This window comes from Gemmobacter megaterium (assembly GCF_900156815.1).
In the GTDB taxonomy this organism is placed as follows: Bacteria; Pseudomonadota; Alphaproteobacteria; order Rhodobacterales; family Rhodobacteraceae; genus Wagnerdoeblera; species Wagnerdoeblera megaterium.
On record NZ_FTOT01000006.1, the window covers coordinates 113,820 to 170,661 of the forward strand.

The 56,842-nt window shown below is 63.3% G+C and carries 51 protein-coding genes and 1 riboswitch (2 of these 52 only partly in view); of the genes, 35 read left to right on the forward strand and 16 right to left on the reverse strand.

The genetic code is table 11. From position 1 onward, the window contains the following. On the forward strand, positions 1 to 64 hold the 3' end of the coding sequence (gene pxpB / locus BW970_RS14360; protein ID WP_076532954.1) for a 5-oxoprolinase subunit PxpB. The gene continues 653 nt to the left of window position 1, outside the view; the window shows 64 of its 717 coding nt (coding positions 654–717); its start codon lies off the left edge, out of view; the stop codon is at positions 62 to 64. Further along, positions 61 to 1,059, forward strand: a complete 999-nt coding sequence (locus BW970_RS14365) for a 5-oxoprolinase subunit C family protein (RefSeq protein ID WP_076532577.1) — start codon at positions 61 to 63, stop codon at positions 1,057 to 1,059. The genes pxpB and BW970_RS14365 overlap by 4 nt, the downstream gene beginning before the upstream one ends. A gap of 30 nt (positions 1,060 to 1,089) precedes the next feature. On the opposite strand, the gene BW970_RS14370 is transcribed toward BW970_RS14365, so the two are convergent. Beyond that, positions 1,090 to 1,851, reverse strand: a complete 762-nt coding sequence (locus BW970_RS14370) for a LamB/YcsF family protein (protein WP_076532579.1) — start codon at positions 1,849 to 1,851, stop codon at positions 1,090 to 1,092. Between the two features lie 190 nt (positions 1,852 to 2,041). Here BW970_RS14370 and BW970_RS14375 point away from each other — a divergent pair, with 190 nt between their 5' ends. From BW970_RS14375 to nrdF, 17 genes are all read left to right on the forward strand, one after another. After that, positions 2,042 to 2,656, forward strand: a complete 615-nt coding sequence (locus BW970_RS14375) for a class I SAM-dependent methyltransferase (RefSeq protein ID WP_076532957.1) — start codon at positions 2,042 to 2,044, stop codon at positions 2,654 to 2,656. 89 nt (positions 2,657 to 2,745) lie between these two features. Further along, positions 2,746 to 3,924 carry a substrate-binding domain-containing protein gene (locus BW970_RS14380; RefSeq protein ID WP_076532581.1) on the forward strand — a complete coding sequence of 393 codons (1,179 nt, stop codon included), beginning with the start codon at positions 2,746 to 2,748 and terminating at the stop codon, positions 3,922 to 3,924. A gap of 99 nt (positions 3,925 to 4,023) precedes the next feature. Continuing rightward, positions 4,024 to 4,788 carry an ABC transporter ATP-binding protein gene (locus BW970_RS14385; RefSeq protein ID WP_076532583.1) on the forward strand — a complete coding sequence of 255 codons (765 nt, stop codon included), beginning with the start codon at positions 4,024 to 4,026 and terminating at the stop codon, positions 4,786 to 4,788. Further along, a complete protein-coding gene (locus BW970_RS14390) occupies positions 4,781 to 5,503 on the forward strand; it encodes an ABC transporter ATP-binding protein (protein WP_076532585.1) in 723 nt (240 codons plus the stop codon). The genes BW970_RS14385 and BW970_RS14390 overlap by 8 nt, the downstream gene beginning before the upstream one ends. A 1-nt stretch (position 5,504) precedes the next feature. Then, positions 5,505 to 6,533: a branched-chain amino acid ABC transporter permease gene (locus tag BW970_RS14395; protein ID WP_076532587.1), complete on the forward strand. Its 1,029-nt coding sequence runs from the start codon at positions 5,505 to 5,507 to the stop codon at positions 6,531 to 6,533. A gap of 4 nt (positions 6,534 to 6,537) precedes the next feature. Beyond that, positions 6,538 to 7,593 (forward strand): branched-chain amino acid ABC transporter permease, encoded by a 1,056-nt coding sequence (locus tag BW970_RS14400; RefSeq protein ID WP_076532589.1) that lies wholly within the window; start codon positions 6,538 to 6,540, stop codon positions 7,591 to 7,593. Then, entirely contained in the window at positions 7,590 to 8,381 is a 792-nt protein-coding gene (locus BW970_RS14405) for an alpha/beta fold hydrolase (protein WP_076532591.1), read from the forward strand. The genes BW970_RS14400 and BW970_RS14405 overlap by 4 nt, the downstream gene beginning before the upstream one ends. Continuing rightward, complete coding sequence (locus tag BW970_RS14410) at positions 8,378 to 8,977, forward strand: TetR/AcrR family transcriptional regulator (RefSeq protein WP_076532594.1); 600 nt, start codon at positions 8,378 to 8,380, stop codon at positions 8,975 to 8,977. Before BW970_RS14405 ends, BW970_RS14410 begins: the two co-directional genes overlap by 4 nt. A gap of 18 nt (positions 8,978 to 8,995) precedes the next feature. Beyond that, positions 8,996 to 10,459 (forward strand): class I adenylate-forming enzyme family protein, encoded by a 1,464-nt coding sequence (locus BW970_RS14415; RefSeq protein WP_076532596.1) that lies wholly within the window; start codon positions 8,996 to 8,998, stop codon positions 10,457 to 10,459. Next, positions 10,456 to 10,797: a MaoC family dehydratase gene (locus BW970_RS14420; RefSeq protein ID WP_076532599.1), complete on the forward strand. Its 342-nt coding sequence runs from the start codon at positions 10,456 to 10,458 to the stop codon at positions 10,795 to 10,797. Before BW970_RS14415 ends, BW970_RS14420 begins: the two co-directional genes overlap by 4 nt. Further along, positions 10,794 to 11,174 carry a hotdog family protein gene (locus BW970_RS20770; protein ID WP_076532601.1) on the forward strand — a complete coding sequence of 127 codons (381 nt, stop codon included), beginning with the start codon at positions 10,794 to 10,796 and terminating at the stop codon, positions 11,172 to 11,174. The genes BW970_RS14420 and BW970_RS20770 overlap by 4 nt, the downstream gene beginning before the upstream one ends. A 129-nt stretch (positions 11,175 to 11,303) precedes the next feature. Beyond that, positions 11,304 to 12,344, forward strand: coding sequence for a homocysteine S-methyltransferase family protein (locus BW970_RS14430; protein WP_076532603.1), 1,041 nt, complete (start codon positions 11,304 to 11,306; stop codon positions 12,342 to 12,344). After that, complete coding sequence (gene metH, locus BW970_RS14435) at positions 12,341 to 15,058, forward strand: methionine synthase (protein ID WP_076532605.1); 2,718 nt, start codon at positions 12,341 to 12,343, stop codon at positions 15,056 to 15,058. Before BW970_RS14430 ends, metH begins: the two co-directional genes overlap by 4 nt. A gap of 298 nt (positions 15,059 to 15,356) precedes the next feature. Then, a riboswitch (cobalamin riboswitch) is annotated at positions 15,357 to 15,543 on the forward strand. 98 nt (positions 15,544 to 15,641) lie between these two features. Beyond that, a complete protein-coding gene (gene nrdH, locus BW970_RS14445; protein WP_076532610.1) occupies positions 15,642 to 15,863 on the forward strand; it encodes a glutaredoxin-like protein NrdH in 222 nt (73 codons plus the stop codon). Between the two features lie 6 nt (positions 15,864 to 15,869). Then, positions 15,870 to 16,286, forward strand: a complete 417-nt coding sequence (gene nrdI, locus BW970_RS14450; protein ID WP_076532961.1) for a class Ib ribonucleoside-diphosphate reductase assembly flavoprotein NrdI — start codon at positions 15,870 to 15,872, stop codon at positions 16,284 to 16,286. Further along, positions 16,268 to 18,394, forward strand: a complete 2,127-nt coding sequence (gene nrdE, locus BW970_RS14455) for a class 1b ribonucleoside-diphosphate reductase subunit alpha (RefSeq protein WP_076532612.1) — start codon at positions 16,268 to 16,270, stop codon at positions 18,392 to 18,394. The genes nrdI and nrdE overlap by 19 nt, the downstream gene beginning before the upstream one ends. Before the next feature lie 541 nt (positions 18,395 to 18,935). Beyond that, complete coding sequence (gene nrdF / locus BW970_RS14460; protein WP_076532614.1) at positions 18,936 to 19,907, forward strand: class 1b ribonucleoside-diphosphate reductase subunit beta; 972 nt, start codon at positions 18,936 to 18,938, stop codon at positions 19,905 to 19,907. Between the two features lie 3 nt (positions 19,908 to 19,910). Here nrdF and BW970_RS14465 read toward each other — a convergent pair whose 3' ends face one another. Together BW970_RS14465 and BW970_RS14470 are read right to left on the reverse strand one after the other, a co-directional pair. Beyond that, complete coding sequence (locus BW970_RS14465; RefSeq protein ID WP_076532616.1) at positions 19,911 to 20,984, reverse strand: zinc-binding metallopeptidase family protein; 1,074 nt, start codon at positions 20,982 to 20,984, stop codon at positions 19,911 to 19,913. 65 nt (positions 20,985 to 21,049) lie between these two features. Then, entirely contained in the window at positions 21,050 to 22,072 is a 1,023-nt protein-coding gene (locus tag BW970_RS14470) for a YeiH family protein (protein ID WP_076532619.1), read from the reverse strand. Positions 22,073 to 22,220: 148 nt separating this feature from the next. Here BW970_RS14470 and BW970_RS14475 point away from each other — a divergent pair, with 148 nt between their 5' ends. The 5 genes from BW970_RS14475 (at position 22,221) to BW970_RS14495 (ending at position 29,998) form a co-directional block, all read left to right on the forward strand. Continuing rightward, complete coding sequence (locus tag BW970_RS14475) at positions 22,221 to 23,105, forward strand: LysR family transcriptional regulator (protein ID WP_076532621.1); 885 nt, start codon at positions 22,221 to 22,223, stop codon at positions 23,103 to 23,105. 143 nt (positions 23,106 to 23,248) lie between these two features. Further along, positions 23,249 to 24,418: an efflux RND transporter periplasmic adaptor subunit gene (locus BW970_RS14480; RefSeq protein WP_076532623.1), complete on the forward strand. Its 1,170-nt coding sequence runs from the start codon at positions 23,249 to 23,251 to the stop codon at positions 24,416 to 24,418. Between the two features lie 3 nt (positions 24,419 to 24,421). After that, on the forward strand, positions 24,422 to 27,529 hold the full coding sequence (locus tag BW970_RS14485; RefSeq protein ID WP_076532625.1) for an efflux RND transporter permease subunit: 3,108 nt from the start codon (positions 24,422 to 24,424) through the stop codon (positions 27,527 to 27,529). Between the two features lie 61 nt (positions 27,530 to 27,590). Next, positions 27,591 to 28,523, forward strand: coding sequence for a DUF6963 family protein (locus BW970_RS14490; RefSeq protein WP_076532627.1), 933 nt, complete (start codon positions 27,591 to 27,593; stop codon positions 28,521 to 28,523). Further along, complete coding sequence (locus BW970_RS14495) at positions 28,520 to 29,998, forward strand: N-acyl-D-amino-acid deacylase family protein (protein ID WP_076532630.1); 1,479 nt, start codon at positions 28,520 to 28,522, stop codon at positions 29,996 to 29,998. Before BW970_RS14490 ends, BW970_RS14495 begins: the two co-directional genes overlap by 4 nt. Before the next feature lie 46 nt (positions 29,999 to 30,044). On the opposite strand, the gene modC is transcribed toward BW970_RS14495, so the two are convergent. From modC to BW970_RS14525, 6 genes are all read right to left on the reverse strand, one after another. Next, positions 30,045 to 31,124, reverse strand: coding sequence for a molybdenum ABC transporter ATP-binding protein (gene modC / locus BW970_RS14500; RefSeq protein WP_076532633.1), 1,080 nt, complete (start codon positions 31,122 to 31,124; stop codon positions 30,045 to 30,047). Next, positions 31,124 to 31,792 (reverse strand): molybdate ABC transporter permease subunit, encoded by a 669-nt coding sequence (modB, locus tag BW970_RS14505; protein ID WP_076532635.1) that lies wholly within the window; start codon positions 31,790 to 31,792, stop codon positions 31,124 to 31,126. The genes modC and modB overlap by 1 nt, the downstream gene beginning before the upstream one ends. Positions 31,793 to 31,795: 3 nt before the next feature. Further along, entirely contained in the window at positions 31,796 to 32,587 is a 792-nt protein-coding gene (gene modA / locus BW970_RS14510; protein WP_076532637.1) for a molybdate ABC transporter substrate-binding protein, read from the reverse strand. 65 nt (positions 32,588 to 32,652) lie between these two features. Then, positions 32,653 to 33,024 (reverse strand): winged helix-turn-helix domain-containing protein, encoded by a 372-nt coding sequence (locus BW970_RS14515; RefSeq protein ID WP_076532964.1) that lies wholly within the window; start codon positions 33,022 to 33,024, stop codon positions 32,653 to 32,655. A gap of 55 nt (positions 33,025 to 33,079) precedes the next feature. Beyond that, positions 33,080 to 34,189: a CobW family GTP-binding protein gene (locus tag BW970_RS14520; RefSeq protein ID WP_076532639.1), complete on the reverse strand. Its 1,110-nt coding sequence runs from the start codon at positions 34,187 to 34,189 to the stop codon at positions 33,080 to 33,082. A gap of 152 nt (positions 34,190 to 34,341) precedes the next feature. After that, entirely contained in the window at positions 34,342 to 36,630 is a 2,289-nt protein-coding gene (locus tag BW970_RS14525) for an arginine/lysine/ornithine decarboxylase (protein WP_076532640.1), read from the reverse strand. 273 nt (positions 36,631 to 36,903) lie between these two features. Between BW970_RS14525 and BW970_RS14530 the strand changes: the two genes are divergently transcribed. Continuing rightward, on the forward strand, positions 36,904 to 37,332 hold the full coding sequence (locus tag BW970_RS14530) for a DUF1489 family protein (protein WP_076532642.1): 429 nt from the start codon (positions 36,904 to 36,906) through the stop codon (positions 37,330 to 37,332). Positions 37,333 to 37,346: 14 nt separating this feature from the next. On the opposite strand, the gene BW970_RS14535 is transcribed toward BW970_RS14530, so the two are convergent. Further along, positions 37,347 to 38,348: a YcjF family protein gene (locus BW970_RS14535; RefSeq protein WP_229740529.1), complete on the reverse strand. Its 1,002-nt coding sequence runs from the start codon at positions 38,346 to 38,348 to the stop codon at positions 37,347 to 37,349. Between the two features lie 247 nt (positions 38,349 to 38,595). Here BW970_RS14535 and BW970_RS14540 point away from each other — a divergent pair, with 247 nt between their 5' ends. The 3 genes from BW970_RS14540 (at position 38,596) to BW970_RS14550 (ending at position 43,075) form a co-directional block, all read left to right on the forward strand. Continuing rightward, positions 38,596 to 39,333 (forward strand): TSUP family transporter, encoded by a 738-nt coding sequence (locus tag BW970_RS14540; RefSeq protein WP_200799297.1) that lies wholly within the window; start codon positions 38,596 to 38,598, stop codon positions 39,331 to 39,333. A gap of 219 nt (positions 39,334 to 39,552) precedes the next feature. Continuing rightward, complete coding sequence (gene ileS / locus BW970_RS14545) at positions 39,553 to 42,504, forward strand: isoleucine--tRNA ligase (protein WP_076532648.1); 2,952 nt, start codon at positions 39,553 to 39,555, stop codon at positions 42,502 to 42,504. Positions 42,505 to 42,631: 127 nt separating this feature from the next. Continuing rightward, positions 42,632 to 43,075 (forward strand): methylated-DNA--[protein]-cysteine S-methyltransferase, encoded by a 444-nt coding sequence (locus BW970_RS14550; protein ID WP_076532651.1) that lies wholly within the window; start codon positions 42,632 to 42,634, stop codon positions 43,073 to 43,075. On the opposite strand, the gene ybgC is transcribed toward BW970_RS14550, so the two are convergent. Next, positions 43,072 to 43,482 carry a tol-pal system-associated acyl-CoA thioesterase gene (gene ybgC / locus BW970_RS14555; protein ID WP_229740530.1) on the reverse strand — a complete coding sequence of 137 codons (411 nt, stop codon included), beginning with the start codon at positions 43,480 to 43,482 and terminating at the stop codon, positions 43,072 to 43,074. The two genes, BW970_RS14550 and ybgC, sit on opposite strands and share 4 nt — an antisense overlap. A 216-nt stretch (positions 43,483 to 43,698) precedes the next feature. On the opposite strand from ybgC, the gene BW970_RS14560 reads away from it, so the two are divergent. After that, entirely contained in the window at positions 43,699 to 45,969 is a 2,271-nt protein-coding gene (locus BW970_RS14560) for an adenosylcobalamin-dependent ribonucleoside-diphosphate reductase (protein ID WP_076532653.1), read from the forward strand. Between the two features lie 177 nt (positions 45,970 to 46,146). Then, positions 46,147 to 47,052, forward strand: a complete 906-nt coding sequence (locus BW970_RS14565; RefSeq protein ID WP_076532655.1) for a LysR family transcriptional regulator — start codon at positions 46,147 to 46,149, stop codon at positions 47,050 to 47,052. Positions 47,053 to 47,109: 57 nt separating this feature from the next. Here BW970_RS14565 and BW970_RS14570 read toward each other — a convergent pair whose 3' ends face one another. The 3 genes from BW970_RS14570 to BW970_RS14580 all read right to left on the reverse strand — a co-directional run bounded on the left by BW970_RS14570 (position 47,110) and on the right by BW970_RS14580 (position 49,585). Then, the gene (locus tag BW970_RS14570; RefSeq protein ID WP_229740531.1) at positions 47,110 to 47,907 is read right to left on the reverse strand and encodes an OmpA family protein; all 798 of its coding nucleotides are present in this window, start codon (positions 47,905 to 47,907) and stop codon (positions 47,110 to 47,112) included. Positions 47,908 to 48,116: 209 nt separating this feature from the next. Beyond that, positions 48,117 to 48,860, reverse strand: a complete 744-nt coding sequence (locus BW970_RS14575) for a GNAT family N-acetyltransferase (protein WP_229740532.1) — start codon at positions 48,858 to 48,860, stop codon at positions 48,117 to 48,119. After that, positions 48,857 to 49,585, reverse strand: a complete 729-nt coding sequence (locus BW970_RS14580) for a competence/damage-inducible protein A (RefSeq protein WP_076532976.1) — start codon at positions 49,583 to 49,585, stop codon at positions 48,857 to 48,859. The genes BW970_RS14575 and BW970_RS14580 overlap by 4 nt, the downstream gene beginning before the upstream one ends. Positions 49,586 to 49,631: 46 nt before the next feature. On the opposite strand from BW970_RS14580, the gene sfsA reads away from it, so the two are divergent. Beyond that, positions 49,632 to 50,321, forward strand: coding sequence for a DNA/RNA nuclease SfsA (gene sfsA / locus BW970_RS14585; RefSeq protein WP_076532661.1), 690 nt, complete (start codon positions 49,632 to 49,634; stop codon positions 50,319 to 50,321). Between the two features lie 21 nt (positions 50,322 to 50,342). Here sfsA and BW970_RS14590 read toward each other — a convergent pair whose 3' ends face one another. Beyond that, the gene (locus tag BW970_RS14590; RefSeq protein ID WP_076532664.1) at positions 50,343 to 50,726 is read right to left on the reverse strand and encodes a histidine triad nucleotide-binding protein; all 384 of its coding nucleotides are present in this window, start codon (positions 50,724 to 50,726) and stop codon (positions 50,343 to 50,345) included. A 16-nt stretch (positions 50,727 to 50,742) separates the two neighbouring features. Further along, positions 50,743 to 52,320 carry a DUF5928 domain-containing protein gene (locus BW970_RS14595; RefSeq protein ID WP_076532667.1) on the reverse strand — a complete coding sequence of 526 codons (1,578 nt, stop codon included), beginning with the start codon at positions 52,318 to 52,320 and terminating at the stop codon, positions 50,743 to 50,745. A 133-nt stretch (positions 52,321 to 52,453) separates the two neighbouring features. Here BW970_RS14595 and BW970_RS14600 point away from each other — a divergent pair, with 133 nt between their 5' ends. The 4 genes from BW970_RS14600 to BW970_RS14615 form a co-directional block, all read left to right on the forward strand. Next, positions 52,454 to 53,272: a sulfotransferase family protein gene (locus BW970_RS14600; RefSeq protein ID WP_076532670.1), complete on the forward strand. Its 819-nt coding sequence runs from the start codon at positions 52,454 to 52,456 to the stop codon at positions 53,270 to 53,272. A 133-nt stretch (positions 53,273 to 53,405) separates the two neighbouring features. Then, positions 53,406 to 54,560: a heme A synthase gene (ctaA, locus tag BW970_RS14605; protein WP_076532672.1), complete on the forward strand. Its 1,155-nt coding sequence runs from the start codon at positions 53,406 to 53,408 to the stop codon at positions 54,558 to 54,560. Further along, the gene (locus tag BW970_RS14610) at positions 54,557 to 56,029 is read left to right on the forward strand and encodes a carboxypeptidase M32 (RefSeq protein ID WP_076532674.1); all 1,473 of its coding nucleotides are present in this window, start codon (positions 54,557 to 54,559) and stop codon (positions 56,027 to 56,029) included. Before ctaA ends, BW970_RS14610 begins: the two co-directional genes overlap by 4 nt. A gap of 3 nt (positions 56,030 to 56,032) precedes the next feature. Then, positions 56,033 to 56,842 carry the 5' portion of an MFS transporter gene (locus tag BW970_RS14615; protein ID WP_076532676.1) on the forward strand. It continues 363 nt past the right edge of the window, so only the first 810 of its 1,173 coding nucleotides appear in the window; it begins with the start codon at positions 56,033 to 56,035; its stop codon lies off the right edge, out of view.

The window sequence follows — 56,842 nt, forward strand, 5'->3', positions numbered from 1 at the left end:
GGAATGGCATCGGCTGTCGGTCCTTGCGGGCGATGGCGCCATGATCGTGGAGCGTATCGCATGAGCCGTCTTGTGGTGGAACGTTGTGCGCCCGGCGTTTCCGTCCAGGATGGCGGGCGAACTGGCTGGCGCCGCTATGGCGTATCAACCGCCGGCGCGATGGACCGGCTGGCGCTGGCGGTGGCCAATGTTCTTGTCGGCAACGGTCCCGATTGTGCGGCGGTCGAGGTGACTTTGGCAGGGGCCCGGTTCCGCGTGGCCGAAGGCCCGGTTCTGGTCGCTGTCGGCGGACCTGGCGCCGTACTGTCTGTGGATGGGCTCAAGATACCGCAGGGCGCGTCGGCGCGGGCCGATACCGGGCAGATGGTCGAGATTTCGGCCATCCTGGGCGGCGTCTACGGATATCTGGCCGTGGCGGGAGGGATCGCCCTGCCCCCGGAGATGGGCAGCCGTTCGGCGCATCTGCGGTCAGGTATCGGCGGCGGACTGCTGACGCCGGGGGACAACTTGCCGGTGGGCAGAGGAGCGTTGACCCCGAGGGCGATGGATCAGATCCCTGCGCATACGTCCGGCGCCATCCGCTGTATTCCCGGTCCGCAAGAGGATTGGTTCGCCGCCGATGCGCTGGACCTACTGGTTGCGGCGGACTGGCAGATCGACATGCGATCCGACCGCATGGGACGCTTTCTTGTCGGCCCGCGTCTGGCCCCGGACGAGCGATCCATGGTGTCCGACGGTGTGCTGCCCGGATCCATCCAGGTGCCTCCAGCAGGCCAGCCGATCATCCTGATGCGCGATTGCCAGACGACGGGGGGGTATCCAAAGCTTGCCACCGTGATCTCGGCCGACCTTGACCGTCTCGCGCAACTGCCTGCGGGTGCGAATTTCCGGCTGGCCTTGGTAGAGCGGGCCGACGCTGTGGCCGCAGCACAGAGGTTGGCGCATACCATCGCTGGGCTGGTAGCCCACCCCTCAGGCCGGATAGACAGCAGGCGCTTGTTGTCCGCCAATCTGATCGACGGCATGGTGGATGCCACTGCGGACCCTTTCTCCGTCTAGTCGGGCACCGTGTGGGGGGCAGCATGGTGCTTAGGCCAGTACGGCCCTCACCGCGATACCTGCTGCCACGAGTCCTTGCCGCAGGTGACGGGCCATGGCGACCGCTTGGGGATTGTCGCCATGGACGCAGACCGAGTCGACATCCGCCTTGAGTACCTTGCCCGAGGTTGAGACGATGCGCCGGTCGGCCACCATGGCAATCACCCGTTCCAGGGCCTCGGCAGGGTCGTGCACCATCGCGTCCGGCTGGCGGCGCGGCGTCAGGTTGAAGTTGTCGGCATAGGTCCGGTCGGCATAGATCTCGCGGATCGGGCGCAGGCCCAGCCTGTCGGCCGCCCGTTCCGTTGCCGTGCCGGGCATGACCATATAGCCCAGCAAGGGGTCGACCGCCTTTATCGCCCGCCCGACCGCCAATGCCAGCCCGTCGTCGTCGGCGCAGGCATTGGCAAGGGCGCCGTGGACCTTCACATGGGTCATCGGATGCCCTTCCAGCGCGCAGATCGCCGCCATGGCGCCGGTCTGATAGGCGACGAGTGTCTCTGTCTCTGCCTCGGTCAGGCCCGGCATGGCGCGGCGTCCGAATCCCGCCAGATCGGCATAGCCTGGATGTGCCCCCACCGCGACGCCCTGTGCCTTGGCTGCCCGCACCGTGGATCGCATGATCGCAGGGTCGCCGGCATGAAACCCGCAGGCGATGTTGGCCGTTGTCACGATGGACAAGAGCGCATTGTCGTCCCCCATGGACCAGGGCCCGAAACCCTCTCCCAGATCGGCATTCAGGTCGATACGCACGCAAGCCCCCGTATGATGTCCGGCGGATGGTCGCGACCACCCTGCGCGCAGATTATGCCATGCATCGGGCCTTGACCGGAACCCGCAGTTGCACGGCGGGAATCGCGTGCGGGACAAATGCGGTTCTCTGCTGCCCGAGCCTGTGCAAGACTGTGGCCCGACGGATTGGCCGCGCCTTTACGAGATCTCGATGACCCACCCTGACCCGACCCGCTGGAACACCCGCTATGACACCCAGGGATATCTGTTCGGTGAAGAGCCGAATGTATTTCTCCAAGCCCATGCCGCAGGGCTGACGCCCGGCACAGCCCTGTGCGTCGCGGATGGCGAGGGGCGCAACGGCGTCTGGCTGGCCCGCCGTGGCTGGGACGTGGTGTCGCTGGACTTTTCGGAGGTTGCCCAGCGCAAGGCGGCGGCACTGGCCGAACGCCATGGCGTGCCCCTGCGGCTGGAACATGGCGATGTCCACGCATGGCCCTATCCTTTGGCCGCCTACGACCTGGTTGCAGATGTGTTCACCCAGTTCAGCAGTCCTGGTGGTCGCGCGCGGAAATGGGCAGGCATGGTCCGCGCGGTCAAGCCGGGCGGGCATCTGATCGTTGTCGGCTACACGCCGAAACAACTTGAGCACCGCACCGGCGGCCCGTCAGAGGCCGCCAACCTGTATACAGCCACTCTGTTGCGCAGCGCATTTGGCGGGCTGGAGATTCTGACACTGGACGAGATCGAGACCGAACTCGCCGAGGGCCCCGGTCACATCGGCATGTCTGCAGTGGCCATTCTGGTCGCCCGCGCCCCGGGTTGATCCTGCTGCATACCGGCATTGACGGAATCGCTTGGCTGCGATACTGATTGTGAAACATGAATCAGACGTCATGTTGTAGGGAGGACACTATGAAACTGCATCTTGCCGTCGCCATGACGGCCCTGATGGGTTGGGCGCTGCCCGCCTCGGCCGATATCAAGATCGCCCATGTGTATGACAAGACCGGCGCGCTGGAGGCCTATGCCAAGCAAAGCCATGACGGGCTGATGCTGGGGCTGGAATATGCCACAGGCGGCACGTTCGAGGTGAACGGCGAAAAGATCGTGGTGATCGAGAAGGACAGCCAGCTGAAACCGGATGTCGGCCGCGCCATGCTGGCCGAGGCATTTGGCGACGACGAGGCGGATATCGCCATCGGGCCGGTCGGCTCCGGCGTGGCGCTGGCCATGCTTCCGGTCGCGGAAGAGTTTGAAAAGATCCTCATAGTCGAACCTGCGGTGGCCGATAGCGTCACGGGCGAGGCATGGAACCGCTATATCTTCCGCACCGGGCGGAACTCCTCGCAGGATGCCATATCGAATGCCGTGGCGCTGGGGCGCGAAGGCGTCAACATCGTGACCTTTGCGCAGGACTACGCCTTTGGCCGTGATGGCATCGCGGCCTTCCGCGAGGCGCTGGCAGACACCCCCGCCAAGCTGGTGGCCGAGGAATACGCACCCACCGATACCACCGACTTCACGGCCTTTGGCGAGCGTATGTTCAATGCCTTGAAGGATCTCGAAGGCGAAAAGCGCATCTTCATCATCTGGGCGGGCGCCAACAATCCGATGTCCAAGCTGCAAGCGATGGATCCGGGCCGTTTCGGCATCGAACTCGCCACCGGCGGCAATATCCTCGAGGCACTCAAGGCCTATAAGGAATTCCCCGGCATGGAAGGGGCAGCCTACTATTACTACGAAATCCCGCAGAATCCCGTCAACGACTGGCTGGTCAAGGAACACATGGCCCGTTTCGGCACACCTCCTGACTTCTTCACCGCAGGCGGCATGGCCGCAGGCATGGCGGCAGTCGAGGCGCTGAAAAAAGCCGGATCCACCGATACCGAGGCACTGATCACGGCCATGGAGGGGATGGAGTTCGACACCCCCAAAGGCAAGATGATCTTCCGCGCCGAAGACCATCAGGCAATGCAGGCCATGTATCATTTCAAGATCAAGGTGGATCCGAATGTTGAATGGGGCATCCCGGAACTGGTCCGTGAAATTCCGATCGAGGAAATGAACGTTCCGATCCGCAACAAGCGCTGAATATGGGGCAGGGCGCCCGCGCCCTGTTTCATCTTGCCTGAAATACCCCGGGGGTCCGGGGGCGGCGCCCCCGGCCTTTCGGCCAGACCAACGGTCCCCATGTCATCCCCATCGCTCGAAACACGCGCGCTTACGGTGCGCTTTGGCGGCCATGTCGCCGTCAACGCTGTCTCTTGCGCCTTTCGGCCAGGAGAACTGACCGCCATTGTCGGCCCGAACGGGGCTGGCAAAACCACCTGGTTCAACCTTATCTCCGGGCAGATTGCCGCAAGCTCCGGGCAGGTGATGCTGGGCGGGCGGGACATCACCCGCCTTGGGGTTGCGGCGCGCACCCATGCCGGTATCGGACGTGCGTTTCAGCTGACCAACCTGTTTCCGGCGCTGACCGTGCTCGAAAACGTGCGGCTTGTCGTGCAGGCGCGGCGCGGCGCGGGGCTCAGCTTGCTCACGATGGCTGCCAGCCGTCGGGATCTGACCGCCGAAGCCGAAGACATCCTCGACCGTGTGCGCCTGTCGTCGCAGGCGCATCAGTTGGTGCGCGCCTTGCCGCATGGCGATCAGCGCAAGCTTGAGGTCGCTCTGCTGCTGGCGCTGAGACCGCGGATCTACATGTTCGATGAGCCAACCGCAGGCATGAGCGTCGATGAGGCCCCTGTCATTCTGGGCCTGATTGCGGAAATCAAGGCCGATCCGGCAGCCACCGTCCTGTTGGTCGAACACAAGATGGATGTGATCCGCGCGCTCGCAGACCGCATCGTGGTGCTGCACAACGGCACGCTGGTTGCCGATGGCAATCCCGCCGAAGTCATGGCGAGCGACATCGTGCAAGAGGCCTATATGGGCCGGGAGATCGAGGATGTCTGACCCGCTTTTGTCGTTGCGCGCAGTCAAGACCGATATTGCGCAGTACCATATCCTGCACGGCGTGGATCTGGACGTGCCACGTGGACAAGTGACCATGCTGCTGGGCCGAAATGGCGCAGGCAAGACCACCACCCTGCGCACCATCATCGGTCTCTGGCAGCCGCATTCCGGCGACATCCTGCTGGATGGCGAGAACATCGCGCGCCAGCCTCCGGCAACCATTGCACGCAAGGGCGTTGCGCTGGTTCCGGAGGATATGGGCATCTTCGCAAATCTGACAGTCGAAGAGAACATGACCCTGGCCGCTGTCGCGGGGCCGATCGACCAGGGGCGGCTCGACTGGATCTTCTCGGTCTTTCCGCCATTGCGCACCTTCTGGAAGAACCCCGCAGGCAATCTGTCGGGAGGACAAAAGCAGATGCTGTCCACCGCGCGCGCCATGATCGAGGAGCGTCGGCTGTATCTGATCGACGAACCGTCCAAGGGGCTTGCACCGGCCATTGTCTCGACGCTTGCGCGCGCGCTGCGCGATCTGAAACTGGCAGGAGCGACGATCCTGATGGTGGAGCAGAATTTCAAGTTGGCCAAGGCATTGGGCGATCATGCGGCGGTGATGGATGATGGCCGTATCATCTGGTCCGGCGCGATGGCGGAACTGGCCAGCGACGCCAGCCTGCAAGAACGCCTGATGGGCCTGAGCATGGAGCACGCCTGACATGACCGCCGCCCCTGACCATACTCCGATCATGCAGCGCCCCCCCCTGGCGGTGCGCATGGAGCCATGGATTCCCGTCCTGCTGGTGCCCGCCCTGATCGCCATCGGCTTTCTGGCTGTCGGCAATCCGACAAGTTGGCTGACGCTGACCGTGTCCGGCCTTGCGATGGGCATGATGATTTTTGTCATCGCCAGCGGCATGACGCTGATCTTCGGCCTGATGGACATCATCAACTTCGGCCACGGCGCCTTTATCTCGTTCGGTGCCTTCGTGGGTGTTTCGGTGCTCATCGCGCTGGGGGGCATGACGGGGGTGCCCTCGCTTGCCCTCAACCTGCTGGCGCTGCTGGCTGCGGTTCTGGCGGCCATGGGGGTGACCGGGATCCTTGGCTGGGGATTCGAGAGGGTGATCGTCAGACCCGTCTATGGTGCTCATTTGAAGCAGATTTTGGTTACAATGGGCGGCTTGATCGTTGCAGAGCAGCTTATTCATGTCATCTGGGGGCCAAGGGAAATTCACATTGCACGGCCCGAGATGCTCAAGGGGGCTGTCACCGTGTTCGGGGCCACGATGGAGAAATACCGTCTGGTCGCGGTGGTCTTTGGCGCTGCCGTCTTTGTCGCCATGCGGCTGGTTCTGCGCCGCACCAAGATCGGCCTGATCGTCCGCGCCGGCGTGGAGAACCGTGAAATGGTCCAGGCGCTGGGCTATCGCATCCAGCGCGTGTTCATCGGGGTCTTTATCGCGGGGTCAGCTCTGGCGGGGCTCGGCGGTATCATGTGGGCGCTGTACCAGGAACTGATCACGGCCCATATGGGCAATGAAATCATGGTTCTGGTCTTTATCGTCGTCATCATCGGCGGGCTGGGCAGCGTCGAGGGCGCCTTTATCGGTGCGCTGCTGGTCGGTCTGATGCAGAACTATGTCGCATTCGTCGAACCCAAGGCGGCGCTTGTGTCCAACATTGCACTGATGGTCGCCATCCTGATGTGGCGTCCGCAAGGCATGTCTCCTGTGATCAAGGTGTAAGGCGATGGTGCGTTTCCTGTTGTCGGGCGATGGCCCGCGTTCGCTCGTCCTGTCGGTGATCGTTGGCGCGATCTTCCTGGCGCTGGCCTTGGCACCCTTTCTGTTCCCTGGCACCAGGTCGCTTGAAGTGGCGGCCCGGATCGCCATCTTCATCGTCCTGGTGGCAAGCTACGATCTGCTGTTGGGATATGCGGGGATCGTGAGCTTTGCGCATACCGTCTTTTTCGGCCTTGGCGCCTATGGCGTTGCCATCGCGACGTCGAACATGGGGCGCACCTGGGGTGCCTTGGCCAGCGGGACACTGGCGGGCACGGCGGTTGCCGTCGCGGTGGCCTTTGTGATCGCGCTGTTCAGCTTGCGGGTGCGGGCCATCTTTTTTGCGATGATCACCCTGGCGGTGGCCTCGGCCGTGGCGGTCCTGGTGTCGCAACTGTCCTGGCTCACCGGGGGTGAAGATGGAATGAACATCCAGATCCCCCGCGAACTGACCCCTGCGTTCCGGCTGGAGACAGAGGTGTTCGGAACCCGGATCACCGGCCGGATCCTGAACTATTACCTTGTGTTCGTTAGCTGTACGGTCTTGTTCCTGTTGATGTTGCGGGTGGTGAATTCGCCCTTTGGCCGGGTGTTGCAGGCAATCCGCGAGAATGCGTTCAGGGCAGAGGCCGTTGGCTACCGTGTGGTGATCTACCGCACCGTCGCCACTTGCCTTTCGGCGGGAATCGCCGCGCTGGCGGGGGCGCTGTTCGCGATCTGGTTGCGCTATGTCGGCCCGGATACCACGCTGTCCTCGGAAATCATGATCGACATCCTGCTGATGGTGGTGATCGGTGGCATGGGCACGGTCTGGGGGGCCGTGGTCGGGGCAACGATCTTTGTGCTGGCGCAGAACTATCTGCAGAACCTTATGAAATCGGCTTCTGACGCCACATCGGCATTGCCGTTGGTGCCCGATCTGCTCAACCCTGATCGCTGGCTGCTGTGGCTGGGGGTGCTGTTCATCCTTTCGGTCTATTTCTTTCCGTCCGGTATCGTGGGCCGGTTGCGGGCGCGGGGATGACAGCGGCACGGCATATCCATGCCACACACTGGGGATGCGGGCCCCGGCTGGTGCTGCTGCACGGCTGGACAATGCGTGGCGAGGTGATGGGCCCGCTGGCGGCGTCCTTGCCGGGCTTTGCCTGCGTTGCGCCGGATCTGCCGGGGCATGGCGGAACGACGGGGTATCCGGCGGATCTGTGCGGCGCAGAGGCGATGTTGTCCGATCTGTTGTCCGATGGCGTGCCCACGGTACTGGTCGGCTGGTCCTTGGGGGCATTGATGGGCTGGCACTGGCTGGCGCGGCATGGGCGGGGTCCGGTGCGCGGCATGATCAGTCTGGACATGAGCCCACGTCCGCTGCCTGGCGACGGCTGGGCCTATCCGATGTCCGGTCAGTCCGCCGCGCGTATCCGGTCCCGCGCGGATTGGTTCCGGCGCGACTGGATGTCGGCTGTCCTGCCGCTGGCCTCGGGGATATTTGCATCCGATGCCGGCGCCCCGGCTTTTGGACTGGATCAGGCGCGCAGGCTGATCGGCTCGCAGAACAGCGCGGTGATGGCCGGGTTCTGGTCGTCGTTGATCGAGGCCGATTGCCGCGAGGCGGTGTGCCGCTTGCCCGTTCCCCTGTTGGCTGTTCACGGCGAGCAAAGCCGGGTATATCCCCCGGCCTGTGCCGACTGGCTTGCCCAGGCCGCGCCGCGTGGCAAGGCGCTGCGGCTGATGGGCGCCGGCCATGCCCCGCATCTGGAGCGCACGTCTGAAACCGCCGCCGCGATCGCGGCCTTTGCCTGTCAGGTTCCCGAATGACCACCTCTGCCAGCCCTCGCCAACCCGCCACCAAACGGGGCCGCGACACCCGCGACGCGATCTTGCGGGCTGCGGAAGAGGTGATTGGCGCGCGCGGCTTTGCCGCAGCGTCGATCGCGGACATCACCCGCGCCGCCGGGATCGCGCAAGGCACGTTCTATATCTACTTTGATGGCAAGGAGCAGGTGTTCCGCGAACTGGTGGCCGAGATGGGGCGCTTTACCCGCCGGACGATTTCCGAGGCGGTCGTGGACGCCCGCGACCGGCTGGAGGCCGAGCGGATCGGCCTGCGCACATTCCTGGAGATCGCGGCCACGCGCCCGACATTGTACAACATCGTGGAAGAGGCACGGTTCGTCGATCCCCCAAGCTATGACGCCTATTTCACGGCCTTTGCCCGCAACTACGCCCGCAATCTCGGAGCGGCGGCAAAAGAAGGCACGATACGTCCGGGCGATGCGGAAATACGGGCCTGGGCGCTGATGGGGCTGGCGGTCACGCTGGGGGAACGCTACGGTCAGCGCAATCCGCAGGCCGACCGCGATGCGGTGGTGGCCGAGGTGTTCGACATGCTGGAACGGGGTCTGCGTTCCTGAGATCCAGAGGACGGAGACATGGCGATTGCGCCCGACCTTTCCGCCCGCCGCGCCGCGCTGACACCCCATGCGCGGGCCTTTACCGATCATGCGACAGGGCGTTCCTGGACCTTTTGCGAGGTCGATGATCAGGCCAACCGGCTGGCTGCGGCGCTAAGACCGTTGGGGCAGGGCGCGCGGGTGGGGTTGTTGTGCTTCAACCGGGCAGAGGGGTTTGTCGCCCTGTTCGCCGCAGCCAAGGCCGGGGTGATCCTTTGCCCGTTGAACTGGCGCGCACCATTGCTGGAGATGCGCGCGGTTGCGGCATCGGTCGGGATTTCGGCACTGATCCACGATGTTGACCATTACGGTATGGCTGCCGCGCTGGCGCCCGACCTGCCGCGGCTGGCGATGCGGCCGACCGGGGGCTTTGCCCTGGCCGAGGCCCCCCCGATGATTGCCGCGCTGGACGAGGATGCGCCGTGGTATCTGTTGTTCACATCGGGCACCACAGGGGCGCCGAAGGCGGTGATCCAGACCCCCCGAATGGCGCAGGCGGTGGCGGTGAACCTGGCGCAGGCCATGGGACTGACCGCGATGGACCAGTCCGTATGCTATCTGCCGCTGTTCCATACTGCGGGGATCAACCTCTTCACCTTGCCCTTGTTTCAATGGGGCGGGCATAGCCATATCCTGCCCCGTTTCGATGCGGATCGGCTGCTGGAACTGATTGCGTCGGGCGGTGTGACCCAGTTTTTTGGCGTTCCGACGATCTGGCAGACCTTTGCTGCGCATCCGGGGCTTGATGCGGCCGGGTTGGGGCGCTTGCGAGGGCTTGCATCCGGTGGCGCCACCTTGCCGGGCGATCTGATCCGCCGCTTTGCCGAACAGGGCGCGGTCATTCGCAACGGGTTCGGCATGACAGAGACCGGACCGACCGGCTTTCTGATCGACACCGAGGCGGCTTTGACCCGTGTCGGATCGGTTGGCAAGCCGCAGATGCTGACCGAGGCCCGTCTGGATGGTGTGCCGGACGACCAGCCGGGCGAGGGCGAACTGCTGATGCGCGGCGCCACGATCACGCCGGGTTATTACGGCAACCCGTCGGCGACAGAGGCCGCGTTCCATGATGGCTGGCTGCGAACCGGAGATGTCGCCCGCCGCGATGCGGATGGCTATTATACGATTGTTGACCGGCTGAAGGACATGTTCGTTTCAGGCGGCGAAAATGTCTGGCCCGCCGAGGTGGAACAGGTGCTGGCGGCTCATCCCGCCGTGGCAGAGGCGGCGGTCGTCGGCGCGGCGGATGCAAAATGGGGCGAGGCTGGTATTGCCTTTGTCATTCTGAATGCGGCAGGGACGACGACGCCCGAAATCTTGCGTCAGTGGTGCCGCGACCATCTGGCCGCGTTCAAGATCCCGCGCGATGTGCGGCTTGTGGCGGACCTGCCCCGCACGCCCTCTGGCAAGATCCGCAAGGCGGTATTGAAGGCGCAGGTATGATTTGCGCCGACTGGATTCCGACCCTGGAGGATTTTCGCGCCTTTGCCGCCCTGTCCGGCGATGACAACCCGATTCATACGGATCCCGGCTATGCGGCGACACATCCCTTCGCGCGACCTGTCTGTCATGGAATGCTGATCCATGCGCGTCTCTGGGCGATGGCGCAGCGGGCAGGACTTGGTCAGGCGCAGGCGGTGGAACTGATGTTTCCCAACCCCGCCTATGCAGGTGAACCGCTACGACTAACGCTTGTGTCGCAGGGCCCGATCGTGATGGCCGAAGCGCGACGGACCGATGGAACAGCCGTATGTCTGGCGCGATGGGAGTTGGCTGAATGATCCGGGTGGGGGATCGCGCCAGCCTGACCCGCGCCTTCGGGCCGCAGGACGTATCCGGTTTTTCCGTGCTCGCCGATATGCGGCCGGATGACGATACAGGGCTGAGCGGGATGGTCCCGGAACCTTTGGTGGGCGCCCTGTTTTCCTGCCTGCTGGGAACCCGCCTGCCCGGACCGGGAACCGGCTGGCTTAAGCAGAGCTTGCATCACCATGCGCCCGCGCAACTGAGGGAGCGGTTGACCGCAACGGTCGAGGTTGTGCGGCTGCGGCCGGACAAGCGGTTGGTCGATCTTGCCTGCACCTGCCATGGCGCCGAGGGGCGGTTGATCTGCGCCGGTCGCGCGTTGATGTTGCTTGGTCCTTCGACGGTTGACTGACCGCAGCGGCCGTTGCGCGGACGCGCATGTATATGCGCCATGACTCATGATCTTGTGGAGAAACATGAATTGGTCTTTTTCGCCCCGGTGGTATAGATTGCGTCGATCCCAGGGATAACCGGCAGTCTGATGTTCAATTTCCACCTCCCCCGCACCGCCGCCTTCGAACAGGTTCAGACCCTCGCGCGTGAGCGTATCCTGATCCTTGATGGCGCCATGGGCACGCAGATCCAGCAGCTTGGCCTGTCCGAGGAGGACTATACCGGGCATGGGTCCGGCTGCGCCTGCCGACACCATTCCGACCACCCGCAAAAGGGCAACAACGATCTGCTGATCCTGACCCAGCCACAGGCGATCGAGGAGATTCACTTCAAATACGCCATGGCGGGCGCCGATATCGTGGAAACCAACACCTTTTCGGCCACGACCATTGCACAGGCCGATTATGGGCTGGAGGCGGCGGTCCATGACCTGAACGCCGATGGCGCGCGCATCGTGCGCCGGGCGCTGGACCGGGCGACCGCCATCGACGGGCGCCCGCGTTTTGTCGCCGGGGCCGTGGGGCCGACGAACCGCACCGCCTCGCTGTCGCCCGATGTGAACAATCCGGGGTATCGGGCCGTGACCTTTGATGACCTGCGCATAGCCTACGGCCAGCAGGTGCGCGGACTGATCGAAGGCGGGGCCGATCTGATCCTGATCGAGACGATCTTTGACACGTTGAACGCCAAGGCTGCCATCTTTGCCTGTTTCGAGGCGTTTGCAGAACATGGCGCGCGTTTGCCGCTGATGATTTCGGGCACCATCACCGATGCGTCGGGGCGCACCCTGTCGGGGCAGACGCCTACGGCCTTCTGGAATTCCGTCCGCCATGCGCGCCCCTTTACCGTGGGGCTGAACTGTGCGCTGGGGGCCTCTGCCATGCGCCCGCATATCGCCGAACTGGCATCCGTCGCCGAGACCTTTACCTGCGCCTATCCCAATGCCGGCCTGCCCAATGCCTTTGGCCAATATGACGAAGGCCCGCAGGATACCGCCGTTCAGGTGGCTGATTTCGCCCGCGAAGGGCTGGTGAACGTGGTGGGCGGCTGCTGCGGCACCACCCCCGACCATATCCGCGCGATTGCCGAGGCTGTCGCCCCCTTCCCGCCGCGCAAGGTGCCCGCATGAGCCGTTATCTGCGACTGTCCGGTCTGGAACCCTTTGTCCTGACGCCCGACATTCCGTTCGTGAACATCGGGGAACGCACCAACGTCACGGGATCGGCGCGCTTTCGCAAGCTGGTCACAAACCGCGACTATGCCGCCGCGCTGGAGGTGGCCCGCGATCAGGTGGAAAACGGCGCCCAGATCATCGACATCAACATGGACGAGGGGCTGATCGACTCCAAGGCAGCGATGGTCGAATATCTGAACCTGCTGGCGGCCGAACCCGACATTGCCCGCGTGCCGGTGATGATCGACAGCTCCAAATGGGAGGTGATCGAGGCCGGACTGCAATGCGTGCAGGGCAAGCCGATCGTCAACTCGATCAGCCTGAAGGAAGGCGAGGACGCATTCCGCCACCAAGCGGGCCTGTGTCTGGCCTATGGTGCTGCCGTTGTCGTGATGGCCTTCGATGAAACCGGACAGGCCGATACCTATCAGCGCAAGATCGACATCTGCGCCCGCGCCTACCGCATCCTGGTGGACGAGATGGATTTCCCGCCCGAGGACATCATCTTTGACCCCAACGTCTTTGCCGTGGCGACCGGGATCGAGGAGCACAACAACTACGGTGTCGATTTCATTCAGGCGACCCAGTGGATCCGCCAGAACCTGCCCCATGCCCATGTCTCGGGCGGTGTGTCGAACCTGTCGTTCAGCTTTCGCGGGAACGAGCCGGTGCGCGAGGCGATGCACGCGGTGTTCCTGTATCACGCCATTCAGGTTGGCATGGATATGGGTATCGTCAATGCCGGGCAACTGGCGGTCTATGACCAGATAGATCCCGAATTGCGCGACGCCTGCGAGGATGTGGTCCTGAACCGCCGCGCCGACGGAACCGAACGCCTGCTGGAGATTGCCGACCGTTTCAAGGGCGGCGCGCGCGAGGAGAAGGTCCGCGATCTGAAATGGCGCGACTGGTCGGTGGAAAAGCGGCTGGAACATGCGCTGGTCAACGGACTCACCGAATTCATCGAGGCGGATACCGAAGAGGCGCGGCTGGCCGCCGAGCGCCCGCTGCATGTGATCGAAGGCCCGCTGATGGCGGGTATGAACGTGGTGGGCGACCTGTTCGGCGCGGGCAAGATGTTCCTGCCCCAGGTGGTGAAATCCGCCCGTGTCATGAAACAGGCCGTTGCCGTCCTGCTGCCCCATATGGAAGAGGAAAAGCGCCTGAACGGTGGCGAGGGGCGCGAATCCGCCGGCAAGGTGCTGATGGCGACGGTGAAGGGCGATGTGCATGACATCGGCAAGAACATCGTGGGCGTCGTTCTTGCCTGCAACAACTATGAAATCATCGACCTGGGCGTGATGGTGCCGCCGCAAAAGATCCTTCAGGTGGCGCGGGAGCAGAATGTCGATGTGATCGGCCTGTCCGGTCTGATCACCCCCAGCCTTGACGAAATGGTCCACATGGCCGCCGAGATGGAGCGCGAGGGGTTCGACATTCCGCTGCTGATCGGGGGGGCCACCACCTCCAAGGTGCATACGGCCGTCAAGATCGCACCGCGCTATACCCGGTCACAGGCGGTCTATGTCACCGATGCCAGCCGTGCGGTGGGGGTGGTCAGCCAACTGCTTAGCCCGACGCAGAAATCGACCTATGTCGATAGCATCCGCGCCGAATATGTGGATGTCGCCGAACGCCACGAACGCGCCGAACGCGCCAAGCAACGCCTGCCGCTGATCGCCGCGCGCGCGAATGCCATGAAGATCGACTGGGCGGCCCATGCCGCCACGGCACCCACATTTACGGGCGCGCGCGTGGTCGAGGATTGGGATCTGGCCGAGATTGCCCGCTACATCGACTGGACACCGTTTTTCCAGACATGGGAACTCAAGGGCGTCTATCCCCGCATCCTTGAGGATGAAAAGCAGGGCGAGGCCGCCCGCGCCCTGTTCGCCGAAGCGCAGGAGATGCTGGCCCGCATCGTCGCGGAACATTGGTTCAGGCCCCGCGCCGTTGTGGGCTTCTGGCCCGCCAATGCCGTTGGTGACGACATACGCCTGTTCACCGGGGAGGACCGCTCGCAAGAGCTGGCAACGCTGCACACGCTGCGCCAGCAAACCTCGAAACGCGATGGCCGCCCGAACCTTGCGCTGTCGGATTTCGTGGCACCTGTCGGACAGCCCGATTGGGTCGGCGCCTTCGTGGTGACTGCGGGGCCCGAGGAATCCGAGATTGCCGCCCGGTATGAACGGGCCAACGACGATTACGCGGCGATCATGGTCAAGGCGCTGGCCGACCGTATTGCCGAAGCCATGGCCGAAATGCTGCATGAACGGGTGCGGCGCGAATTCTGGGGATATGCGGCGGACGAGACCTTTACGCCGCAGCAGTTGATCGGCGAACCTTACAAGGGCATCCGCCCGGCGCCCGGCTATCCGGCCCAGCCCGATCATACCGAAAAGCTGACCTTGTTCCGCCTTCTGGATGCCGAAGCGCAAACGGGTGTTACGCTGACGGAAAGCATGGCGATGTGGCCGGGGTCGTCGGTGTCGGGTCTGTATATCGGACATCCTGACAGCTATTATTTCGGTGTGGCCAAGGTGGAGCGTGATCAGGTTGAGGATTATGCCCGCCGCAAGGGCATGGACCTGGCCGAGGCAGAGCGGTGGCTGGCGCCGGTGCTGAATTATATCCCCGCTGCGGCTGCGTCCGCCCAGACGGCGGCCTGATCCGGCGGGGGCCTTTGTGCCCGCCTTCCGGCAAGACCGGAGATGCAGGCGCATCGGAAAAGATCTGCCACCCCGCTGGTTGTGGGGTGGAATCGGTCGGTGTTCGGCGCTATTTGGGTCGGTGCGCGCGTTGTCCCGCGCCCCCGGATGGGCCCCGTTTTTCGCACAGCGATGGCGGTTGTGAACTGCCGCAAACGGGGTCTGTCGCACCTGTGCAACCAAGGCACAGTCGATACCCATCTTGCTCTCGAGACACTACTGATGCGTTAATCTCGGTTGACGCCCCCTACATATGGTGTCTTTATGGCGGGGTCGCGGTGCCTGGGGCGACTCAGGACGACAAGGGAAGCCGGTGAAAATCCGGCGCTACCCCCGTAGCTGTGAGCGGTGAGCAAGACCGAAAATCCCACTGGGGCGCTGCCCTGGGAAGGGCGGTTGCGTGTTGACCTGCAAGCCAGAAGACCTGCCGCGACAGGAACGACCAAACCACGCGGTGGGCGTGGGGTGTTGTCAGGCTGGCTGCGTGCCGGCCCGATGGCTGCCCTGCGCCCCGCATCCAAAAACCGAGCCGAGGACAGAGGCCATGACCATCACCGTGTATTCCAAGCCCGCTTGCGTCCAGTGCACCGCCACGACCCGCGCCCTTGACGCGCGCGGCCTGTCCTACAGTGTGATTGATCTGACCGAAGATACCGACGCCATGGAGATGGTCATGTCGATGGGCTATCGTCAGGCGCCCGTCGTGGTGGCCGGTGCTGCCCATTGGGCCGGGTTCCGCCCGGACATGATCGGCCAGTTGTCCTGATCCGCCATGGGCGGGTTGGTCTATTACTCCTCGGGTTCGGGCAATACGGCGCGCTTTGTGGCGCAGCTTGGACTGCCCGCCCAGAGGATACCGACCCGGCCGGAGGAGCCGATGCCTGACCCCCAGGCGCCCTTTGTCCTGATCTGCCCGACCTATGCGGACGGCATGGGACGAGGCGCGGTGGCCAAGCCGGTGATCCGCTTTCTGAATGACCCTGCACGCCGCGCCCTGTTGCGCGGTGTTATCGCCAGCGGCAACCGGAACTTTGGCGCGACCTATGCGCTGGCAGGCCGGGTCGTCGCAGAGAAATGCAATGTCCCGGTGCTCTACGCGTTCGAGCTTGCCGGGACCGAAACCGATGTTGCCCGCGTTCGCGCCGGGCTGGAAAAATTCTGGGGGATGGAATGCTTGACAGCGCCGTGAAACCGACGCTCGACTATCACGCGCTGAACGCGATGCTGAACCTGTACGACGGCGAAGGGAAAATCCGCTTTGACGCCGACCGTATGGCAGCACGGCAGTACTTCTTGCAGCACGTCAATCAGAATACGGTTTTCTTTCATAACCTGGATGAGAAGCTGCGCTATCTGGTGGACGAAGGCTATTACGAAGCCAACGTGCTGGACCAGTATTCCAAGAACTTCCAGCGCCGCATCTGGGACGAAGCCTACGCCTGCAAGTTCCGCTTCCCCACCTTTCTGGGCGCGTTCAAATACTACACCAGCTACACCCTGAAGACCCGCGACGGGCAACGTTATCTGGAACGCTATGAGGACCGGGTGGTCATGGTGGCGCTGGCGCTGGCGCGCGGCGACGAGGCGCTGGCCATGAGCTTCATGCAAGAGATTATCTCGGGCCGGTTCCAACCTGCGACGCCGACCTTCCTGAATGCGGGCAAGCAGTCGCGCGGCGAACTGATCTCGTGCTTCCTGCTGCGGCTGGAAGACAACATGGAATCCATCGGGCGCAGCATCAACTCGGCCCTGCAACTGTCCAAGCGTGGCGGTGGCGTGGCGCTGATGCTGACCAACCTGCGCGAGGCGGGTGCGCCGATCAAGGGGATCGAGAACCAGTCCTCGGGTGTCATTCCGGTGATGAAGCTGCTGGAGGATTCCTTCAGCTATGCCAATCAGTTGGGCGCGCGGCAAGGCGCCGGTGCCGTCTATCTGAACGCGCATCACCCGGACATCCTGCGCTTTCTGGATACCAAGCGCGAGAATGCCGACGAAAAGATCCGCATCAAGACCCTGAGCCTTGGCGTGGTGATCCCCGACATCACCTTCGAACTCGCCAAGAAGAACGAGGACATGTATCTGTTCTCGCCCCACGACATTCAAAAGGTCTATGGCGTGCCGTTCTCGGAAATCTCGGTAACCGAGAAATACCGCGAGATGGTCGACGACAAGCGCATCAAGAAACGCAAGATCAACGCCCGCGAGTTCTTTCAGACCATCGCCGAGATTCAGTTCGAATCCGGCTATCCCTATGTGATGTTCGAAGACACGGTGAACGCTGCCAACCCCATCGCGGGCCGGATCAGCATGTCGAACCTGTGCTCCGAGATCCTGCAGGTGAACGAGGCCAGCGAGTTCAATGAGGATCTGTCCTACAGCCATCTGGGCACCGACATTTCCTGCAACCTCGGCTCGCTGAACATTGCCGCTACCATGGATGGCCCCGATTTCGGCGCGACTGTCGAAACCTCGATCCGGGCGCTGACGGCCGTGTCGGAGATGTCGGCCATCGACGCCGTGCCCTCGATCCGCCGCGGCAATGACGAGGCCCACGCGGTGGGCTTGGGGCAGATGAACCTGCACGGGTTCCTTGCTCGCGAACGCATCCACTATGGCAGCCCCGAGGGGGTCGAGTTCACCAGCGTCTATTTCGCTGCCGTGGCCTATCATGCCATCCGGGCCTCGTGCCTGCTGGCGCAAGAGCGGGGCACAACGTTCAAGGATTTCGACAAGTCGAAATACGCCGACGGGTCGTTCTTTGAAAAGTACACCACCCGCGACTGGTTGCCCGCGCTGCCCGATGTGGCGCGGCTGTTCGAGGGGATCACCCTGCCGACCCGCGACGACTGGGCCGCGCTGCGCGATGACGTCATGACCCACGGCATGTTCAACCGCAACCTGCAAGCGGTGCCGCCGACGGGGTCGATCAGCTACATCAACAATTCGACCAGCTCGATCCACCCGATCGTGGCCAAGATCGAGATCCGCAAGGAAGGCAAGATCGGCCGCGTCTATTATCCCGCGCCCTTCATGTCCAACGAGAACCTGGAGTTCTACAGGGACGCCTACGAGATCGGCCCGGAAAAGATCATCGACACCTATGCCGCCGCGACCGAACATGTGGACCAGGGCCTGAGCCTGACGCTGTTCTTCCCGTCCGAGGCAACGACGCGCGATATCAACCGGGCGCAGATCTATGCCTGGAAGAAGGGCATCAAGACGATCTACTACATTCGCCTGCGCCAGACCGCTCTGGAAGGCACCGAAGTGCAGGGCTGCGTGTCCTGTACGTTGTGAGAAGAAGGCTTGCTTCGCCTCGGCGGTTCAGGCCCAAAATTTGAGATGAGTGACGCCCGGGGTGCGACCCGGGCGCCACAAGATCTCGATGTCGCTGAAAGAGAGCCAAGCGGCGCTTAGCGCTCTCAGAGAAACCGCTATCTCCAAGAGGAGTTAACGGTACTTCGACTGAGGATGTTTTGCAATCCGGTTTCCGGAGTTGGCTCAGACCATAGGAGGTGGACCTGTGAAGCATCAGCTTCCTCCGCCCCCGCCTGGCATGAAGTACATCTATCGCTCTTGGCGTCGGTGTCCTTCGACTGGCCAGATCCTGTACGCTTCGGCGTTCGGGAAGCGGGCGTGGCCAATTCTTGTACCTGAGTGATCGTTGTGCGGGGAGATTAATTTCTTCCCGCACATATCAACATGTTGCGCTCCAAAATCCTCCAGTCACATCATATAGAAGAAATCTGCTTTCGTTCGTCTTGCAGTGAGCATTCGGCATGATAGTTTGGGGCAAGGGTAGATTCCCGCCTTGATCCAAACATCCACAGAGGTTTCCATGAGAGACTCGGTTGAAAAAACCGTAATGAAAGCAATCAACTGGAACCGGATGCAGGACGACAAGGACCTGGAGGTCTGGAACCGTCTGACGGTGAATTTCTGGCTGCCGGAAAAGGTGCCGCTGTCGAATGACGTGCAAAGCTGGGCCACTCTGCGCCCGGAAGAGCGTGCGCTGACGATCCGGGTGTTCACCGGGCTGACGCTGCTGGATACGCTGCAAAGCTCGGTCGGGGCGATCTCGCTGATGCCCGATGCGGCAACCCCGCATGAAGAGGCGTGTTTGACCAACATCGCCTTCATGGAGTCGGTCCATGCGCGGTCTTACTCGTCGATCTTTTCGACGTTGTGTTCCACCAAAGAGGTGGACGAGGCGTTCCGCTGGTCCGAGGAGAACCCGCATCTTCAGGCCAAGGCGCGGATCGTGCTGGAAAAGTACCGGGCCGGTGAAGACCCGCTGAAGCGCAAGATCGCCAGCGTGTTCCTGGAATCCTTCCTGTTCTATTCCGGCTTCTACCTGCCGATGTACTGGTCCAGCCGTGCCAAGCTGACCAATACCGCCGACCTGATCCGCCTGATCATCCGCGACGAGGCGGTGCATGGCTATTACATCGGCTACAAGTTCCAGCGTGCGCTGGAGCAGTTGCCCGAGGCGCAGCGGCAGGAGCTGAAGGATTTTGCCTTTGCGCTGATCTTTGATCTGTATGACATCGAGGTGAAATATACCGCCGAGCTGTATGACGGGATCGGCCTGACCGAAGATGTAAAGGCATTCCTGCATTACAACGCCAACAAGGCGTTGCAGAACCTGGGGTTCGAGGCGCTGTTCCCGCCTGCCGCCTGTGAGGTGAACCCGGCCATTCTGGCCGCCCTGTCGCCCGACAGCGAGAACCACGATTTCTTTTCCGGTTCGGGGTCGTCCTATGTCATCGGCAAGGCCGTGGCGACAGAGGACGACGACTGGGATTTCTGATCCCTATCCCCGCCGGGCCGCGACTAGGTCGTGCACAAAGGCCAGTTTGCGCTGCACAGGGTCAGGCAGGGTAAAAGGATACAGGTCTGGCTGGCCCATCGAGCGGTTCATGGCATTCAGCGCCACGGTCAGCGGCAGCCAGGCCGCCAGAAGCCGCTGGATGCGCCGCACCCGATAGGGGTTGAAGTCGATTTCGGTGGACAGGTCGCCGTCCCCGTCCACCGTCGGATCGACATGAATGCCCAGCGAGGCTGCGGTTTCCAGCGTGTCGATCATGTGCAGGTAATGCGCCCAGGTTTCGGCCCAGTCTTCCCAAGGGTGCATGGTGGCATAGGCCGAGACATGGGTTGCCTCCCACCCGGCGGGGGCACCGTTGTGATAGTGATGATCCAGCGCGGCGGCATAATCGGCCCGCTCGTCGCCGAACATCGCGCGGAACGATTCCAGTGCCCCGCCATCACGGACCAGCAAATCCCAGTAGTAATGCCCGATCTCGTGCCGAAAATGGCCCAGCAGGGTCCGATAGGCCTCACCCATCTGATTGCGCATCGCCTCGCGTTCGGCATCATCCGCTTCGGTCAGCGAAATGGTTACGACACCATCGGCATGGCCGGTCAGGACGCGTTGCGCGTTTCCCGGATCATCTGCCAGAAAATCAAAGACCAGCGGCTCCGGGTGGTTGTCGCCGGCGACAGGGCGGGGCAGGCCCATATGGGCAAGGGTATAGATCAGCCGCCGCTTGGCCACCTCGATCCGTTGCCAGCGGCGATGATGCTCCGGGTCGGACAGATCGGGCACGGTGCGGTTGTGACGGCAGGCGTCGCAGTATTCCGGGTCGTGATCCCCTGCCACCGGCACCATCCAGTTGCAGGCCGACAGTTCCCAGTTGCGGCAGAACCGCCAGCGTCGGGCGTCAGGGTCGGTCGCGTCAGCGATTCTCCACAGTGCCCCATCGGGCTCTACCGCCGCCATACGGTCCGGTCCGGGCAGATACCCAAGCGATCGCCCGCAACGCAGGCAGACGGAATTCTCGAAATGCAGGACTTGCCCGCAGCACTGGCATTGGAACAGTTTCATGGGTGCATATCCGGGTTGTTCGCCCCAGATCGCGCACGTGCGGATGCAGGGGTCAAGCCCCGGTTTCACACACCCAGAACAACCACGGCGAGGTAGCCAAAACCTGCCGCGAACACCCAGCCGAATGCCCCCAGAGCAAGCGGCCGCGCACCACGCGCCCGCAAGCGCCGCGGATCCGTCATCAGCCCCATCGCTGCGAGGCCCGTGGACAGCAGGAAGGTGGTGAGCAACGAGGCTCCGACACGAAAGGAGTCGGGCAGTGCGATGGCGCTGTTGAGCAGCATCACCGCGACAAAGCCGAACACGAACCACGGCACAGGCACGGCCGAGGCACCTCCGCGGGCACGGCCGCGCAGTGCCAGCGCCATGGCCAGCACCAGGGGGGCCAGCAGCATGACGCGGATCAGCTTGGCCACGGTTCCTGCGTGCCCTGCGGCATCGCCCTGCTGGAACGCGGCGGCGGTGACCTGCGCCACCTCATGCACGGTCGCGCCCACCCAGATGCCGTAACCTTCGGGGGCGAGTCCCAGCGGCACGGCCAGCAAGGGGGCCGTCAGCATGGCCAATGTGCCGAAGATGGTCACACAGGCGACGGCATAGGCGACATCCTCGTCACTGCCACGGGCAACTGGATTGGCGGCGATGACCGCCGAGGCACCGCAGACGGCGGTGCCAGCGGCGATAAGGTCGGTCAAGGGTCCGGCGACCCCCAACATCTTGCCGACTGCACGTATCGCAAGGAATGTCGCAACCAGGGTCAGCGCCGAAACAGCAAAGGCCGCCGCCCCCAACGCCCAGACCTGCCCCAGTGTGATCTGAAAGCCCAACAGGATGATGCCGGTTCGCAACACCGGCCGGGTTGCCGCTGCAAGTCCGGGCCGCAGGCTCTGGGGAAACTGCCAGAGGCTGCCAATGGCAAGGCCTGCCAGAACGGCCACGATCATCGGGCTGAGGAGACCAATCCCTGTCAACTGGCGCAGCAGCAGGGCCGCCACGGCAATTCCTCCTGCGAGGGCCAGGCCCGGCACGATCTCACGCAGGGCATGAAGATGCCGGTTGTGGTGGGAAATGCGTGTTGGCGCGCTCATCGGACCCTCTGATATCTTGACGGTGGTATGGCAGCACCGGGTCGATGTGGTCCAACGGATTGATTTTCTCAAACCAATCGTTAATCCAGATGGATTTCCTGCAATATCATCAGCGACCGGAACGGACGCTGTGCCGAGAGGATGACGGATGACGCTGGATCAACTGCGGGTCTTTCTGGCTGTTGCGGGCCTGGAGCATGTGACCCGCGCCGCGCAGGCCCTGCATATGACGCAATCCGCCGTCAGCGCGGCGATTGCGGCCCTGGAATCGCGGCATGATGTGCGGCTGTTTGATCGGGTTGGTCGGAATATCGCGCTGACCGATGCAGGACGGAGGTTCGTGCCACATGCCCGCGCCGTGATCCAGCAGGCCGATGCGGCGGCTGGCGCGCTTGCCGATCTGGGCAGCGGGATCGGCGGCACATTGCGGGTTCAGGCCAGCCAGACGGTCGCCAGCTATTGGCTGCCGCGTCATCTGGTGCGCTATCGGATCTTGCATCCGCAGGTGGCGCTGGAATTCGTGCCTGGGAATACCACCACAGTGGTTGCGGCAGTGATGGACGGCAGTGCCGATCTGGGCGTTGTCGAAGGAAGCGTCACGGCCCCCGAACTGATTGCCGAGGCGGTTGCGGAGGATGGCCTAGTCGTGCTGGTCGGCTGTGCCCATCCATGGGCGGATGGGCGGTTGCTGACGCTGGCAGATCTTGGCGACACCGACTGGGTGCTGCGCGAAGGGGGGTCGGGCACGCGTCTGGCCTTTGATGCCGATCTGCACCGTCTGGGCCTTGATCATGGCAAATTGTCGGTGGTGCTGGAACTGCCGACCAACGAAGCCTGCATCGCTGCCGTCGAGGTCGGGTCTGTTGCGACCGTGCTGTCCCGTCGGGCGGCGGCGCCGCATCTGGCGCAGGGACTGGTGGCTGAGGCGCGGTTCGATCTGCCGCCGCGTGTCTTTTCGGCAATCCGCCACCGAGACCGGCATCAGGGCCGCGCAGCGGCGGCGCTGTGCGCGCTGCTGCGCACGGGTGGTTGATGACCGGAATAAAGATCCGGCATTGCGCCTGAAACGTATTCGCGCCACGTTCGCGGCGACCTGATCCGTTAAACTTGAATCTTGGGCGACGGAATCGCGCAGGCTGGCCGTAAAAATTTGCGCGGGACGACGTGGGGCATGGCATGACACGATCCATCATTCGGCTGCTGGCAATACTTGCGGCCCTTTCCGTGGTTCCGGTGGCCGCCGTTGCGCAAGGCCGGCCGCCCTCCGGGCCGATCAAGGTGGGATCCTTGCGCTTGTCGTATGAGGATGTGCCTTATGTCCGGACGCTTCCGGGCCGCGCTGTTGCCTATGAACGGACCGACATCCGCCCGCGTGTCAGCGGCGCCATTGTCGAAATACTGTATCCACCTGGCGCAACGCTGAAGCCGGGCGATCCGATGTTCCGGATCGAAGACGCGACCTATCGCGCCGCGCTGGCTTCGGCCAAGGCGGCGGTTTCCGGGGCCGAGGCCGAACTTGCCACTGCGCTTGCCACGGCAGAGCGGTATCGCGCCCTTCAGGGCAGTGCGGCCACCGCTGCCAATCTGCAAACCGCCGAGGCCGCGGTCGCCAAGGCGCGATCAACACTGGCGGCCGCCTGGGCCAATATGGAATCGGCGCAGATCGACCTGGATCACACAACGATCGCCAGCCCTATTGCCGGAGTGGCGGGGAAGCCGGCGGTGTCTGTCGGTGCGCTTGTCACCGCAAACCAGACAGCCGCGCTTGCCACGGTGACACGCCTGGATCCGATCTATGTGGATGTGGCGGATTCGAGTTCCGGCATGTTGCGCGTGCGCGACCGGGTGGCGGCGGGCAAATTGCAACTGGGCGATCAGATCGGCCTGCAACTGCTGCTGGAAACCGGGTTGCCCTACAATCGTGACGGCGAACTGGTTGTCCTGGGGTCCGAAGTTTCGTCCAGCACCGGCACAGTGGAGATGCGGATTCGTTTCGACAACCCTGACCGGCTCATCCTGCCAGGACAGTTCTTGCGGGTGGAGACAACTCTGGGCACCACGCGGGCCATTCTTGTTCCGCAACGCGCCACGACCCGCTCGGCCGACGGAACCCTGTCTGTCTGGCTGGTGCGCGACGGCAAGGTTCACCGCGTCGCCATCGACGCCTCTGGCAGCCACAACAATGCCTGGGTCGTCACTGATGGTGTGCAAGAGGGGGACGTGCTGGTGGTTGACGGATTGAGCAACCTGCGCGAAGGCGCGGAGGTGGCGACGGTTCCGGTAACGATCGACAGTCTGGGCGTCGTGCGTGACATCGCACCCGCCGCCAACGGCGCGAGCAACTGACGCATGGCGCGTTTCTTCATTCATCGCCCGGTGTTCGCCTGGGTGCTGGCGATTGTGACCATGCTGGCGGGGGCCTGGTCGGTCACGCAGTTGCAGGTGTCGCAATACCCCAATATCGCGCCGACGACCATTCGGGTGAACGCCAACTATTCCGGTGCAACCGCCGAGGCCGTGCAGAACTCTGTCACCGAGGTGATCGAGGACAGCCTGACCGGAATCGACGGCCTGCTGTACACCATTTCGACCTCTGCCGAAGGGCGGGCCAGCGTTACCTTGACCTTTGACGATTCCGTCAAGCCGATTGACGCGCAGAACGAAGTGCAGACCCGCGTGCAGCGGATCGTCTCGCGTTTGCCAGAGACGGTGCAATCGTCGGGCGTTCGGGTGAACCGGGCGTCGGATTCGATCCTGATGGTTGGGTCGCTGGTTTCTACAGACGGGCGGTTCTCCACGCTTCAGCTTGGCGACATGATGCGCACAACCGTGGAAGGGGCGATCAACCGGACCGAAGGTGTCGGCGGCATCAATGTGTTCGGTACCAACTACGCCATGCGGATCTGGCTGGACCCGCTGCGCCTGGCTGAATTCCTGTTGACCCCTGCCGATGTCGTGTCGGCGGTGCAGGCGCAGAACACGACCGTATCGGTCGGGTCTCTGGGGTCGCAGCCTGTTGTGCCGGGCCAGCAATTCACTGCGACCATCACTGCGCAAAGCCAGCTTGCCACGGTTGAGGAATTCGAGCGGATCCTTCTGACCACCACCGCCGAGGGCCGTACCGTGCGGCTGGGCGATGTGGCCCGGATCGAGATCGGTCAGTCCAGCTACGGCGGTGGCTCGCGCTTCAACCGGCAGAATTCGGCCGGCTTCGGGGTAAACCTGGCGACCGGGGCGAATGCGATTGACACAGCCGCAGCGGTGCGCGCCACGATGGAGCGGCTGAAGCCCGCGCTGCCCGAAGGGATCGCGGTGGAATGGGCCTATGACACCTCGCCCTTTGTAGAACTGTCGATCAAGAAGGTCTGGCATACCCTGGCAGAGGCTATCGGCCTGGTGTTCCTGGTGATCCTGATCTTCTTGCAGAACTGGCGCGCGACACTGATACCGATCATCGCGGTTCCGGTGGTGTTGCTTGGCACCTTTGCCGTGCTGGCGGTACTGGGCTATTCGATCAACACGTTGACAATGTTTGCCATGGTTCTGGCCATTGGCCTGCTGGTCGATGACGCCATCGTGGTTGTCGAAAACGTCGAACGGGTCATGACGGAGGAACATCTGTCGCCAGTTGAAGCCACCGAGAAAAGCATGGGGCAGATCACGGGCGCCCTGATCGGTATCGGGCTGGTCCTGTCGGCGGTCTTTCTGCCCATGGCCTTCATGGGCGGATCGACAGGGGTCATCTATCGGCAGTTCTCTGTGACCATCATCTCGGCGATGGTGTTTTCGGTGCTGGTTGCCCTGATCCTGACACCTGCGCTGTGCGCGACGATGCTGCGCCATGCCGGGCCGCCCAAGGGCTGGTTGGGATTGCCGGCGCGTGCCTTCAACCGCGGGTTCGGTGCGGGGATCCGCGGGTATGGCGGGATCCTGTCGGGATTGCTGCGCTGGCCGTTTGCGATGATCCTTGTGCTGGCCCTGATCGGTGGCGTCGCCTGGAACCTGTTCGGGCGCATCAACAGCAGCTTTCTGCCGACCGAGGATCAGGGCGTCCTGATGACGATGATCCAACTGACCGAAGGCACGACAACCGACCAGACGCTGGCCGTGGTGCAGGAGATAGAGGATTACCTTCTGAACGACGAGAGCGATACAGTCGTTTCTACCTTTGTGTCGCTGGGGTTCAGCTTCGGGCGCGCGGGTCAGAACGTGGCGATGATGTTTGTCAAGCTGCGCGACTTCGACGACAGGTTGCAGGCCGATCAGGCGGCCTCTGCGCTGGTTCAGCGCGCAAACCGCCGGTTTGGCGCGCATCGTGCCGGGCGGGTGTTCTTTACGCAGCCCCCCGCCATTCCCGGCATGGGGACTGCGTCGGGCTTTTCCATGTATCTGATTGATCAGGCGGGTATCGGGACCGACGCGCTGTTCGCGGCAGCCGCGCAGTTGACCGCGACGGCAACCGCGGACAACCGTCTGACATCCGTCCGTTCGGGCGCATCCGAGGAAAAGGCCGCGCTGCGGTTGACGATTGATCAGGAAAAGGCCGGTGCGCTGGGGGTTTCGCTGACTTCGGTGAATACCATGCTGTCGATCATCTTCGCCGGGCGCGAGGTCAACGATTTCCAGATGGGAACCCGGCTGCGTCCGGTGATCGTGCAAGGCGAGGCATCCGGGCGGATGCAGCCCGAAGATATCGAAACCTGGTATGCCCGGAACAACCAGGGTGAAATGGTGCCGTTCTCTGCCTTTACCAGTATTGACTGGGCGCCGGTCACACCCAGCCTGCAACGTATCGACGGACTGCCGGCAGTGTCGATTTCCGGTGCGCCTGCGCCCGGTGTCTCGTCGGGCGAGGCTATGGAGGTGATGGAGGATCTGGTCGCTGGCCTGAATGGCGGCTGGGGTGTGGCATGGACGGATCTGAGCTATCAGGAGCGTCAGTCAGGCGCCCAGGCCCCGTTCCTGTATGCCCTGTCGGTTCTGGTCGTGTTCCTGTGTCTGGCTGCGCTTTATGAAAGTTGGGCGATTCCGTTCTCGGTCATGCTGGCCGTTCCGGTAGGCGTTCTGGGGGCGTTGCTTGCAGCCTGGCTGTTTGGCCAGCAGAACGATGTGTATTTCAAGGTCGGCATCCTGACCACCATCGGCCTGGCGGCCAAAAACGCCATTCTGATCGTCGAATTCGCACGCGAACTGGAAAGTCAGGGCCGCACGGCGGTGCAGGCGGCGCTGGAGGCGGCGCGCCTGCGGTTGCGCCCGATTCTGATGACCTCTCTGGCGTTCATTCTGGGGGTTCTGCCCCTGGCCCTTGCCACAGGCGCCGGGGCCGGAGCGCAGAATGCCATCGGCATTGGTGTGCTTGGCGGGATGCTGGCGGCCACCTTCATCGGGATATTCATGGTTCCTTCGTTCTATGTCGTGGTGCGCCGCTTGTCCCGTGGGCGTTTGTCGGCGCGCTGATCAGGCATTGACGCTGCCAATGTCCCGTTGGAATGTGCCCTCAGGTTCGGGAGGGGCATCCATGACCATTGGTATTGCCACACGTGGCCCTTGGGCCGGATTGGCCGCCTATCGGGCGCTTTTGTCAGCCGAGCTGTTGGGGCGCGGTGAAATTTCAGGGTTCTGCGTCTTTGTCTGGCGCGACCGTCTTGGCACGCTGAACCATGCAACGACACAGCGCGGCGGAACCCTTGGGTTGCGCCTGCCCGATGGCTGGGCCGAGGCGGAGCAGGCTGCGCTGATCTCCAGCGGGCCGGACCGCGCCGAACCTCTGACGCAGTTTCTGCCCTGGGATCCGGCGGTCGGTCTTGTCACCGGCCATCGGCTGCCCACCAGCCCCTTGCCCGACGGGCAGCCCGTGAACCTGGCGGCGCTGGCGGCACTGGGACAAAAGACCCTGACCCAGGAGGGGCTGGCGAACATGCTGACCCAGGCGCCTGCGATGGACGCCGGTCTGATCTGTATGCCGTGGGACGGGCCGGTCCTGGCCGCGAACAGTCCGCGTGTGGCGTCGCGCGGGGATACGGGCAGCTACATCCTGCAAGACGCGGGCCTGGCCTGCGCCATTCTGCACAATTCCATCTACACTGCGGATTTTCAGGGCGATGCAATGGCGGGCGCGATTGGTGCCATCGCCTGCGAAACCATGGGCCTTGCGCCTGCTCCGCTGGGCATGGCGACCCTGCCGGATCGTTTGCCCGTCATCGCATCGGACCACGAGGCGGTCGAGTTGGACATGACCGGAACCGCCATCGCCCTGCATAGCGCGGACCCGGCCTATTTCGGCCCCAAGTCCTCGATCACCGCTGTCTATGCCCGCACCGCGATTATGCGGGCCGGTCGTCAGATCGGCATTGCCGCCACAGAGGCATTTGCCGATCTCGGGGCGGGGCAGTTGAGAGCGCGCCCCGGCCTTGCCCTGCGCAGTTTCCTGTATCACCGGACCCAGCCATGACCATGCAGCACGACATCCTCATCCGCAACGCCACAGTGATCGACGGAACCGGCGCGCCGCGCCGGGTGGCGGATATTGCCATCGACGCGGACCGTATTACCGCCATCGGCGATCTGTCGGGCCATATGGCGGCGCGGGACATTGACGCAACGGGCCTGATTGCGGCACCGGGCTTCATTGATGTGCATACCCATGACGACCGTATCCTGTTTTCCGAGCCTGCGATGAGAGCGAAGGTCAGTCAGGGGGTCACCACCGTCATCGGGGGGAATTGCGGCATTTCGCTGGCCCCCATGCCGGTGCCGGTCAAGCGGCCGGTCACGCCGCCGCTGGATCTGCTGGATGCTTCGGGCGACTGGTATCGCTTTCCGACCTTCGCCAGCTATGTGGCAGCGTTCGAGGCGACGCCCGCGGCCGTCAACTGCGCCCATTACATTGGCCATACCACGCTTCGGGCCATCACGATGGACGATCTGAGCCGCGCGGCGAATGCCGGGGAAATCCTGGCGATGCAGGCCCTTGTCGCCGAAGCGATGGAGGCCGGTGCGCTTGGGGTCTCGACCGGGCTGGCCTATCCGCCCGCCATTGCCGCCACGACCGAGGAGGTGATCGAGGTCACGCGGCCCATTGCCGCCCATGACGGGTTATATGCCACCCACATGCGGGACGAGAGTGCGCACAGCATGGAGGCATTGGACGAAAGCTTTGCCGTAGGTCGTGCATTGGGGGTGCAGGTGCTGATCTCGCACCACAAGCTGGCGGGCGAAGAGAATTTTGGCCGGTCGGTGCAGACGCTCGCCCATATCGGCGATCAGCGGGCACATCAGGAGATCTGCCTGGACTGTTACCCCTACGAGGCCAGCTCAACCATTCTGACCGCGGCACATGCCAAGGTCAGCCCGCGCACGATCGTCACGTGGTCTGTCGGCGCGCCCGAGATGGCCGGGCGCGAACTGGCCGATATCTGCGCCGATTGGGGGTGCGATCTTGACGCGGCCTGCGCGCGTCTGATCCCCGCCGGTGCCGTCTATTTCCGCATGTGCGAGGAAGACGTGCAGCGCATCCTGTCCTGGCCGTCCACGATGGTGGGGTCGGACGGTCTGCCACATGACGAACGGCCGCACCCGCGCCTGTGGGGGACATTCCCGCGTGTGCTGGGCCATTATGCCCGCGACCTTGGCCTGTTTGATCTGGAAACGGCGGTCCACAAGATGACGGGCCTGACGGCACAGGAAATAGGCTTGCCGGAACGGGGCGAACTGCGCACGGGATTCATGGCAGACATTACCCTGTTCGATGATCGCACCATCGCGGATCGCGCAACCTATACCGATCCGATCCAGCCGGCGGCGGGCATCGTGCTGGTTCTGGTGAACGGTGCCGCAGTCTGGGATATGGGCGTGCCGACCGGCGCCCGTCCGGGCAAATACCTGCGCCGCGATCGGGGCGCACAGCGGCGGGCCTCTGTGGGCTGAGATTCCGGCCGCCGATGTCCCCGAGGTCGGATATGTGCCGTGCAGATCAGCGCGCGGGCGCAATGTGGTCGCGTGCCACAGACATGGACTTGAGGATCGCATGAACAGTGCGGCCCGGATGCAGATCCAGTTGATCGGCGGCACGGCGGGTGATGCGGGCAAGGATCTCATGGTCGCCGATTGCGACATGTACCATGACGCCTGGCCCCGTGCCCTGCACGATCCGGGCTACCTTGCCTTGCAGGATGTTCTGTGCAGAGAGGCCCTCGGGCCTGATGCGCGACAGGATCACCTCATGCGCCATGATCCGCACACGCAAGCGGGTGCCCGGCGCGGCCTCGATCATCGGCAGATACAGCGACCCGGTTGCCGCCTCCAGGCGACTCAGCCCGTCGGAAAGATGTTCGGCCACTGTTGCGGGCAGCATTGCCGCCACCTCGCGGATGCCCAAGGCGCGCAGCGCATCCGGATCCGACATCACCTCTGCCGTGGTTCCGGCGCGGAGGACCTGGCCGCCGTCGATCACCACCATGTGATCGGCCAGAAGCTGTGCTTCGTTCACATCATGGGTGACCAGAACGACAGGCATGGACAGATGGGCGCGCAGGGCGACGATTTCCGTGTACAGCCGTTCCCGCGTCGCGCGATCCACAGCCGAAAACGGCTCGTCCAGCAAGAGCGCCTGGGGGCGGCGCGCCAGGGCACGGGCCAGCGCCACCCGCTGCTGCTGGCCGCCGGACAATTGCGCGGGCTTTCGGCCGGACAGGCCGGTCAGATTGACCAGGTCCAGCAGTCGCGCGCCCTCGGCCCGGTCGGGCGTATCCATCGCAGCCATCACGTTCCCTAGCGCGGTCATGTGCGGAAACAGCGCATAGTTCTGAAAGACGATACCCACGCGACGGCGATGCGCGGGCAAATCCACCCCGGCCTCCGTATCAAGCCAGGTCGAACCACCCACGCAGACACGGGCCGTTTCGGGGTGCCACAGCCCCGCAATGGTGCGCAAAAGCGTTGTCTTGCCTGAGCCGGAGTGGCCGACAAGCGCCAGAAGCTCGCCAGGTTCCACCCGGAAGGCCACATCCAGCGGAATCGGAGTTCTTGCCCGTGCGATCACCTCCAATGTCATCAGGACAATCTCCGGCCGACACGCGAGGACAGCCAGAATGTCGCCGCGATGGTGAACAAAGAGATCACCACAAGCATCGCGGACATGATACCGGCAGAGCGGTCGTCAAACGCCTGTACCCGGTCGTAGATCGCGATGGCGATGGTTCTTGTCTCGCCGGGGATGGAACCGCCGACCATCAGCACGATGCCGAACTCGCCCAGCGTATGGGCGAATGTCAGGACCATCGCTGTCATCAACCCCGGCCATGCCAAGGGCAGCTCGACCTTCCACAAGCTGATCAGCGGCGACATGCCACAGCAGGCGGCTGCCTCGCGCACCTCTGGCGGGATGGATTCAAAGCCGCGCTGGGCGGGTTGTATGGCAAAAGGCAGGTTGAAGATGACCGATGCGACCACCAGCCCCTCGAAGCTGAACACAAGCTGATGGCCGAACAGGCCCTGCCACAGGTCGCCGACCGGCGAACCCCGGCCAAAGGCCACCAACAGGTAGAAGCCGAAGACGGTCGGCGGCAGGACCAGCGGCAACATCACCAGCGCCTCGACCAGGCCCTTGGCCCGAAAGCTGCGATAGGCCAGCAATCTGCCCATCAGGACCGACACCGGCAGCAGCAGGACCACCGTCCATCCCGCAAGCTGTAGCGACAGGATCAGGGCCGTCCAATCCATATGTCACTGACCCTCTGGCACGGAAAAGCCATAGCGTTCGAGTATCGCGCGCGCGGGCGGTGCGGCCATATAGGCATAGAACGCCTCGGCGGTCTTGCCTGCGCCAGCCAACAGAACCATGCGTTGCAGAAGCGGCGCGTGCAGCTCATCGGGGATCAGGGCGAAGGTGCCGCGCGCTGCAACCTCGGGCGCCAAGGCCAGCGAATAGGCGATGATCCCCGCTTCGGCATTTCCCGAAAGGGCGAATTGTGCGGCCTGGCTGACGTTTTCGCCAAGCACCATAACCGGCTGCATGTCGTTCCAGAGCCCCACCGCCTCTAGCGCCTCGCGGGCAGCAACGCCGAAGGGCGCGTGTTCCGGATTTGCGAGGGCGAACCTGGTGATGCGCCGGGCGTCCAGCAGGGTCTTTACCCCCTCCAGCCCCTGTGTCACATCGACAGGAGAGCCTTTTGGGGCCACAAGGGCGATCCGGCCCAAGGCAAAGGTTGTCCCCTCACCCCGTGTGAGGCCATCCGCATGGAGAGTCCGCGGCGTGGCGTCATCGGCTGCGAGGAACATCTCGAACGGTGCGCCCTCTCTGATCTGGCGCGACAGGTTTCCGGTTGATCCAAAGGACAGGCGTATCTGCATTCCGGTATTGGCGGCAAAGCTTTCGGCAATTTCCGTCACTGCAAACTGAAGATTGGCCGCAGCCGCTACGACCGGGACATCGCCTTTCCCGGCAGCAGAACCGGCTGTCCCGGCAAGGATCACAGCGATGCCAAGCAGGATGCGACGAAGGGCAGGAACGGGCATCGGGCATTCCTCAACTGATATGTTCCAGAAAACATATCGACCGAAGGCGGGAGATTGCGCAAGCGTTATTTTCGTTCGGGAATATCCCTTAGCATGTCGCTCAGTGCCGCCAGCCGGCTTGCCCCCGCCTCGGCGGTCTCGTGCTCGAATGCGCGATACTGCATCACGACCTCCCGCCCGGTTTCTGTCAGAACGGCCCCGCCACCGCCCGGACCGCCGCGCACCCGCTCTACCAGCGGATCGCGGAACATCGCGTTCAATGTCCCCACCAGTTCCCAGGCGCGCTTGTAGCTCATCCCCATCTCGCGGCCTGCTGCGGCAATGGATCCTGTCCGGTCGATCCGCTCCAGCAACTCGGCTTTGCCGGGGCCGATCATCTCTGCCTCGCCAAAAACGATACGAATGCGCAGGCGGGGGGGCCGGGGTTCCTGTTCCATATCGGCAATGTCCGGCACCTGATCCGGAATCGCAAGCCGCATCCCTGGCATGTCGTCAGATGGGCGGGTTCTGAAGCTGCGGGTTTGCGCCCTTGGCGGCATTCTCTGTGGTGGGGCGTGTGCGCAATACTTCAAGAATTCCTTGCAGGTTGGCCTGCGGGATGTCGCGCGCGATGATGACAATCCGGCTGGTGTGATCGCCATCGGGCCAGCCTTGCAGCGGCACCGGCGGATCGAAGATATGTTGCACGCCATGAAAGGCAAAAGGCGTGTGTACGTCCACGATATGGACGATCCCTTTCATGCGCAAAATATCGGGGCCGCGCAGGGCAACCACCCTACCCAGCCAGAAGTCGAACACCTCTGCGGGGATCGGCGCGTCTATCGTGATCGAGGCCGTGGTGATCCGGTCATCCGACGCATGATGCGATGGCGCGGCGAGATCAAGGACCGGCCGGGTGCCGGGCACTGAAAGGCCGGAGAGTCCGGCCAGCGGATCGGGCGCAGGGGGCGCAAGCCAGGCCAGTGCCTGCTCTGGTGCCATCGTCTTGCGCATGGCGCCAAGGCCGACCAAGGCCCCCGCAGGCACGGCCCCCCGGTCGGCCACAACCCGCGATGCCGCTGGATTCAGCCGGTCCAGCCGCAGGTGTAGCGCCTGCAAAGCGCCTGGCTCGGCAAGGTCGCATTTGGTCAGGACGATCCGGTCGGCCATGGCAACCTGTGCCTGCGCTTCGCCGTGACGGTCGAGCGTGGCCGCCCCCAGCACCGCATCGACGGCGGTCACGATCCCGTCGAGGGCATAGTTGGGAGCAAGTACGGGATCCATCAACAGCGTGTGGTGGATCGGGCCGGGATCGGCCAGCCCCGTGGTCTCGATGACCACACGGTCAAAGGCAAGCTCGTCGCGTGCCCTGCGCGCCAGAAGTGACGTCAGCGTGCTCGACAGATCGCTGCGGATCGAACAGCAGATGCAGCCCGCCGGCATCAGGACAATGTCCTCCGCAGCCTTTTCGATCAGGTCATGGTCCAGCCCCGCCTCGCCGAACTCGTTCACGATAACGGCGATGCGGCCCGAAGACGGATCATGCAGCAGCCGGTTCAGGAGCGTCGTCTTGCCTGCGCCCAGAAATCCGGTGAGCAAGGTGACGGGGATCGGATCGGACATGGAGGGCGGGCTTTCCTGGGGTGCAGAGCGTCTCGATTTGTTATATTATAACAAATCTCGCCGCAAGGGGCTCGAACCACAAGGGTCGCTGTACCGCTGATCCGGGTCCGAAAGTGGCCCGCCGGGTCGCCCCGGCAGGCCGCGCCTGTTTGTCAGGGGGCTACGCAATCGGCAAAGTGATGCACCACGCCGTCGGGGCCGGTTTCCAGCACCAGGCCATGGATATCCGTCTCGAATCCGGGGCATTCACGGGCGAATTCGCGGTTGAAGCGCAGATAGTCCACGATCTTTGCGTTGAACACCTCGCCCGGCACAAGCAGTGGAATACCGGGCGGGTAGGGGGTCACAAGGCTGGTTGTCACCCGGCCTTCCAGATCGTCGATGGGAACCCGTTCCGTCTTGCGGCGCGCGATATGGGAAAACGCGTCGGTCGGGGTCATGGCCGGGTGATGGTCGGACAGATAGATCTCGGTCGAGAGTCTGGCCACGTCATATTTGGCATAGAGCGCATGGACATGCTGGCTCAGGTCGCGCAGCCCCATGCGTTCATAACGCGGGTGCTTGGCGCAGAATTCCGGCATCACCCGCCACAGGGGCTGGTTGCGATCATAATCGTCCTTGAACTGTTGAAGGGCCGCGACCAGTGTGTTCCAGCGACCCTTGGTGATGCCGATGGTGAACAGGATGAAGAAGCTGTAAAGCCCGGTCTTTTCCACGACAACGCCATGTTCGGTCAGGTATTTCGACACAATCGAGGCAGGAATCCCGGTGGTGTCGAACTTGCCGTCGATATCCAGACCGGGGGTTATGATCGTGGCCTTGATCGGGTCCAGCATGTTGAAGCCGGGCGCCATGTCACCGAAACCGTGCCAGGCATCCTCGCCATCACGCTGCACACCTTCGGAATCGGTGCGGCGCAGCACCCAATCCTTGGTGCGTCCGATGCCCTCTTCGGACAATTCGTCCGGGCCCCAGACCTTGAACCACCAGTCCTTTTCGCCGAACTCCTCATCGACCTTGCGCATGGCACGGCGGAAATCCAGTGCTTCCAGAATGCTTTCCTCGACCAATGCCGTGCCGCCGGGCGGTTCCATCATGGCCGCCGCCACATCGCAGGATGCGATGATGGAATATTGCGGGCTGGTCGAGGTGTGCATCAGGTAGGCTTCGTTGAACAGATGCCGGTCCAGCTTGGTTTCTTCGGAATCCTGTACGAGAACGTGGCTGGCCTGGCTGATCCCGGCCAGCAGCTTGTGGATGGACTGCGTCGCATAGGTAACGGAATGCTTCATCCGGCCACGCTTGCGGCCCATGGCGTGGTAGGTGCCATAGAACGGGTGAAACGCGGCATGGGGCAGCCATGCCTCGTCAAAGTGCAGGTTGGCGACATAGCCATCCAGCATACGCTTGATCTCTTCGGTGTTGTACAGAACACCGTCATAGGTCGACTGGGTCAGGGTCATCACACGCGGCTGCACGGAATCGGCATCGACATGCTGCAACAGCGGGTTTGCGCGGATCTTGGCCCGGATTGCCTCTGGCTCGAACTCGGAATGCGCGATGGGGCCGATGATGCCCCAATGGTTCCGTGTCGGGCGCAGAAAGACGGGGATCGCCCCGGTCATGATGATCGAGTGCAGGATGGATTTATGGCAGTTGCGGTCCACCACCACAACATCGCCCGGCGCCACGGTATGGTGCCAGACCATCTTGTTGCTGGTCGAGGTGCCGTTGGTGACAAAGAAGCAGTGATCGGCGTTGAAGATCCGCGCGGCGTTGCGTTCCGATGCGCCGATGGCGCCGTTGTGGTCCAGCAACTGACCCAGTTCCTCGACCGAATTGCACACATCGGCCCGCAGCATGTTCTCGCCATAGAACTGGTGATACATCTGCCCGATCGGGCTTTTCAGAAATGCCACGCCGCCGGAATGCCCAGGGCAGTGCCACGAATAGGAACCGTCCTCGGCATAGTCCAGCAGGGCCTTGAAGAACGGCGGCTGAATACCCTCCAGATAGCCCTTGGCCTCGCGGATGATGTGCTTGGCGACAAATTCCGGCGTATCCTCGAACATGTGGATGAAGCCGTGCAGCTCGCGCAGGATGTCGTTGGGCAGGTGGCGGCTGGTCTTGGTTTCGCCATGCAGAAAGATCGGGACTTCGGCATTCTTCCAGCGCACCTCTTCGATGAAGGCGCGCAGCTTTTCCACCACCGGGTCAAGTTCGGGGCCGGGGCTGAACTCTTCGTCGTCGATGGACAGCACAAAGGCGCTGGCGCGGCTTTGCTGCTGGGCGAATTGCGACAGATCGCCATAGCTGGTCACGCCCAGCACCTCGAAGCCTTCGCGCTCGATGGCGTCTGCCAGGGCGCGAATGCCAAGGCCCGAGGTATTCTCGGATCGGAAGTCCTCGTCGATGATGACGATGGGGAATCGGAACTTCATCGGCCGTCCTTTCGATAGGCGTTGCGCCAGCCGTTCTTTTCAGTGCGTGGCCCCCCCGTCAAGGCCGCGCCCTTGCGGGGCCGACGCTGCGCCGGGATCGGCCGATCTGCCACGCTCTCAGAACGGCCGCGCGCCTTGTCTGGGGGCGCTGTTTTCACCTGCTACATGCCGCATGTAACCGGACCATGGAGTGACAGTCCTTCGGCTGTGACCGGGGGCCTTGTCCCTGCCATCCACAGGTTTAGGATGGTGCGCCCATGAAGGGGGAATGCCATGCCCGGCGCTGTCAATCTTGTGAAGCTTTGCGTTGGTGCCGATACGGTGCAGGATCTGCTTGACTGGCAGGACAGCCAGCGCCACCGCTACCCGCCGGGCCGCACGTTCCACGTGACGCGCATGTGGCCCAAGCGAGAGGCCGAAGTGCTGCAAGGCTCGCTGTTCTGGGTGTTCAAGGGCCAGATCCTTGCGCGCCAGAAAATCCTGGAGCTTGTGCAGGTCCAGGGCAGCGATGGAATTCCGCGCTGCGCCATTCATCTTGATGCGCAGGTGGTCCGCACCGAGCCTGCGGCCCGCCGGCCGTTTCAGGGTTGGCGCTATATGCCGGTCGATGAAAGCCCGCGCGACCTGCCAATAGCGCGGGAGACCGATGACAGCCTGCCACCGGACCTGGCCGCAGCACTGGCAGAGATCGGTCTGCGCTGACCCGGCCGGGCCTGTCAGCTTTCTGCCCGCCGGGAGTCGAAAAATCCCGCAAGGGCCCGACCCAACAGGTTGGTGACCTTCGGCTCGGGCAGGACGTCAAAGGGCAGCGGGCGGCAGACTTCCATCGCGGCGATGCCAACCCGTGCCGTCAGGGCGGCGTTCACCACACCTTCGCCAAAGCGGCGGGACAGTTTCGACAAGACCCCGCCCCCCGCCACCGAGGAAATGAGGTCGTCGCCCACTGCGACGGCGCCTGTTGCAACCAGATGGCCGAACACCCGACGCAAGACCCGCCAACTGCCAAAGCTGCCCGCGCGCCCGCCATAAATCTCGGCAATCCGCCGGATCATCCGCATGTTGGCTGCCAGGGCCACCGCAACATCGACCAATGCCAGCGGCACCAACGCCGTCGCCGTGGCCACCCGCCGTGCTGCGGCCTCGACCTCGCGCCGTGCAGCCTGGTCGGGCGCGGCCAGAAGTTCGGTTTCCGCAAGCCGGATCAGCCCGTCTGGGTCCAGCATATCGTCTGACTGTTCCTTGAGCCGCGCAAGCGCCCAGGCCATGTCTTCGCGCCCCGAATACAGCCCCCGGACCTCGGCCACGACCTTGCGGGCGGCTGGCAGGTCGGCCCCGGCAACAGCCGCCTCCGCCCGCCCGCGCATTCCGTCGATGCGGCCCAGTCGCAGCCAGGCGGCCCACTCCCGCCCGGCGATCCAGAGCAGTGCCAGCCCCGCCAGCCCCGCCAGCCCCAGCGCCAGCCATCCCAGCAAGGACGAGCGCGCCAGCAAGCCGGCGATGAAGTCATGCGCAGCAACCCCCAGCGCCAGCGAAAAGAACAACCCGCCCGCCCATAGCATCAGCGCCAGTGCCCCACTGGGCCGCGACTGTGCGCGCAAGGCCCGCTCCACCGCGCCAGCAGGGGGTGCGCCGGAAGGTTCGGGCACAGGCGGGGCTTCGGCGGGGCTGGGGGTCGGTCGGTCCAGCTCTACGATGAACGGGCGGCGGGCTTCGGGCATGACAGGCTCCGGCATGGCCTCCCAGACTTGGGCGCAGCGGGGGCAGACTACAAGCCCGATATGCGCTGGCGAGCCCCCGCGGCCAGTTGTAGTGGGGCCACGGGGCCGCATCTCGGGCCGCATCTAAGCGGGCGGGCGCCGTTGCTGGACGGGGTGCTGGCGTGGGCGTATACCACTCCTGCCCAGCCCCAGCGCATGTTGGCCGAATGTCCCGTGTGCCTTTCCAGTTCCTTTCGGTGGCCTGAGCGTGCTGTTCCCGGTCGCTCTGGCCCTGATCGTCTTTGCCACCTCGGTCCTGTCCGGTGTGTTTGGCATGGCGGGTGGGTTGGTTCTGCTGGGTGCCTTGCTGGCGCTGATGCCCGTTGCTGCCGCCATCGCCGTGCATGGGGCGGTCCAGACGGTGGCCAATGGGGCGCGGGCCTGGTTTTCGCGTGCCTATATCGACTGGCGCAGCCTTGGGTATATCTGCGCCGGCATCGGTATCGCTGCGGCGCTGCTGCTGGCGCTGCGCTACCGTCCCGATCTGGCGACGGTCTGCATCGTGATCGGCCTGACCCCCCTGCTTGTCTGGATTCCCCGGCGCTGGCTGGCGCTGGACGCAAGCCGCCCGTTGCATGGCGTGCTGTGCGGGATCGTTGGCGGCGGGTTGAACCTTGCCGTCGGGGTCGCCGGACCGTCGATCGACATCTTCTTTATCCGCACGGCGATAGACCGTCGGCGCATCATCGCAACCAAGGCGGCGGCGCAGGTCGTATCGCATCTGGCCAAGGTGGTGTTCTATGGCGGTCTGGTGCAGGCGATGACCGGGGCGGATTGGTGGCTGGTGCTGGTGGCGGCGCCGTTTGCCATTCTGGGCACCCAGGCGGGCTATCTCCTCTTGCAACGCTTGACCGACCAGCGGTTCCGCGAATGGACGCGGTGGATCGTCAGTGTCATAGGCATTTTCTATCTGGGGCGCGGGTTGACCTTGCTCCTTGGCGCCTGATGGGTAATGTGCGCCCGCGAGAATGATGATGGCACAGATGGATTCCCTTGCTTCCGGCCCGGTCTGCCGCGCGGTGTTTGCCGCAGCGGCCCCCTGTGGCGCGGGGCCGGGCCGGATTGCGCGAATTAGCGGCCCGGCGCGCTGAGCCTTTCGCGCGCCGGGTGTCTTGCCATGGCCCGATGACGGGCCGCCCCACCTGCCATTCAAGGATCTTCGCCGATGTGCGCCGATACCCCCGACTACCGCTCCACCGTCTTCCTGCCGGAAACCGGCTTTCCCATGCGCGCCGGCCTGCCCCAGCGCGAGCCCGACTGGCTGGCCCGCTGGGAAGAGATGGGCATCTATGACCGTCTGCGCGACAAGGCCGCGCAGGCCGCTGCCGCAGGCACCCCGCGCGCGCCCTTTACGCTGCATGATGGCCCTCCTTACGCCAACGGCCACCTGCATATCGGCCACGCGCTGAACAAGGTGCTGAAGGACTTCATCGTCCGCAGCCAGCAGATGATGGGCCGCGACAGCCGCTATGTGCCCGGCTGGGATTGCCATGGCCTGCCCATCGAATGGAAGATCGAGGAGCAATACCGTGCCAAGGGCCTGAACAAGGACGAGGTGAATGTCGTCGACTTCCGCCAGGAATGCCGCCGCTTTGCCGAAGGCTGGGCCGATGTCCAGCGCGAGGAATTCAAGCGCCTTGGCGTGACCGGCAACTGGGCCGATCCCTATCTGACGATGGCCTACCACGCCGAGGCGGTGATTGCCGAGGAATTCATGAAGTTCGTGATGAACGGCTCGCTCTATCAGGGGTCCAAGCCCGTGATGTGGTCGCCGGTCGAAAAGACCGCGCTGGCCGAGGCGGAAGTGGAGTATCACGATCATACCAGCCATCAGATCTGGGTGCGGTTCCGGGTCGATACATCGGACGATTTCCGCGGTAAGGATGCCTGCCTGGCACCCGATCTGCTGGACGCCGCTGTCCTGATCTGGACGACCACGCCTTGGACCATTCCCCAGAACCGCGCTGTCGCCTTCAACCCGGTTCTGAGCTACGGCCTGTATCAGGTTGAAGATGTTTTGGAAAACTCCACCGCCAAGGTGGGAGAGACACTGCTTCTGGCCGATGCGCTGGCAGAAGGGGTGTTGGCCCAGGCCAAGGTCGCCCGCCACGCCCGCCTGCGCGGCGTCACGGCCGAGGAACTGCGCGCATTGGTGCTTCAACACCCCTTCCATGGCATCGAAGGCGGCAACGGCGAGTGGGACTACCCGGTCCCCATGCTGCCCGGCGACCATGTCACCGACGACGCGGGCACCGGCTTTGTCCATACTGCCCCCAGCCATGGCGATGACGACTATCAGCTTGGCCAGAAGTTCGGCCTGCCGATGACCTACAACGTCGAACCTGATGGCAGCTATCGCGCCGATCTGCCGATCTTTGGCGGTCAGGCCATCCTGACGCCCGAGGGGAAAGAGGGCCCGGCGAACGTGTCGGTTATCAAGCAACTGGCCTATGCGGGTGCGTTGCTGGCCAAGGGCAAGCTGAAACACAGCTACCCGCATTCGTGGCGGTCCAAGGCGCCGGTGATCTATCGCAACACGCCGCAGTGGTTTGTCGCCATCGACACGCCGCTGGACGACGGCATGACCACCTATGGCCAGACGATCCGCCAACGCGCGCTGACCTCGATCAACCAGTTGGTGCAGTGGACCCCTGTCACGGGCCGCAACCGCCTGCATTCGATGATCGAGGCGCGGCCCGACTGGGTGCTGAGCCGCCAGCGCGCCTGGGGTGTGCCGCTGACCTGCTTTGTCAAGAAGGGCGCGAAACCGACCGACGCCGACTTCCTGCTGCGCAACCCCGAGGTCAATGCCCGCATCGCCGCCGCCTTCGAAGCCGAGGGCGCCGATGTCTGGTATGTCGAGGGGTTCAAGGAAAAGGTGCTGGACGGCATCGTCGATCCGGCTGCCTATGATCAGGTCTATGACGTGCTGGACGTGTGGTTCGACAGCGGATCGACCCATGCCTTCGTGCTGCGCGACCGGGTGGATGGCACGGCGGATGGTCTGGCCGACCTCTACCTGGAGGGCACCGACCAGCACCGCGGCTGGTTCCATTCCTCCATGCTGCAAGCCTGCGGCACCAAGGGCCGCGCGCCTTATCGTGGTGTGCTGACCCACGGTTTCACGCTGGACGAAAAGGGCATGAAGATGTCCAAGTCGCTTGGCAACACCGTGGCGCCGCAAGAGGTGATCAAGGACTACGGCGCCGATATCCTGCGGCTGTGGGTGGCGCAGTCGGATTACACCATCGACCTGCGGATCGGGAAAGAGATCCTGAAAGGCGTTGCCGACAGCTACCGCCGCCTGCGCAACACGCTGCGCTTCATGCTGGGGGCGCTGAAGGGCTTTTCCGAGGCAGAGAAAGTCGCCGTCGCTGACATGCCCGAGATGGAACGCTGGGTTCTGCACCGGCTGGCCGAACTGGATTCCGAGGTGCGCGCGGGCTATGCGGCCTATGATTTCCAAGGCGTGTTCCAAAAGCTGTTCGCGTTCTGCACAACGGATCTGTCGTCGGTCTATTTCGACGTCATCAAGGACACGCTCTATTGCGATGGGCCGGAGTCGACCCGCCGCCGTGTCGCGCGGACGGTGCTGGATCTGGTGTTCCACCGCCTGGTGACATGGCTGGCCCCCGTGCTGGTCTTTACCATGGAAGAAGTCTGGCTGGAGCGGTATCCGGGCGACCGTTCGTCGGTCCATCTGGAAGACATCCCCGAAACGCCTGCCGAATGGCTGGACGGGCCGCTGGCGGCCAAATGGGTCCGTATTCGTCAGGTGCGTCGCGCCGTGACCGCGGCGCTGGAAGTGCAGCGCACGGCAAAGGTCATCGGTTCGTCGCTGGAGGCAGCGCCCGTGGTTCATGTCACCGATCCGGCCTTGATGGCGGCACTCCAGGGCGTGAACATGGCAGAGGTCTGTATCGTATCGGCCATTTCGCTGACCGCCGATCCCGAACCGCCCGAGGCGTTCCGGCTGCCCGAAGTGCCAGGGGTGGCGGTGGTCTTTGAACGGGCCGAGGGCGAGAAATGCGAACGTTGCTGGCAGATTCTGCCTGATGTCGGCAGCCACGCCCATGCCAGCACCTGCGCGCGCTGCAATACGGTTCTGGGCGGCTGACGGCGAACGATCAGATCGTTGTCCAGGGCCTGCGGGGGAACCCTCGCGGGCCTTGGCATGTCCCGGATCCTGTGCATTCGCGTCACCCCGGCTTGCCCGGCAAGCCGTCGCGTGGTTGAGTTGCGACATGCCACACCTGACCATTCCTTCGCCCTTCGGCCCTCTGACGCTCGTGGACTCCGATGGCGTGTTGCGGCGTCTGGAATGGCGGGACGCGGGATCAGAGCCTTCGCCCCTGCTGAACGAGGCCGCGCGCCAGCTTGCCGCCTATTTCGCGGGCGACCGGGGTGGGTTCGATCTGCCATTTGACTGGGGTGACGGGTTGAATGCGCGGGTGCGGCGGGCGATGGCCGCAATACCGCATGGGGAAACCCGGACCTATGGTCAGATCGCCACGGCGGTGGGGGCGCCGCCGCAAGCGGTGGGTCAGGCCTGTGGGGCGAATCCGCTGCCCATCCTGATCCCATGCCACCGGGTCGTGGGGACGCATGGCTTTGGCGGTTTCTCGGCCCCCGGCGGGGTCGAGACCAAGGCGGCCTTGCTGCGGTTCGAAGGGGCGCTGTTGATCTAGTCCTGGCCTGCCATGGCCGCGCGGATCGCCGCGGGAATGCGCGCGGGTCTGCCATCTTCGCGCAGGGCGACCAGTCCGACATTGGCGGAAAACAGGCAGGTTTCGCCGCGCCATATGTCTTGCCGCAGGTCAATCCGCGCGCCGGTCAGTCCTCCCAGCGCGGTGCGCACCTCCAGTTGATCGTCAAAGCGGGCAGGTTTCAGATACTCTGCTTCGACGCGTCGAACCGCAAAGACGACCCCCTCTTCGGCCAGAAGGCGGCCCTGATCCACGCCCAGTTCACGGACCCATTCCGTGCGGGCGCGTTCGATGAACCGCAGGTAATTCGCATAGTATACGATCCCGGCAAGATCGGTATCTTCGTAGTAGACGCGAAGGCGGAACCTGTGCATGTCGAAAATGGCCATATCCAGCGGGTTCCGGGATTTTTCAAACAGATCATGGAATTGTCAATGACGCGCGTGCCATGGGCGGATCGTGCCGCGCCGCTTGGCGGGGCTGGATTGGGCTCGCCTTCTGCGGGTTCCGGCGCAGTTGCGCGTGGTGGGTGGCCCGCCTGTTGACCGGCTCTGGCCGTCGGGCCTATCTTTGGGTGCACCGTCCCCGTGCCCGGAAGGACTGACATGAGCCGTTTCGCCGCCCCTATCGCCGCACAGATTTGGGATATGAAGTACCGGCTGAAGGAGGCTGACGGCACACCTGTCGACGGCACGATCGAAGACACCTGGCGGCGGATCGCGCGGGCGCTGGCCTCTGTCGAGAAACAGCCAGACGTCTGGGAAGACCGCTTCTATGCGGCGCTGGAGGATTTCCGCTATCTGCCAGCGGGTCGCATCGTTGCGGGGGCGGGCACGGGCAGGGCCGTGACCTTGTTCAACTGTTTCGTCATGGGCACGATCCCAGACAGCATGTCCGGCATCTTCGACATGCTCAAGGAAGCGGCCCTGACCATGCAGCAAGGCGGCGGAATCGGCTATGATTTTTCGACGATCCGCCCGCAAGGTGCCGAGGTGAAAGGCGTCTCCGCTGACGCCTCGGGGCCGCTGTCGTTCATGGATGTCTGGGATGCGATGTGCCGCACGATCATGTCCGCCGGCAGCCGCCGTGGCGCGATGATGGCCACCATGCGCTGCGATCACCCGGACATCGAAGCGTTCATCACCGCCAAGCAAGACAGCGCGCGACTGCGGATGTTCAACCTGTCGGTTCTGGTCACGGATGAATTCATGGCGGCGGTCAAGGCCGATGGGCCCTGGGACCTGCGGTTCGGCGGCAAGGTCTACAAGACGGTGCCGGCGCTGGACCTGTGGAATCGCATCATGCGGGCGACCTATGACTATGCCGAGCCTGGGGTGATCTTCATCGACCGGATCAACCAGGCCAACAACCTGAACTATGTTGAGACCATCTCGGCGACCAATCCCTGTGGCGAGCAGCCGCTGCCCCCCTATGGCGCCTGTCTGCTGGGATCGGTCAACCTTGCAAGACTGGTCACGGACCCGTTTGGTCCGCAGGCCGAACTTGACCCTGCTGCGCTGGACGATCTGGTTCGGGTCGCCGTGCGGATGATGGACAATGTGGTCGATGCCAGCCGTTTCCCCCTGCCTCAGCAAGCGGCCGAGGCACAGGCGAAGCGGCGCATCGGGCTGGGTGTGACCGGGCTTGCCGATGCGCTGCTGATGCTTGGGTTGCGCTATGGGTCCGATGCGGCGGCAGAACAGACCGCCTGCTGGATGAAGGCCATTGCGCGGGCGGCCTATCTCGCCTCGGTGGATCTGGCCAAGGAAAAGGGGCCGTTTCCGCTGTTTGATGCCGAAGGCTATCTTGCGTCGGGCAATATGGTCCGGATGGACGAGGATGTACGACAGGCCATCCGCGCCCATGGGATCCGCAACAGCCATCTGACCAGCGTCGCGCCAACCGGAACGATCAGCCTGTTTGCGGGCAATGTCTCATCGGGGATCGAGCCGGTCTTTGCCTATGCTTATACCCGCAAGGTGCTGCAACCGGACGGATCGCGCACCGAGGAAGATGTGGCGGATTACGCGGTCACCCTGTGGCGTCAGATGCATGGCGACGCGCCCTTGCCGGAGTATTTCGTCAATGCCCAGACATTGCCGCCGATGGATCATGTCAGGATGCAGGCGGCGGCCCAGACTTGGGTGGATTCTTCGATTTCGAAAACGATCAACTGCCCGGAGGACATTTCCTTCGAGGAATTCAAGGATGTCTATCTGGCGGCTTGGGATATGGGCTGCAAAGGCTGTACGACCTATCGCCCCAATGATGTGACGGGATCGGTGTTGACCGTTTCGGAACGCAGCGACACCGTACCCGCGGATGCCCCGCCGTCCGGCGCAGAGGTGGTCTATCTGTCCGAACCGCTGGACAGGCCCGCAGCATTGGAAGGCGCCACGTACAAGCTCAAGTGGCCCGACAGCGAACATGCGCTGTACATCACGATTAACGACATTGTCATTGCCGGGCATCGACGGCCTTTCGAAGTATTCATCAACTCGAAGAACATGGAGCATTTCGCCTGGACTGTGGCGCTGACCCGAATGATCAGTGCGGTATTCCGGCGTGGTGGCGATATTTCCTTTGTGGTCGAGGAACTGAAAGCTGTGTTCGATCCACGCGGTGGCGCCTGGATGGAGGGGCGGTATATTCCGTCGATCCTGGCGGCCATCGGCGGTGTGATCGAACGACATCTCATTTCCATCGGGTTCATCGGCGGTGAAGGCATGGGGCTGAAATCCGATCCGAAGGCCGAGGTGCTTCGCGTCGGGGATCGTCCGCGTGGGCCGGCCTGTCCGTCCTGTGGCAGCTATGCGATGAAGATGGTCGAAGGCTGCATGACCTGCGCCGATTGCGGGCATTCGAAATGTGCCTGACGACCCCGTCTCTGACGAATCCGGCGGGGCTGTCTGTGCTCTGACGGCGTTTGATCGGTTCCATGCGATCAACGATACCTCTGGAATACCCCGGACTTGTCGCGCGCTTTCCCCAATCCCGCCCCATTTGGGCGTCAATACCTGTGGATCACCCGGACTATCCGCATGGGGACGACAATGGACAGACTGACCGAAATGGAAGCCTTCGCCACGGTTGTGGATCAGGGCGGCTTCACCGACGCGGCGAAGAAGATGGGCATCTCCAAATCGGCGGTTTCCAAGCATGTCTCGGCACTTGAGGCCCGATTGGGCGCCCGTCTGCTGAACAGGACGACCCGTCGCGTCTCTCCGACAGAGATCGGGTTGGCCTATTATGATCGTGCCCGTCGCGTGCTGAATGATGCAGGCGAGGCCGATGCGCTCGTGACTTCGATGCAATCGGCGCCATCCGGGTTGCTGCGCATTTCCGTTGCCACCGATTTCGGCGTGAATCACTTGTCTCCGGTCCTTGGGGGGTTCTTGCAGGAATATCCCGACATCACCGTGAACATGGTCTTGAACAACCGCTATGTCGAACTGATCTCCGAAGGGTTCGACATGGCCATTCGCGTTGGAGAGTTGGAGGACAGTACCCTGCGTGCGCGCAAGCTGTGCGATACGTCCAAGCGGATGATCGGGGCGCCGTCCTACTTTCAGAAATATGGTCGTCCAATGAAGATTGACGATCTGAACGATCACAAGCTGCTGCATTACTCCAGCCAGGCGAATGGAAATGTCTGGAAGATCACCGCGCCGTCGGGGGAAAAGCGTCAGGTCCGCTCGAACGGCTGGTTGACCGTGAACGATGGGCAATCGTTGCTACATGCGGCGATTTCCGGGCTGGGAATCGCCTATCTGCCGTCATTCCTTTATGCGGATGCAATGCGGCAGGGGCTGGTCGAAGAGGCCGTGCCCGGCTTGCCTGCCGAAACGATGGGCATCTATGCAGTGTATCCGCCCGGACGTTTCACGCAGCCGAAAGTGCGCGCGTTCATCGACTTTCTCGTGCGCAATTACGCGGACAAGGGGCCTGACAGCTGGTGAGGGTATCCCTGGGCGTCGGGGGGCGAGGCGTCGTGTAAAAGGTGCGTCAAGACAACTTCAACGGGTCGAGGTCAATATGGCTTCGACCCGCCTGTTTCTGGCGCGGCCCTCCTCGGTCAGGTTGGTGTCGCGCGGCGCCATAAGCCCGGCACCCAGGGCAACAACCCGGCTTGCGGCAACGCCATGATCCCGAATCAGCCGGTTGCGCACGGCTTCGGCCCGGCGCCTGGACAAGGCAAGGTTGGTTTCCGGGGCGCCCAGCGAATCCGTATGGCCGACCAGCGCCAATGTGCGGTTCTGGTGCGTCGCAAGATAGTCGGCCAGATCTTTCAGCACATTGTCCGCACCGCGGGCGGTGTCGGCGGCGCCAATGGCGAATTCCAGCCCCTCAAGCACCACAGAGCTGCTTTCGAGCGCCATCCAGACATCATTCCCGGTGCCCGGCGCAATGGCGGGGGCATCCGGTTTCAACGCGGGTGAGGGCGTGACGGGTTCGGCAGCGGATGCGCTTTCTGCGGGGCCGATGTGGATCATCTGGACATAGCCCGCCCCGGCGCCGGTCGATCTGCTGACCAGAAGGGTCACATGTTCCTCTGTTGCCCCTGTGCTTTTTCGGGCGGAGAGAAAGCGGAAGTCCCCAAGATCGACATGCATTCCGGGTTCTGGCAGCACCTGGGTAGAATAGCGAAAGTCAAAGCCTCCGCAGACGACCGTTTCGCATTCGAACACCAGGCGCCAGCCATCTGCCTCCAGCGCGGTGCGGAGAGGTGTCAGCAGTTCCAGCGTTCCCAGATCGGGTGCGGGAATGCGCCATGCGGTTTGCTCTACCCGGCCCTCGATCGGTCGGGTCAACATGCTCCCCTCCGACCAAGGGCCGATGGGCAGGCCATAGCTGCCAAGGCGTTCGACCCGCAAAGCGGTTTGTTCTGTTCCGGGTGGAAAGGCCGTGACCACTGCCTGTGCCGCGCCAGAAATAACAGGCAGCACCAACATCGCGGACACAAGGCACCGCAGGTTGCGGCGCACAGGACGTGGACACTGAATCATTACCGCTCGCCGTTGGGTCAGGCGCTTCTGTAATGGTACTGTCCCACAACGCCCATGTTCAAGGAAGTATAGAGACGCGCCGCGCCCTCGTTGGCCTGTGTCACGGCCAAGGCCAGCCATTCTGCCCCATTTTGTTGTGCCCACCAAGCGGCAGAGCGCAGCATATTGTGCGCGGAACCCTGCCGACGTTGCTTTGGCAAGACCTCGACCGCGTGAATCATCGCAATGTCGTCGTCGATGGCGGCAAAGGCGGTTCCGGCCGCGCGATCCACATGTTCGGGGCTGCGGGCGATGAAGCAGGTCGAAGGCCCACATGCGCGCATCATCACCGCCTGGCGTTCGGGGCCGATGCCGGTATCGGTCCAGATATCCTGTGCCATGGCCAATGGTGGCCAGTGCGGAAAGCTGAACATCAGCTCTGGCTCTGGAAACGCGCTGACCGGGGCGGCGCGGATGTGCACCGGATCCACCACCTTGTAGCCGCGCGCGGCCAGCATCGCGTCCAGTTCCTCATCCCCTGGCCGGATCCAGAACAACGGCGTCTGACCCAGATCGCGGTGGGCGGCCTCGGCCAGCGGGATGTCACGCTCTGTCACCGGATCTTCGGCAGTGGCGGCTGAAACCCGCTTTCCACCGCCACGCCCCTCGCGCACCAGCCAAGGCCCCACCCGATGCACTGCGGCGGCAGGCCAGGTTCTGTCTACCGCGGTCAGCAGCCGGGGCATAGGCGGGGGAATGATCAGACCGGACGACAACATCATTGTGGGCGTCCGAACAGCGCAACCAGCTTTTGCATGGCTGCGTCGAGTTGCGCGCCATCTGTGCCTCGGATCACCAGATTGGTGCCGTGCGCACCATTGCGGATGAACGGATAGCTGCCCATCGAAAGGTCGGGAAATTCCGCAGCGAGTGCGCCAAAGGCATCTGCCACTTCGCCTTCGCCGCGGTTGACTTGCAGCGACTGGCTGAGCAGCGGTGCCCCTCCTGTCAGTGTGGGCAGCACACTGGCGACCATAGCAGCAAAAATCGTGGGGACTCCGGCCATCACATGGACGTTTCCGATGGTGAATCCGGGCGCAGCAGAAATCGGGTTTTCGATCAGCGTGGCACCATCGGGGATGCGGGCCATCCGCTGGCGGGCCGCGTTGAACTCCAGCCCGGAACGTTCGTAATGCGCGGCAAGGATCGCACGGGCATCGTCGCGGATGCCGATGCCAACGCCAAAGGCACCGGCAACTGCGTCAGCGGTGATGTCGTCATGGGTCGGGCCGATGCCTCCGCTGGTGAAGACATGATCCCACTGTCTGCGCAGGGCATTCACTGCCTCGATAATGGCGGGCTGGTCATCCGCAACGACCCGTGCCTCCATCAGGCGGATGCCATGCCGCGTCAACTCGCCTGACAGAAGGTGCATGTTGGAATCGCGGGTGCGTCCAGAAAGGATCTCGTCGCCTATCACCAGCACGGCGGCGGTAGGATTTGCCATTTTGGCCTCCTTGAAGGGAGATATATTTTGGGTATAGGCCGGGTTCATGCGGTTTCCTACCCCTCTTTTCTCGTCTCGGTTGAATCTGCGCTACAAGCGGTTTCTTGCGGATATGCAGATGCCCGATGGCAGCGTTGTGACAGCGCATTGCCCCAATCCCGGCGCCATGACCGGATTGGCGGATCCGGGGATGTCCTGCTGGCTGGCGCCTGCAAGGCCGGGGGCCAAGCTGGCCTGGGGGTGGAAGCTGGCGGAACTGCCGGGTGGACTGGCGGTGATCGACACCGGCATCGCCAACCGGGTTGTTGCCGAGGCGCTGGAGGCCCGGACCGTGCCGGGCCTACCGGCCTATGACACGGTCCGGCCCGAAGTGCGGATCGACGGTGAAAGCCGCGTGGATTTCCTGCTGGACGGCGCCGCAGGCCGCATATGGGTCGAGGTCAAGAGCGTGACGCTTGCCCGTGACGGTTGGGCCGAATTTCCCGATACCCGAACCGACCGGGGCGCAAGGCATTTGCGGGCGCTGACAAATGTGGTGCAGCGCGGTGATCATGCGGCCATGATCTATCTGCTGGCGCGCGACGATTGCGACCGGATCCGTATCGCCGCCGACATCGACCCGACCTATGCTGATGCCTTTGCCAAGGCGCGGCAGGCCGGGGTGATGCTGCTGGGGTTGGGGTGCCGGATCACGACCGAAGAGGTGGTTGCCACCGGCGCGGTGCCGGTGGCATAGCGCGGGCGGCGCCGCGCATGTTCAACTGGCCTTCTGAAGCATCCGGCCCAGAACCCGCCCGCCGAGGATATGAACATGCAGATGCGGCACTTCCTGCACGCCCGCCTCGCCGGTGTTGGCGATCAGGCGATAGCCTTGGCCACTGTCGCCGGGGCACAGGTCCATCTCTTTGCAGATCTGGCCGATGGTGCGGGTGAAATCCACGATTTCCGCCTCTGACGCCTCCAGCGCGAAATGGTCCGCGTTGACATAGGCGCCCTTGGGAATGACCAGCACATGCACGGGCGCTTGAGGCGCGATGTCGTGAAATGCAAGCGTATGCGTCGTTTCCGTCACCTTGTTGCAGGGAATTTCGCCACGCAGGATGCGCGCAAAGATGTTGTTCGTATCGTAGGCATAGGCCATCGGTCTCTCCGCAGGGTCAGTCCTTGAAAAGATAGTCGGTTGACACGATCTCGCGCGCCGTTTCGACTGGAATGCCAAGGAAACGGGCCATGGGCAAGGCATTCTCCTCTGCCGAGGCGGTTTCACGGATCCGGTGGAAATCGGCAAGATCGGCGTCGCGCAGCCGATCCGATTCAAAGCGCATGTCATAGCGGATCGTGGGCAACAGCCGGTCCAGCACATCCTGCGGCGTCTGATCGCCTGCCAGGCCGACCCGACGGGCATGGCCCAGCAAGTATTCGTCCGTGAACCGGCATTCGACTTCCAACAGGCGGACATTCGATTTGTCGGCGTAAAAATCCTGGATCAGGTCGATGTTGGTCGGGTCGATGCAGATCACCAGACGGTCGGCTTGCCGGATGTCGAACAGCATCCGAACCAGCGCGCGCCGATGGCGGGTCCGTTTTTCCAGTGTGGTCTGGATGCCCCCCATATCGGGCAGTTCGCATCCTGACTCGCTGAACAGATAATGCACCACTGGAATCCCCGTCGTCGCGCCTATCCTGTCCACCAGCCGCTTGGCGACGTGCCATTTCTTGCAGGTGACGATCATCAGCGTGCGCTCGCGGCCAAGGCTGGTGCCGGTCTCCCAGAAACGCGGGGCGAACCGTCGGCCGATCCTTCCGCGCCCGGTGAGGAAGTGGAACAGGCTGCGCCCCTCGTTCGAGATGTGAAAGCGCCGGTCCGTATCGGTATAAAGCTCGCCCAGCTTCAGCTTCAACTCGCCTGCATCGGGCGAGATCTTGCGGGCGAACAGATAGTCCTGCGCCAGCAGAAGGTCATAGTGATCCTTGTAGAACGTCACCGGCATTCCATAATCGGTGAACATCAGAAAGGTCAGCGTCCGGGTGCGGATCTGTGACTCCGGTACGACATGGCGGACAAGTGTCTGGAAGAATGTCTCGTCCGGGATCCAGCTGGTCCGGAAAAACCGCATGACATCGGGGCGGCGATCGCAGAACTCCAGCACCCACTCGATGGTGCGGCGGCGCAGGCACCACCATTGACTGCCGATCATCATTTCCAGATCCGACGGTATCCGGCGCGACAGCCCAAGCCTGCGCTGCCAGTCGAGCGAGCGATAGAACCAGCCCTTGTTCCGCCGCTCGTTGAACCAGTGGCGATAGATCAGCCGCTCTTCCTTGATGCCGGTCTTGATCCAGTCCGAGGCGAAGAAATCGAAACTCTCGATGTAATCGACATCGTCGCGATCCAGAAAGTCATGGGCGTAGCTTGCCGATTTGATGCACATGCAGTCACCCGACAGCATGTAGAAATGCGTGGCGCGCGGAAATGCGTCCACTGCGGCGCGCACGGCCTGAAGCGTGGCTTCGACCAGGGACCATTCGCCCCATCCGCACCGGATGCGTCGTTTGGCAAAGACAACAGACGGATTGTCGGCCAGCGCCGTGCGGATGCGGTCGAAGTCCGCCTTTCTGGCATTTCCGTCGAAATGGATGGCCATATAGTCGCCAGCGGCCGTCAGGCGCTCTGCCTGGGCGATGATCCCCTCGGGATCCTTGTGGCACAGAAGGATGTACGCGATTTTCGCCATTTCAGAAACTGTATGCCTTCACCGTGCCACGATCATTCTTTACTGGTCTAGCGCAGGGCTTGGAAAGACCGAGTTTACATCGGCAGCATGGTGTGGCGCAAAGGGCGGCACGTACAGACAAGAGGCAGCAGACATGGGATTCCCCGGAACCTGGATGACCGAGAGTGAAAGCGTAGTCTATCGCGTGGTACCCAAGTGTGCCTGCTCGACCATTGGCCAGATCATGTTCTATTCCGATCATGGCCGCTTCTTTGATGGCGACATCCATGATGCGACCGGCGACATGCACAAATGGGCAATGGAGAGCAGCCAGCCCATCATCTCCCGCGCGGTAAAGGAACAGCAGATCCTTGCCTTCACCTGCGTGCGCAACCCCTATGCGCGCATCCTGTCCAGCTTCTTCGACAAGATCTGCGGCATCCAGCGAAACGGAAAGCGGTATCGTGGAAATCTGGTGCCGCTTCTGATCCAGAAATATGGCATCGAGGTGGGCGGTGAGGATGGCAAGCAGGAGTTCGACCAGATCGCCAGCTTCCGCCGCTTCTTGCTGTTCGCGCGCGACACCATCCGCTTTCGAAAGCCGATGGACCCGGATATCCACTGGTCGGCCATGTCGGGGCATATCTCGACCTTCATCGTGAATGGCGGGCGGTATAACCAGATCTTTTTCACCGAACGCTTCAACGACGGGATGCAGAGGGTTCTGGACGCGATCGAGACCCCGGTGAAGGTGGACCTGGCGCAGATTCCCCGGTTCAACGAATCCGAAGGCCACGGACCAAAGCGCGCCCATCCGGTCAGTGCCTATTTCGACGATCTGTCCCGGCATCTCATGTGGGAGATATATCGCAAGGATTTTCAGTTGTTCCGATACGATTTCGACAACCCCGACAACAAGTTCCCATTGGGAGAGGTCGATCTGGACGAGGTGCACGCCAAGCTTGGCAACTGATTGGGAGGCCGGCCTTTTCAGCGCCGCCCCCCAGTGGTCAGAGCATCGCGGGGCCACCCGGACCCGCCCGCGCACCGTGCCTTGCACACCCCTGCCGCCGCGCATAGTTTGGCGGCCAGCAAGGGAGCGCATCATGGCCAAGCCACGCAGCATCTTCGAGGAAGTTCAGGGCAATCGTTCTGCCGTGCCGACAGGTGGCGGCATGATCGACCAGGCGCCAAAGGGCTCGCGTGGTGCGGTGCGGGTGTGGCTTGTGGCGCTGTTCCTGATGGTCATGGCCATGATTGCGGTGGGCGGAGCCACACGGCTGACCGACTCGGGGCTTTCCATTACGGAATGGCGGCCCGTGACCGGCGCCCTGCCACCCATGTCAGAGGCGCATTGGCAGCAAGAGTTCGACAAGTACCGTCTGATCCCGCAATACGAACTGGTCAACAAGGGCATGTCGCTGTCCGACTTCAAGACCATTTACTGGTGGGAATGGGGGCATCGGCAACTGGGCCGCCTGATCGGTCTCGTCTGGGGTGTCGGCCTGCTGTATTTCTGGCTGTCCAGGCGGATACCCCCCGGCTGGACCGGGCGCCTAATCTGGATCGGCGCGCTGGGTGGCCTGCAAGGCGCTATCGGATGGTGGATGGTGTCCAGTGGTCTGACGGGCGAAATGGTGCGCGTCGCGTCGTATCGGCTGGCAGTCCATCTGGGGCTGGCCTTTGTCATACTTGGCTTCATCGCGTGGTATGTGCTGCTATTGGGGCGGTCCGAGGCCGACCTTATGCAGGCACGCCGGGGACGCGAGGGGCGATTGTTCTCCATCACAACCGGCCTTGTGCATTTTGCCTTCCTACAGATCCTGCTGGGGGCTCTGGTTGCGGGAATCGACGCCGGCCGCGCCTTTCCCACATGGCCCGACATGAATGGCGAGTTCTTCCCGTCGAACGCGCTTTACGTTCCTGACGGCGGGCAGGTGTGGCGCGCGTTCTTCGAGAACGAGGGGATGGTTCAGTTTCTGCACCGGATGTCGGGCTATCTGTTGTTTGTGTTCGGCCTTGTCGTGTGGAACAGGGGCCGCAAATCCCCGCATGTCGCGACGCGCCGTGCCTATGATTGGGTGGCGGTCATGTTGTTTGGGCAGGTGGTGCTGGGCATTGCTGCCGTTCTCACGGCTGCGCATCTGCATGTGGCGCTGACCCATCAGGTCGGTGCGGTGATCCTGTGGGTACTGATTCTGCGCGCCCGCCATCTGGCGCAATACCCCGTGGCCGGGTCGATCCGAAAGGGTACAGCATGAGCTATTCCGATCTTATGGCGTACCAGCGCGAAACCGAGGCGTTGGCCCAGATTGCCGGTCGTCTTGGCTGGGATCAGGAAACGATGATGGCGCGGGGCTCTGCCGATCAGAGAGCAGAGGAAACCAGCGCGCTGGAAGGTGTCCTGCACGCCCGTCGCACTGATCCGCGTGTGGGGGATTGGCTGGCAGGCGCAACCCCGTCGGACGAGATCGAAGCGGCCCAGTTGCGCCACATCCGCCGGGAATTCGAGCGGGCGACCAAGATACCTGCGCGTCTGGCGCAGGAACTGGCACGGCTGACCAGCCTGTCGCAAGGCATATGGGCCGAGGCGCGGGCGCGGGACGAGGTTGCGCATTTCCTGCCAAACTTGTCGCAGGTGATCGCGCTCAAGCGCGAGGAGGCGGCGGCGCTGTCGCAGGGCACCAATGCCGATGCCTATGATGCGTTGCTGGACGATTACGAACCGGGCGCCACGGCCGAATGGATCGCGGGCGTCTTTGGCAGGATGCGGCCCCGTCTGGTCGCATTGCGCGAACAGGTTCTGGACGCACCAGTGCCAGAGCCGCTGAAGGGTGAATTCCCGGTCGAGGCCCAGATGCGGGTCGCGCGCGATCTGGCAACCGCTTTTGGCTATGACTGGACGCGCGGGCGGCTGGATCTGGCGGTGCATCCGTTCTCGAGCGGATCCGGCAATGACGTGCGTATCACAACGCGCGTGCAGGAGACCGATCCGTTCAACTGCTTCTATTCGACCATCCACGAGGTGGGGCACGCGGCTTATGAACAGAATATCGACCAGTCCTATCTGCTGACGCCACTGGGGCGCGGGGCGTCTATGGGCGTGCATGAAAGCCAGAGCCGATCCTACGAAAACCAGTTGGGTCGCAGCCGCGCGTTTACCGGATGGCTGTTCCGCAGGATGCGGGCCGAAGGGCTGGCGCTGAATTTGCCGGACGAGGAGGCGTTCTACGCGGCGGTGAATCGGGTGCAGCCCGGCTTTATCCGTACCGAGGCGGATGAAGTTCACTACAATCTGCACATCATGATGCGCTTTGATCTGGAGCGCGCATTGATCGCAGGCGATCTGCTGGCGAGCGATCTGGAGACGGCATGGAACGACCGTTTCCTGGCAGATTTCGGCACTGTTGTTGACCGCCCCGCAAATGGCATGTTGCAGGATGTCCATTGGTCGGTGGGGCTGTTCGGGTACTTTCCCACCTACGCGCTGGGCAATCTTTACGCGGGCTGCCTGACGCAAGCCTTGCGGGCGGATCTGCCGGATCTCGACGGGGCATTGTCGCAAGGCGATACCTCCGCAGCCACTGGCTGGATGAAGGATCGGTTGCAGCGCCATGGCGCTTTGCGCGAACCCCGCGCGACGGTGGAACATGCCTGTGGCTTTGTCCCAGAGGAAGCTCCGTTGCTGGAGTATCTGGAGACGAAGTTCCGTGACCTCTACCGGCTCTAGACCATGAGTCCGACCGAGGCCCTGTCGCGCGGCCCTGCTGTCTGGGCGTTGGCTGCGGGGCAGATGCTGGGCTTTGCCTGCCAGTTCTTTCTGTTCGCGGGGTTGGTACTGTTCTGGCATCAGGATCTTGGCTGGGCGAAATCAACTCTGGCGCTAGGGCCCATGCTGGCGCTGTTGGTCGGGGCCGCCTTTGCGCCGCTGATCGGCCGGATCGTCGATCGGGGCCGCGGACCGGAGTTGATGGTCGGCGGTACGCTGGTCGGGGTGGTGGCGCTGGTGCTGTTGTCGCAGGTGCAGACGCCGGTGCAATGGGTTCTGGTTTGGATGCTGTTGGGCATCGGACAACTGTCCAGCCAGTACGAGGTCTGTTTCGCCTTTCTGATCCGCCGCCTCGGTCCCGATGCCCGCCGCGCGATCATTCGTGTGACGCTTGTCGCGGGATTCGCCAGCACCGTGTCCATCCCGGCCTATACGTCGCTTGCGCAGGGTCTTGGCTGGCGCGTTGCGTTGCTGACGGCGGCAGCGATCATGGCCTTTGCCGTCGTGCCGCTGAACTGGTGGGGCACCCGTCAGGTGCGTGCCGGAGCGCCGCCACCCGTCCTGCAACCTGCTGCGCCGATTGGCGGAGGAAGCCGCTCGCGGCGGCTGTGGTTGTTGGCGATATTGTTTTCCTTCTCAAGTCTCAGCCACTGGATGATCGCGCATCTGCTGATTCCCGTGCTTGTCGAACGCGGCTATTCCCATGAGCTTGCGGTCTTTGCCGTGGCCGTGATGGGCCCGGCGCAGGTGGCGGGTCGCTTTGCGCTGATGCAG

Bases quoted from the DNA above. Each gene is read 5' to 3' on its own strand.
- BW970_RS14495 (WP_076532630.1), top strand. From the start codon at position 28,520: ATGACCATGCAGCACGACATCCTCATCCGCAACGCCACAGTGATCGAC.
- nrdF (WP_076532614.1), top strand. From the start codon at position 18,936: ATGAGAGACTCGGTTGAAAAAACCGTAATGAAAGCAATCAACTGGAAC.
- BW970_RS14390 (WP_076532585.1), top strand. From the start codon at position 4,781: ATGTCTGACCCGCTTTTGTCGTTGCGCGCAGTCAAGACCGATATTGCG.
- BW970_RS14590 (WP_076532664.1), bottom strand. From the start codon at position 50,726: ATGGCCTATGCCTACGATACGAACAACATCTTTGCGCGCATCCTGCGT.
- modB (WP_076532635.1), bottom strand. From the start codon at position 31,792: ATGGATTGGACGGCCCTGATCCTGTCGCTACAGCTTGCGGGATGGACG.
- metH (WP_076532605.1), top strand. From the start codon at position 12,341: ATGAGCCGTTATCTGCGACTGTCCGGTCTGGAACCCTTTGTCCTGACG.
- BW970_RS14595 (WP_076532667.1), bottom strand. From the start codon at position 52,320: ATGGCGAAAATCGCGTACATCCTTCTGTGCCACAAGGATCCCGAGGGG.
- modC (WP_076532633.1), bottom strand. From the start codon at position 31,124: ATGACATTGGAGGTGATCGCACGGGCAAGAACTCCGATTCCGCTGGAT.
- BW970_RS14365 (WP_076532577.1), top strand. From the start codon at position 61: ATGAGCCGTCTTGTGGTGGAACGTTGTGCGCCCGGCGTTTCCGTCCAG.
- BW970_RS14485 (WP_076532625.1), top strand. From the start codon at position 24,422: ATGGCGCGTTTCTTCATTCATCGCCCGGTGTTCGCCTGGGTGCTGGCG.
- BW970_RS14490 (WP_076532627.1), top strand. From the start codon at position 27,591: ATGACCATTGGTATTGCCACACGTGGCCCTTGGGCCGGATTGGCCGCC.
- BW970_RS14470 (WP_076532619.1), bottom strand. From the start codon at position 22,072: ATGAGCGCGCCAACACGCATTTCCCACCACAACCGGCATCTTCATGCC.
- BW970_RS14465 (WP_076532616.1), bottom strand. From the start codon at position 20,984: ATGAAACTGTTCCAATGCCAGTGCTGCGGGCAAGTCCTGCATTTCGAG.
- BW970_RS14400 (WP_076532589.1), top strand. From the start codon at position 6,538: ATGGTGCGTTTCCTGTTGTCGGGCGATGGCCCGCGTTCGCTCGTCCTG.
- BW970_RS14530 (WP_076532642.1), top strand. From the start codon at position 36,904: ATGCCCGGCGCTGTCAATCTTGTGAAGCTTTGCGTTGGTGCCGATACG.
- BW970_RS14475 (WP_076532621.1), top strand. From the start codon at position 22,221: ATGACGCTGGATCAACTGCGGGTCTTTCTGGCTGTTGCGGGCCTGGAG.
- BW970_RS14580 (WP_076532976.1), bottom strand. From the start codon at position 49,585: ATGGCAAATCCTACCGCCGCCGTGCTGGTGATAGGCGACGAGATCCTT.
- sfsA (WP_076532661.1), top strand. From the start codon at position 49,632: ATGCGGTTTCCTACCCCTCTTTTCTCGTCTCGGTTGAATCTGCGCTAC.
- BW970_RS14375 (WP_076532957.1), top strand. From the start codon at position 2,042: ATGACCCACCCTGACCCGACCCGCTGGAACACCCGCTATGACACCCAG.
- BW970_RS14385 (WP_076532583.1), top strand. From the start codon at position 4,024: ATGTCATCCCCATCGCTCGAAACACGCGCGCTTACGGTGCGCTTTGGC.
- BW970_RS14430 (WP_076532603.1), top strand. From the start codon at position 11,304: ATGTTCAATTTCCACCTCCCCCGCACCGCCGCCTTCGAACAGGTTCAG.
- BW970_RS14515 (WP_076532964.1), bottom strand. From the start codon at position 33,024: ATGGAACAGGAACCCCGGCCCCCCCGCCTGCGCATTCGTATCGTTTTT.
- BW970_RS20770 (WP_076532601.1), top strand. From the start codon at position 10,794: ATGATCCGGGTGGGGGATCGCGCCAGCCTGACCCGCGCCTTCGGGCCG.
- BW970_RS14415 (WP_076532596.1), top strand. From the start codon at position 8,996: ATGGCGATTGCGCCCGACCTTTCCGCCCGCCGCGCCGCGCTGACACCC.
- BW970_RS14525 (WP_076532640.1), bottom strand. From the start codon at position 36,630: ATGAAGTTCCGATTCCCCATCGTCATCATCGACGAGGACTTCCGATCC.
- nrdH (WP_076532610.1), top strand. From the start codon at position 15,642: ATGACCATCACCGTGTATTCCAAGCCCGCTTGCGTCCAGTGCACCGCC.
- BW970_RS14610 (WP_076532674.1), top strand. From the start codon at position 54,557: ATGAGCTATTCCGATCTTATGGCGTACCAGCGCGAAACCGAGGCGTTG.
- nrdE (WP_076532612.1), top strand. From the start codon at position 16,268: ATGCTTGACAGCGCCGTGAAACCGACGCTCGACTATCACGCGCTGAAC.
- BW970_RS14410 (WP_076532594.1), top strand. From the start codon at position 8,378: ATGACCACCTCTGCCAGCCCTCGCCAACCCGCCACCAAACGGGGCCGC.
- ileS (WP_076532648.1), top strand. From the start codon at position 39,553: ATGTGCGCCGATACCCCCGACTACCGCTCCACCGTCTTCCTGCCGGAA.
- BW970_RS14600 (WP_076532670.1), top strand. From the start codon at position 52,454: ATGGGATTCCCCGGAACCTGGATGACCGAGAGTGAAAGCGTAGTCTAT.
- ybgC (WP_229740530.1), bottom strand. From the start codon at position 43,482: ATGGCCATTTTCGACATGCACAGGTTCCGCCTTCGCGTCTACTACGAA.
- ctaA (WP_076532672.1), top strand. From the start codon at position 53,406: ATGGCCAAGCCACGCAGCATCTTCGAGGAAGTTCAGGGCAATCGTTCT.
- BW970_RS14560 (WP_076532653.1), top strand. From the start codon at position 43,699: ATGAGCCGTTTCGCCGCCCCTATCGCCGCACAGATTTGGGATATGAAG.
- BW970_RS14535 (WP_229740529.1), bottom strand. From the start codon at position 38,348: ATGCCCGAAGCCCGCCGCCCGTTCATCGTAGAGCTGGACCGACCGACC.
- BW970_RS14570 (WP_229740531.1), bottom strand. From the start codon at position 47,907: ATGTTGACCCGACCGATCGAGGGCCGGGTAGAGCAAACCGCATGGCGC.
- BW970_RS14575 (WP_229740532.1), bottom strand. From the start codon at position 48,860: ATGATGTTGTCGTCCGGTCTGATCATTCCCCCGCCTATGCCCCGGCTG.
- BW970_RS14405 (WP_076532591.1), top strand. From the start codon at position 7,590: ATGACAGCGGCACGGCATATCCATGCCACACACTGGGGATGCGGGCCC.
- BW970_RS14480 (WP_076532623.1), top strand. From the start codon at position 23,249: ATGACACGATCCATCATTCGGCTGCTGGCAATACTTGCGGCCCTTTCC.
- BW970_RS14565 (WP_076532655.1), top strand. From the start codon at position 46,147: ATGGACAGACTGACCGAAATGGAAGCCTTCGCCACGGTTGTGGATCAG.
- BW970_RS14395 (WP_076532587.1), top strand. From the start codon at position 5,505: ATGACCGCCGCCCCTGACCATACTCCGATCATGCAGCGCCCCCCCCTG.
- BW970_RS14380 (WP_076532581.1), top strand. From the start codon at position 2,746: ATGAAACTGCATCTTGCCGTCGCCATGACGGCCCTGATGGGTTGGGCG.
- BW970_RS14550 (WP_076532651.1), top strand. From the start codon at position 42,632: ATGCCACACCTGACCATTCCTTCGCCCTTCGGCCCTCTGACGCTCGTG.
- BW970_RS14420 (WP_076532599.1), top strand. From the start codon at position 10,456: ATGATTTGCGCCGACTGGATTCCGACCCTGGAGGATTTTCGCGCCTTT.
- nrdI (WP_076532961.1), top strand. From the start codon at position 15,870: ATGGGCGGGTTGGTCTATTACTCCTCGGGTTCGGGCAATACGGCGCGC.
- BW970_RS14520 (WP_076532639.1), bottom strand. From the start codon at position 34,189: ATGTCCGATCCGATCCCCGTCACCTTGCTCACCGGATTTCTGGGCGCA.
- modA (WP_076532637.1), bottom strand. From the start codon at position 32,587: ATGCCCGTTCCTGCCCTTCGTCGCATCCTGCTTGGCATCGCTGTGATC.